The following is a 57,671-nucleotide window of genomic DNA, read 5'->3' on the forward strand; positions in this document are numbered from 1 at the left end:
CGCACGATGGGCAGGAGGGAAGCGAGAAACAGCGCGAAGATGGCCGGGCCGCTGCCGATGCCGAGGACGCCGAGGGCGATGGCCAGTACAGCCAGGGGAGGGACGGTGTTGCCGATGTTGAAGATCTGCATGAAACGTTCTGCACGCCCGACCATGTTGGGTCGGCTGAGCAGGATACCAGCGGGGATGCCCACAATCAGGGCTGCCAGCATGGAGACTAGGACAAGAATCAGGTGAGCTTGCAGGTAAAACAACAAATCGTCGCGGTACAGTTCGATCGTGTTGATGCCGATCCAGTGGACCAGCAGGGCCAGGAGCGCGACGACAACCGCGCCTCCTATCAGCCCTTTGCCATAGCGAATAGCCACAGGCGGACTCCTTTTTTTCTTTTGTCGGCGAACACATTCTCCGGCGGCAATGCCATTCCTGGCTGTCGGCGAATAGGTTCGCGAAAAGCAGCTCGCCGATACTGGCAATGCAGTATGCGATCAAGCCATGAGCGCAGCCTCGTCAGGCTAACTTGCTGATATTTCAGCCCCTGTTCCGAGTGCGGTAGCAGGGGAGTGGACGTCTCGACCTTTTAAAAGGTTCCACACTTGGGCGCATTTAGCCACCCCCAATGGGCTCAACGGTGGTCCGTACCCCCTCGTTTGCGCTATACTCGCCGCCCTTTTTTGACTCACCTGCCAGGCGATTTCCCATGACCCACCAGGCCGCCGAAGTCGCGAAACGCCGCACTTTCGCCATTATTTCCCACCCCGATGCCGGTAAAACCACCATCACCGAAAAGCTGTTGCTGATGGGCAAGGCGATCGCGGTAGCCGGCACGGTGAAATCGCGCAAATCCGACCGCCATGCCACATCCGACTGGATGGAGATGGAAAAACAACGGGGTATTTCCATTACCACGTCGGTCATGCAATTCCCGTATCGCGACCACATGGTCAACCTGCTCGACACCCCGGGCCACGAAGACTTCTCCGAAGATACCTACCGCACCCTGACGGCGGTGGACTCGGCATTGATGGTCCTCGACGGCGGTAAGGGCGTTGAGCCACGTACCATTGCGCTGATGGACGTTTGCCGCCTGCGTGACACGCCGATCGTCAGCTTCATCAACAAACTCGACCGTGATATCCGCGACCCGATCGAGTTGCTGGATGAAATCGAAGCCGTCCTGAAGATCAAGGCCGCGCCGATCACCTGGCCGATTGGTTGCTACCGCGACTTCAAGGGCGTGTACCACCTGGCCGACGACTACATCATTGTCTACACCGCCGGCCATGGTCACGAACGTACCGAAACCAAGATCATTGAAAAGCTCGACTCGGACGAAGCCCGCGCCCATCTGGGTGACGAGTACGACCGTTTCGTCGACCAGCTGGAACTGGTGCAGGGCGCCTGCCACGAATTCAACCAGCAGGAATTCCTCGACGGCCAGTTGACCCCGGTGTTCTTCGGTACCGCCTTGGGCAACTTCGGCGTCGACCACGTGCTCGACGCGGTAGTGGACTGGGCCCCGCGCCCGCTGGCGCGTGTCGCCAACGAGCGCACCGTGGAACCGGTTGAAGAGAAATTCACCGGCTTCGTGTTCAAGATCCAGGCGAACATGGACCCGAAACACCGTGACCGTATTGCCTTCATGCGCATCTGCTCCGGCAAATACGAAAAAGGCATGAAGATGCGCCACGTGCGTACCGGTAAGGACGTGCGCATCGGCGACGCCCTGACGTTCTTCTCCTCCGAGCGTGAACAGCTCGAAGAAGCCTACGCCGGCGACATCATCGGCCTGCACAACCACGGCACCATCCAGATCGGTGACACCTTCACCGAAGGCGAAGCGCTGGGCTTTACCGGTATCCCGCACTTCGCCCCGGAACTGTTCCGCCGCGTGCGCCTGCGCGACCCGCTCAAGTCCAAGCAACTGCGCCAAGGCTTGCAGCAATTGGCCGAAGAAGGTGCCACCCAAGTGTTCTTCCCCGAGCGCAGCAACGACATCATCCTCGGCGCCGTGGGTGTGCTGCAGTTCGACGTGGTCGCCAGTCGCTTGAAAGAGGAATACAAAGTGGAGTGCTCCTACGAGCCGATCACCGTGTATTCGGCGCGCTGGATCGAGTGCAGCGATAAGAAGAAGCTGGAAGAGTTCTCCAACAAGGCGGTGGAAAACCTCGCGGTCGACGGCGGTGGTCACCTGACCTACCTGGCGCCGACCCGGGTCAACCTGGCGTTGATGGAAGAGCGCTGGCCGGATGTGAAATTCCGCGCGACCCGCGAACACCACTAAGGTCTGAGCGTTTCAGAGAATGTGGGAGGGGGCTTGCCCCCGATAGCGGTGTGTCAGCCAGTGTATTGGGCTCTGACACTCCGCAATCGGGAGCAAGCCCCTCCCACATTTTGATCTCCAAAAGGCTGGAGATTGGCGGTAATCCGGCATCGCGACTAGCGTAAACGCTGGTGGCAGTTAATGACTGCCGTGCGGGTCTTATTTACTGACTGGACGGAATCAACCATGAGTATTTTTCAACGCGTAGTGCTGTTGATGAAGGTGCTGGTGCTGTTGTCGTTGGGGATGTCGACGGCCTGGGCGCATAACCCGGTGCAGAGCGTAGGGGTGGTGACGAGTGGCCAGGCATCGGACTTGCAGTTGGCCAAGTCCGAAGCCGAACCAGGCGATCAAGGCCAGGGCGGCAGCGAGGGTGATGATGACTCGACTACCGACGAGCCTGACAGCGACGACGCAGATGAAGGCGACAGCCAGACGTAGGCTTGCTGAAAAGAACGCGCCTCCCGTCAGGCTATAGCTGGCGGAAGGCGCTTTTCAGACCTCCGGCGGTGACTTAGAACGAGGTGGTCACCGACGCGAAATAAGCCCGGCCCGGCTCGTTATAGGTCTGTGCACCGGCATCCTCGGCATTGCCTTTGCGCGACAGGCGCTTGTCCAGCAGGTTGTTGATACCGACACGCACGCTCAAGTTTTTGCTGAACTCATAACCACTGCTCAGTCCCATCAGCCCATACGGGTCGACATCCTGCTGGGCGCTGCGGTCATAGCTGTTGGCACTGCGTGAGTTGAGTGTCGGCGCTTCCTGCTTGCCGTAGTAGGTGCCGCTGACCTGGAAGGACAGCTTGTCGGTGGCTTGCCAGTCCAGCGTGGTGTTGACGGTGTACTTGGGGATGATGCTCAACGGCTCGCCGGTGTCTTTGTCCTTGGAGTCGATCATGTAGGTCAGGTTGGTGTTCCAGTCCAGATCGCTGCGCAGGCTTACGAACAGGTTGCCTTCAACCCCCTGGACCAACGCGGGCCCGCTGTTTTCCCACTCCAGTACGCGGCGACCATTGCCCAGGCGGAAAGCCGCCTCGTTACTGGCATTGATCTTGTTCTTGTAGTCATTACGGAAGTACGTCGCGCTGGTACGCCAGGTACCCTTGTCGAAGGCCAGGCCGATTTCCTTGTTGACGCTGATTTCCGGCTTCAGGTCGCGATTACCCACCAGGTAACAACCGCCCATATTGGCTTCGCTGGCGTTGCAGCCATTGCCACGGCTGTACAGCAAGTAGTTCGGGTTGGACTGGTACAGGTTGGGGGTCTTGTAGGCACGGGCGATACCGCCCTTGAGGCTCAGTTCATCGGTCAACTGGTGCGAGGCGTTGAAGCTGGGGCTCCAGTTGCCGCCGAATTCTTCATGGTCGTCGTAGCGCAGGCCAGGGGTGATGATGGTCTTGCTGCCCAGTTCGATGTTGTCCTCGGCAAACAAGGCATAGCTCGATGCGGTGGTCTTGGTGCTGTTGCGGCTGACGCCGGGGATGGCGGGGACGCCGCCGGTGCCCGGGTCATAAGTTTGCGGGCGCAACGAGCCTGGATCGTTCATCGACTCGTAGAGGTATTCGCTGCCCAGGGTCAGGACCTGTTCGGCACCGAAGCTCAGGGGCAGGTTGACCTCGGCGGTGGCCCGGGTGTTACGCAGGCGTGATTCGAAACGCCCGGCGCTGGCCGAAGGCGCGCCCTCGCCGGATCCGGCCAGGCCTTCGTTGAGACGCTCATTGCGGGTCAGGTCGTGGGTCAGCGAGGCCAGGGTCGAGCCCCAGTCAAATTCACCACGGTGGGTTGCAGAGAAGCTGCTGCGTTGAATCACACTGGTTTCCTTGCCCACCAGGCTTTCAACGAATGCGCCACCTCCGTTGAGCATGGTATCGCCGGCAAAAATATTACCCTGGCGGCTGTAGCTGGCTTCCAGGTCGAGTGTTTGCTCGGGGGTGAATTGCCAGCTCAGCAAGCCATTGACGTCTTTATTGCGCACGCCCTCGCGGCCAGCGACCAAAGAATCAGGCGTCGCTTGAGCTGCGCGGTTGATGTCGGCGTCATCCGCGTCGGTCTTGTTCAGGCCGCCATAGACGCGGAATGCCAGAGTGTCGGTCAACGGGCCGCTGAGGTTGAAGTTGGTGCGCTTGCTCGCGCCTTCGGCATCGTTTTCGGGGAAGGCGGTGTAGGCGGTCAGCGAACCGTGCAATTGATCGGTCGGGCGTTTGGTGATGATGTTGATCACCCCGCCCATGGCCCCGGAGCCATAACGAGCGGCGGCCGGGCCGCGCAGGATTTCGATGCGCTCGACTTCTTCGGCCGGCACCCAGTTGGTTTCGCCACGGGTATCACGGTCACCGCTCCAGCCATAACGCACGGCGTTGCGTGAGGTGGAGGGTTTGCCATCGATCAGGATCAGGGTGTTTTCCGGGCCCATTCCGCGTAGGTCGATCTGACGGTTATTGCCACGGCTGCCGCTGGAACTGTTGCCGGTCAGGTTGACGCCTGGCTCGCGGCGGATGATCTCCGACAGGTCGTTGCTGGGCGGGCGTTTCTTGATGTCTTCGGCGGTGATGATCGACACGCCGGGCGCTTGCTTGAGTTCTTCAGCAGCGGTGCCCAGCACGCGCGTCTCGCCCAACACCAAGGCTTGGGGCGTGCCATCTACAGGCAGGTCTGTCGCTTCGATCGGCACTTTATCGCGCTCTTTTTCCACACTCTCCGCCAGCAGCGCGGGAGACGAGAGGGTAGCGATAAACGCCAGCGATAGATGGCTGAGCCTGAATTGAGACGACATGTCCACAAAGTCCTTTACGAGGGGCGATTGAACGAGAGGCGTCTGAATTTTTCGCGTAGCCAACCGTGGCTTGGCAGCCAGTATCCAGCGCCCTCTTTGCGCCTTGATGGTATTGATTCTCAAACAAAAGTAAATTGCATTTACAATCTATACACTTTCCAGAGGGCTCTGGCGCAATGTTTTCAAGGCCGGAGGCATTGAAAGGCGCAGGTCCATCTGTATTTTCTTTGCTACAAATGCGCAAAAAAAAGCCCCTCCGGCCAGACTGATGCGCAATCTGGCGGGAAGGGCGATGGAACTCATTGAAGCTGCAGTTCCTACAAGGGAGGCGTCAGGCCACGAATTGCTCCGCGTAGTGGCAAGCCACCTGCCGGTTATCCAATGGTCGCAACAGCGGCTCCTCGCTGCTGCAGCGCTCGGTCGCATACGGGCAGCGCTTGTGGAACGCGCAGCCAGGTGGCGGGTTCAGCGGGTTGGGCAGTTCGCCGACGATTTTGATCTTCGGCTTGTTCGGATCCGGGTGAATGGTCGGTGTGGCCGACAGCAGCGCCTGCGTGTACGGGTGCAGCGGGCGGGCGTAGATGTCTTCCTTGGGGCCTACTTCCACCGGGCGGCCGAGGTACATCACCATCACGTCGTCGGCGACGTGTTGCACCACTGCCAGGTTGTGGGAGATGAACACGTAGGCGGTGTTGAATTCCTGCTGCAAATCCATGAACAGGTTGAGCACCTGGGCCTGGATCGACACGTCCAGCGCCGAGGTCGGTTCGTCCGCCACCAACACTTTGGGTTGCAGCATCATCGCCCTGGCCAGTGCGATACGTTGGCGCTGACCACCGGAGAACATGTGCGGGTAGCGCTGATAATGCTCAGGGCGCAGGCCCACTTGCTTCATCATCGCCTGGACTTTTTCGCGGCGCTCGGCGGCGGACAGGTTGGTGTTGATCAGCAACGGCTCCGCCAGTTGATCACCGACTTTCTGGCGTGGGTTCAACGACGCATACGGGCTTTGGAAAACCATCTGCACGTCTTTACGCAATTGCTTGCGCTGGGCCTTGTCGGCACCGGCCACTTCCTGGCCGGCAATTTTCAAGGAGCCCGAAGACGGCTCTTCAATCAGCGTGAGGGCACGGGCCAGGGTGGATTTGCCGCAACCCGACTCGCCCACAACCGCGAGGGTCTTGCCGGCTTCCAGCTCAAAGGACACGCCATTGAGAGCACGCACGGTGGCGTGGCCCTTGAACAGGCCACGGGACACTTCATAGTGACGGGTGAGGTCGCGGGCGGTAAGTACGACGGCCATTACGCCACCTCCTGGTTCAGCGGGTAGAAGCAGCGGGCGAGGCTGTTGCTTTTCGGATCAAGGCTTGGACGCTGGGCGCGGCAGGAGTCCTGGACATACGGGCAGCGCGGTGACAGCAAGCAGCCCTGCGGACGGTCATAGCGGCCGGGAACGATGCCCGGCAGCGTGGCCAGGCGCGTGGCGCCGAGGCTGTGCTCCGGGATCGCCTTGAGCAGCGCTTCGCTGTACGGGTGCGCCGGAATGTCGAACAGTTGCGGCACCTGGCCGACTTCCACCGCTTGGCCTGCGTACATCACGCATACGCGCTGGGCGGTTTCAGCCACTACCGCGAGGTCGTGAGTGATCAGCACCAGGCCCATGTTCTGCTCTTTTTGCAGGGCCAGCAGCAGTTCCATGATCTGCGCCTGGATGGTCACGTCCAACGCAGTGGTCGGTTCATCGGCGATCAGCAGTTTCGGTTCGCCGGCAATCGCCATGGCGATCGCAACACGTTGGCTCATACCGCCGGACAATTGGTGCGGGTAGGCATCCATACGGCTGGCAGCGCCTGGGATCTCGACTTTTTCCAGCAGTTCGATAGCCCGCTTGCGCGCTTGTTTGCCGGACATTTTCAAATGCAAGCGCAGCACTTCTTCGATCTGGAAACCCACGGTGTAGCTGGGGTTCAGCGCGGTCATCGGGTCCTGGAACACCATCGCCAGGTCTTTGCCGACGATCTGGCGGCGCTGGCGGTTGCTCAGCTTGAGCATGTCCTTGCCGTCGAAGTTCAGGGCGTCGGCGGTGACGATGCCGGGGTGCTCGATCAGGCCCATCAGCGCCATCATGGTCACGGATTTACCCGAACCCGACTCGCCAACAATCGCCAGTACTTCGCCTTTGTCGACGGAGATGTCGAGGCCATCGACCACCGGCACGGCAGTCTTGTCGCCGAAGCGGACGTTGAGATTCTTGATTTCTAACAGTGACATGGGAATCTCCTCAGGCGGCGTTCTTGAGTTTCGGGTCCAGCGCATCGCGCAGGCCGTCACCCATCAAGTTGATTGCCAGCACGCTGAGCAAAATGGTCAAACCAGGCAGGCTCACGACCCACCAGGCGCGTTCGATGTAGTCACGGGCCGAAGCCAGCATGGTGCCCCACTCAGGGGTTGGCGGTTGTACGCCAAGGCCGAGGAAGCCCAGGGCCGCGGCATCGAGAATCGCCGAGGAAAAGCTCAAGGTCGCCTGTACGATCAGCGGCGCCATGCAGTTAGGCAGCACGGTGATGAACATCAGGCGTGGCAGGCCGGCGCCGGCAAGGCGGGCGGCGGTCACGTAGTCGCGGTTCAGTTCGCCCATTACCGCGGCGCGGGTCAGGCGCACGTAGGACGGCAGCGACACGATAGCGATGGCGATCACGGTGTTGATCAGGCCAGGGCCGAGGATGGCGACAATCGCCACGGCCAGCAGCAGCGACGGCAGGGCCAGCATGATGTCCATCAGACGCATGATGGTCGGGCCGAGCAAACGCGGGAAAAAACCGGCGAACAGGCCCAGCAGGATGCCCGGGATCAGCGACATCACCACCGACGACAAGCCGATCAGCAACGACAGGCGCGAACCCTGGATCAGGCGCGAGAGCAAGTCACGCCCCAGTTCGTCGGTGCCGAGCAGGAACTGCATCTGCCCACCTTCCAGCCAGGCGGGCGGGGTCAGCAGGAAGTCACGGTATTGCTCGCTGGGGTTATGCGGGGCAACCCAGGGGGCGAAGATCGCGCAGAACACGATTAGCAACATGAACAGCAGGCCGGCAACCGCGCCTTTGTTCTTGGAGAAGGCTTGCCAGAATTCTTTGTACGGGGACGGGTACAGCAGGCTCTGATCGACTGCTGACACTGGAGTAGAGGTAGTCATGGTCATGATCTCAGCGCTGGTGACGGATGCGTGGGTTGGCGAAGCCGTAGAGGATATCCACCACGAAGTTCACCAGGATCACCAGGCAGGCGATCAGCAGAATGCCGTTTTGCACCACCGGGTAGTCCCGCGCGCCAATGGCTTCGATCAGCCATTTGCCGATGCCGGGCCACGAGAAGATGGTTTCGGTCAGTACCGCACCGGCCAGCAGCGTGCCGACTTGCAGGCCGACCACGGTCAGTACCGGGATCAGCGCGTTGCGCAGGCCGTGCACGAATACCACGCGCGCCGGCGACAGGCCCTTGGCCTTGGCGGTGCGGATGTAGTCCTCGCGCAGTACTTCAAGCATCGATGAGCGGGTCATCCGTGCGATCACCGCCAGCGGGATGGTGCCCAGCACGATAGCCGGCAGGATCAGGTGGTGCAGGGCGTCCCAGAACGCGTCCGGCTCGTCGGCCAGCAGGGTGTCGATCAACATGAAACCGGTGCGCGGCTCGATGTCGTAGAGCAGGTCGATACGCCCGGAAACCGGGGTCCAGCCCAGGCTCACCGAGAAGAACATGATCAGGATCAGGCCCCACCAGAAGATCGGCATCGAATAGCCCGCCAGGGAGATGCCCATCACCCCATGGTCGAACAGGGATCCTCGTTTGAGTGCCGCGATCACCCCGGCCAACAGGCCCAGGATACCGGCGAACAACAGGGCGGCCATGGACAGTTCCAGGGTCGCCGGGAAAAGGGCGGTGAACTCGGTCCACACGCTGGTGCGGGTGCGCAGCGATTCGCCAAGGTCGCCCTGGGCGAGCTTGCCGACGTAATCCAGGTATTGCGCATACAGCGGCTTGTTAAGGCCAAGGCGCTCCATTGCCTGGGCGTGCATTTCGGGGTCAACCCGCCGCTCGCCCATCATGACTTCTACGGGGTCGCCTGGAATCATGCGAATCAACGCAAAGGTCAGCAACGTGATGCCGAAGAACGTGGGGATCAATAACCCCAATCGGCGGGCAATAAAACTAAACATCTTGGTGTGTACCTCAATCAGCCGGTTAGGCAGGTTCGGCACCGTCAATGTCGACGGTGCCGAGCGTTTTTCTTATTTACTTCACCTGGGTGGTGGCGAAGTTATTAGTAGTCAGAGGGCTTTGGGTATAACCCTCGACGTTCTTGCGCATGGCGGTAAACATTTTCGGGTAGGCCATGGGGATCCATGGTTGGTCCTTCTCGAAAACGGCCAAAGCTTGTTCATAGAGTGCAGCGCGTTCGGCGGGTTCAGCGTCGGCGCGGGCCTTGTCGATCAAGTCTTGAAACTCTTTGTTACACCAGCGGGCGTAGTTTTCGCCGTTTTTCGCTGCATCGCAACTCAGGTTTGGGGTGAGGAAGTTATCCGGGTCGCCGTTATCCCCGGCCCAACCGGCGGAAACCATGTCGTGCTCGCCAGCTTTGGCGCGCTTGAGCATTTCGCCCCATTCCATGACCTTGATATTGACCTTCAAGCCGATCTGGGCCAGATCCGCCTGCATGCGCTGGGCGCCGAGCATCGGGTTAGGGTTGGTCGGGCCGCCGCCGTTGCGGGTGAACAGGGTGAACTCGGTGCCTTCCGGCACGCCGGCTTCCTTGAGCAGGGCGCGGGCCTTGTCCAGGTCGCGGGGCGGGTTCTTGATCTTGTCATTAAAGCCCAGCAAGGTTGGCGGATAGGGGCCGGTGCCGACCACCGCGTTGCCTTTGCCGTACAGGGCGTCGGTGTAGCCGGCCTTGTCGAACGCGATATTGATCGCGTGACGTACTCGCGCATCGCTCATGTATTTGTGGGTGGTGTTCATGGCTGTGTAGCTGGTGGTCATGGCTGCCAGCTCATCGACTTTCAGGTTCGGGTCAGCCTTGACGCTCGGCACGTCATCGGGCTTGGGGTACAGCGCGATCTGGCACTCGTTGGCCTTGAGCTTCTGCAGGCGCACGTTGTTGTCGACGGTGATCGCCAGGATCAGTGGGTCGGCCGGCGGCTTGCCGCGGAAGTAGTCCGGGTTGGCCTTGAAACGTACTTGGGCATCTTTCTGGTAACGCGTGAAGATGAACGGCCCGGTGCCGATCGGCTTGGCGTTCAGGTCATCGGTCTTGCCAGATTTGAGCAACTGGTCGGCGTATTCAGCGGAGTGGATCGAGGAAAACGCCATAGCCAGGTCGGCCAGGAATGGAGCTTCAGGACGAGTCAGGGTAAAGACGACGGTGTGATCGTCGGTCTTCTCTACGCTCTTGAGCAGTTCCTTGAAGCCCATGCTTTCGAAGTACGGGTAGCCCACGTTGGACTTTTTATGCCAAGGGTGATTCGGGTCCAGCTGGCGCTGGAAGCTCCAAAGCACATCGTCGGCGTTCAGGTTGCGCGTGGGTTTGAAATAGTCGGTGGTGTGGAACTTGATGTCGTCACGCAGGTGGAAGGTGTAGGTCAGGCCATCGGCGCTGATTTCCGGCAGGTCTTTAGCCAGGGCGGGAACCACTTCGGTGGTGCCGGGCTTGAAATCCACCAGACGGTTGAACATGGTTTCAGCGGCGGCATCGGCGGTCACGGCGGTGGTGTACAGGACCGGGTCGAAACCTTCCGGGCTGGCTTCGGTGCACACCACCAGCGGTTTGGCCGAAACGCCGATCGCCACGCTCAACAGCGCGGCAGCCATGGCGGCTTGTAGCGGGAGCATTTTCATTCAGAGCCCTCTGCAATCGATGGAACCAGAAAAGCGTAGACGGCGAACTCGTCCTGAGTCCGCCGCCTGCCTGGCGCTAATTAAAGGATGTTGAATGGGATGGTGGTGACCAGACGGAACTCTTTGATGCTGCCGTCGGATTGGAACTCGCTGCCACGGTGTTCAACGTAGGTGGCACGAATTGCGGTGGCCTTGAGCGGGCCGCTCTGGACCGCGTAGGAAGCGCCGATACCGTATTCCTGGTGCTTCTCGCCGTCCTGGGACTGGATGCCGTCGTAACCTTTGCCGACTACACCGCGGTTACCGGTGTAGTGGGTGCCGTCGATGCCCCAGCCGCGAGCGGAGTAGGCGTTGAACTTAAGGCCTGGCACGCCGTATTCGGCCATATTGATGGCGTAGGCGATCTGGAACGATTTCTCGTTCGGGCCGTTGAAGTCGGACGTCAGGGAGTTGGCCAGGTAGATACCGTTGGTTTCGTGCAGGTAGTCGAAGTACTCGTTACCGTTCACGGCCTGGTAGGCGAAGGTCAGGCTGTGGGCCTGGTGAGTCAGGCCAAAAGACAGGGAGTAGGTATCGTTGTCGATATCCCCCATCAGCTTTTTGCCTTCATCGACGGTCTTGTAGTAGTTGAAACCGGTGGTCAGCGCCAGTTGCTGGCTGTCACCCAGTTCATGGGTAGCGCCGAAGTAGTACTGGTTCCAGAAATCCTTGACGTTGGCGCCGAAGAAGCTGGTCTTCAGGCTCTTGAATGGCTGGTAGTTGGCGCCCAGGGTATAGACCTTGTCGGTTTCAACCTTTGCGCTGTTGGTGTATTCGGAGCGGAATTTCGACAGGCTCTGTTCGCTACGTGGCGAAACGCGGTCAAACACGCCGCCCTGGAACGACAGGTTGCTGAACTCTTCGCTGTTGAAGCTCACACCCTGGAAGCTTGAAGGCAGGGCACGGTTGCCGATGGTGTCGACGATGCCGCTGCTGAAGTTCTGGCGACCGGCGGTCAAGGTGGTGTTGGACACGCGGAACTGCACGTTGGCCAGGCCCAGTTTGCTCCACTGGTCTACGGCGTCACCGTTGGAGTCCGCCAGGGTACGGTTGGAGCCGCCCTTGATATCACGCTTGCTGCGGTCCAGTACCAGAGCGTTGTAAACCGCTACTTCGGTCTTGACGCCGACGGTGCCCTGGGTGAAACCCGAGCTGGCTTTGAGGATGGTGCCCTGTACCCAGTTGGTACGGTTACGGTCGGTCAGGGTCTGGCCATGCTTCTGGTACGCGAAGGTGCCCCCACGGTATTTGCTTTCATGGGAGTACCAGTTACGTGTGGTGCCGCCAAGGCTGAAGTCTTCAACGAAGCCTTTAGCCTCGCTTTGGGCGCTGGTGCCGGCCAACGTGGTAGGAACGAAGTCCTGGCTTTGCGTTTCAGCGTAGGCGGTTGCCGTGATGCTGCTGATGGCGAGGGCCAGAAGCGCTTTGCTGCTCAGTTTCATGGGTGAAGCTCCTTTGGTTCTCTTTTTTAATGCCGGTCTTTTTAGGTGAACCGGCTATTGGGTGTGGAACTCGTTCAAGCCTGTGCAAACGTTTGGCGTAGGAATTTTCCCAACAAAAGCCTGCGCGTTTGCCGGGAAGCGAACTTCGCTCCCCGCAATCCGGTTATTTTCTTATGGGGTAATGCTGACGCCCGAGAACACGTTGCGGCCGAAGGGGCTCACCTTGAAACCTTCGACTTTGGCGCTTAACGGCTGGTTGACCGTCGAGTGGGCGACTGGCGTGATCGGCACCTGCTGCTTGAGCAGTTGCTGCGCCTGTTTGTATAGAACAGTCCTTTGTTCGCGGTCGGTCACGACCTTGGCTTGCTTGATCAGCTTGTCGTACGCCGGGTCACACCACATGGAGTAGTTGTTCCCGCCGATGGCGTCGCAGCTGTAGAGGGTGCCCAACCAGTTGTCCGGATCACCGTTGTCGCCGGTCCAGCCAATCAGGCTGACATCATGCTCACCGTTCTTGGTGCGCTTGATGTACTCGCCCCATTCGTAGCTGACGATTTTGACTTTCAGGCCGATCTTGGCCCAATCGTTCTGCAGCATCTCGGCCATCAGCTTGGCGTTGGGGTTGTACGGACGTTGTACCGGCATCGCCCACAGGGTGATCTCGGTGCCTTCCTTGACGCCGGCGGCCTTGAGCAGCTCCTTGGCTTTTTCCGGGTTGTAGGCGGCGTCCTTGATGCTGTCGTCGTAGGACCACTGTGTCGGCGGCATGGCGTTGACCGCCAGTTGCCCTGCGCCCTGGTACACAGCGTTGAGGATGCTCTGCTTGTTCACCGCCATGTCCAGCGCCTGGCGCACTTCAAGCTGGTCGAACGGCTTGTGGCGCACGTTGTAGGCGATGTAGCCGAGGTTGAAGCCAGGCTTGGTCAGCAGTTGCAGGTTCGGGTCGGCCTTCAGCGCGTCTACATCGGCGGGGCGCGGATGCAGGGTGACCTGGCATTCGCCGGCCTTGAGCTTCTGCACCCGTACCGAGGCGTCGGTGTTGATGGCGAAGATCAGTTGGTCCAGCTTGACGCGGCTCGGGTCCCAGTACTGTTTGTTGCCCACGTAACGTATCTGCGAGTCTTTCTGGTAACGCTGGAACACAAATGGGCCAGTGCCGATCGGCTTCTGGTTGATGTCGCTGGGCTTGCCTTGCTTGAGCAACTGCTCGGCGTATTCGGCGGACAGGATTGCAGCGAAACTCATGGCGATGTTCTGTACGAACGCGGCATCGACCGTGTTCAAGGTCATCACCACCGTGTGCGGGTCGGTTTTTTCGACCTTGGCGATATTCTTGTTCAGGCTCATCCCGTTGAAGTACGGAAACTCGGTAGGGTAGGCCTTGCGGAATGGATGCTCGGGGTCAAGCATGCGGTTGAAGGTGAACAGCACGTCGTCGGCGTTGAAGTCGCGCGTCGGCTTGAATTCCTTGTTGCTGTGGAACTTCACCCCCTCACGCAGGTGGAAGGTGTAGGTCAGGCCATCTGGCGAAATATCCCATTTGGTCGCCAGCCCAGGTACTACGTCGGTCGCGCCTTTTTCGAATTCAACCAGGCGATTGTACAAAGGCTCTGCCGCATCGTTGTCGGTGGCCGTGGTGTATTGCGCAGTGTCAAACCCTGCCGGGCTGCCTTCGGAGCAGAACACCAGGCTCTTCTTTTCGGCGGCCTGGCCCATCGTGGCCACGGCCAGCAGGCTGGTGGCAAACATCGCGGATAGAACAGTGGTATGGCGCATGACGATCCCGATCCTTGTTTGTAGTTATCAACAGCAACCCTCCCGCTGGCCATGGCCAGGAAGACATCACTGATCCCACGCACAGCAAGTGCCATTTCCCAGAGTGATGCCTCTGCTGTCCTACGACGTTATGGGACGCGGACCTTGCAGTAAATGCGCCAATTCTGACTGGACTTGTAGGTAACGGAGACACAAGGCGCAGTTCGTTGCTGTAGGACGGCAACGCTTACAAATGTGGTCTGTTTCCTATGGCCCTGGCGGATGGAATAACGGCGACGTTGTGAAACGTCGCCGTTATTGATCCTTACTTGCCGCTTACGCTAACGCCGTAGAAGGAGTTCAAGCCAAATGGGCTGATCTTGAAGTCCTGTACGGTATTACGCATGGGTTGATACACCGTCGAGTGCGCGATAGGTGTCATCGGGACTGCATCTTTGAGGATATGTTGCGCCTGCTTGTACAGCTCGGTGCGTTTGGCGACATCCGATGTGGCCTTGGCTTCTTTCACGATGCCGTCGAATTTCTTGTCGCACCACTTGGAGAAGTTGTTGCCCGACAGCGAGTCGCAGCCGAACAGCACGTTCAGCCAGTTGTCCGGGTCACCATTGTCGCCGCTCCAGCCAATGATCATGGCCTGGTTCTCGCCGCCTTTGGAACGCTTGATGTACTCGCCCCATTCGTAGCTGGTGATCTTGACCTTCAGGCCGATCTTGGACCAGTCGTTCTGCAGCATCTCAGCCATCAGCTTGGCGTTCGGGTTGTACGGACGCTGAACCGGCATGGCCCACAGGACGATTTCGGTACCTTCCTTGACGCCGGCTTCCTTGAGCAGCGCCTTGGCTTTCTCTGGGTCGTACTTAGCGTCCTTGATGCTGGTGTCGTAGGACCATTGGGTCGGCGGCATGGCGTTGACGGCCAGTTGGCCGGCGCCCTGGTACACGGAGTCAATGATCTGCTGCTTGTTCACCGCCATGTCCAGCGCCTGGCGTACGCGCAGGTCAGCCAGCGGGTTAGGCTGGTCGCTGCCCTTGACCTTGTCCATCACGTTGTAGGCCACATAGCCCAGGTTGAAACCGGCCTGGTGCGGCAGCTTCAGGTCTTTGTCTTCGCCCAGCGCCTTTAGGTCGGCCGGACGTGGGAACAGAGTGATCTGGCATTCGTTTTTCTTGAGCTTCTGGATACGCACCGACGGGTCAGTGGTGATGGCGAAGATCAGGTTGTCGATCTTCACGTCTTCAGGTTTCCAGTAGTCCTTGTTGCCGGTGTAACGAATGTTCGAATCTTTCTGGTAGCTCTTGAACACGAACGGGCCAGTGCCGACCGGCTTCTGGTTGATGTCGGCGGGTTTGCCTTCCTTCAACAATTGCGCGGCATATTCAGCGGACTGGATCGAAGCAAAGCTCATGGCCAGGTTCTGGATGAAAGCCGCGTCCACGGTGCCAAGGGTGAACTTGACGGTGTGATCATCGACTTTCTCGATGTTCTTGATGTTGGTGTCCATCCCCATGTCCGTGAAGTACGGGAACTCGGTGGGGTAGGCCTTACGGAACGGATCGTCTTTGTTGATCATCCGGTTGAAGGTGAACAGTACGTCGTCAGCCGAGAATTCACGAGTAGGCTTGAAGTACGGGGTGGTGTGGAACTTGACGCCTTCGCGCAGGTGGAAGGTATACGTCAGGCCGTCCGGCGACACATCCCAGCTGGTGGCCAGGCCAGGAACGACGGCGGTGCCGCCACGCTCGAACTGGCTCAGACGGTTGAACATGGTTTCGGCCGAGGCATCGAAGTCTGTTCCGGTGGTGTACTGGCCTGGGTCGAAACCGGCCGGGCTCCCTTCGGAGCAGAACACCAGGTTAGTTGCCGCCAGGGCTACGGGGGCTGCGGCCATAAGGCCAGCGCTCACTAATAACGGAAGGACTGCGTGTTTAAGCATGTTGGCCTCATGATTTGTTGTCATTTTTGGTGGTGAGGGCGACCTCGTGAGTCGGCCTGCGGATACTTATGCAGGCGCCATACCCAATGCAAGATGCTGAACGGTTACGAGCGGTAAACAGTGGTACGAACGTACAGGAATGTCGCAATTATGAAAGTTTTGCCATAAATGCGTCGATTTGATGGTTTTTTTCGGTGCAATGTGCGCACCAAAAAAGCCCAGCCGAGGCGTCTAGCGCACTCGGTTGGGGCGTTGATGTTACTTATCTAGACTCACGCCGTAGAAGGGCGTCAGTCCAAACGGGCTGATCTTGAAGTCGCGCACTTCCTTGCGCAGGGGCTGGAAAACCGTCGAGTTCGCAATAGGCGTTATAGGTACCTGTTCCTTAAGGATTTTCTGCGCCTGTTGATACCACTTGATACGCTGCTCGCGATCATTGCTGACCTTGGCTTGCTGCACCAGCTTGTCGTAGGCCGGGTTACACCATTTGGCATAGTTGCTGCCCTTGACCGCGGCACAACTGTAGAGCACGCCGAGCCAGTTATCCGGGTCGCCGTTATCGCCGGTCCAGCCGTAAATCATTGCGTCGTGTTCGCCATTTTTAGCGCGTTTGATGTACTCGCCCCACTCATAGCTGACGATGTTGGCTTTGATGCCGACCTTGGCCCAATCCTGTTGGATCATTTGTGCGGACATCCGCGCATTGGGGTTGGAGGCGCGTTGCACGGTCATCGCCCACAGATTGATGGTGGTACCTGGTGCAACCCCTGCTTCTTTTAGTAGCAACCGGGCTTTGGTCGGATCGTAGGGGGCATCCTTGGTGCCTGGGTCATAAGACCACTGCGCCGGCGGCAATGCGTTCTGCGCCAATTGTCCGGCGCTCTGGTAAACGGCCTTGATGATTGCTGGTTTGTCGATCGCCATGTCCAGCGCCTGGCGCACCTTGAGTTGGTCCAGCGGCGGGTGCGTTACGTTGTAGGCCAGGAAGCCCAGATTGAAACCCGCTTGTTGCAGCACGCGCAGATTGGGATCTTGCTTCATCACGTCGATGTCGGCAGGACGTGGGTAACCGCTGACCTGGCATTCACCGGCCTTTAGTTTTTGCAGGCGCGCAGCGGCGTCCGGGGTGATCGCAAATACCAGGTTATCGAGCTTTACGTCCTCGGGCTTCCAGTATTGTGTGTTGGCCACATACCGGATCTGCGCATCTTTCTGGTAACGCTTGAACACAAACGGCCCGGTGCCGATGGGCTTTTGATTGATCTGCTCGGCCTTGCCCTCTTTCAACAGCTGGGCGGCGTATTCGGCCGATTGCACCGAGGCGAAACTCATCGCCAGGTTCTGTACGAATGAAGCATCGACATTGTTCAGGTTGAAACGCACGGTGTGTTCGTCGAGTTTGTCGACGCTCTTGATCGTGGCGTTCAAGCCCATGTCAGTGAAGTAGGGCGATTCGGAGGGGTAGGCCTTGCGAAACGGGCTGTCGGCATCGAGCAAGCGATTGAAGGTGAACAACACATCATCGGCGTTGAAATCACGGGTCGGGGTGAAGAAGTCGGTGGTGTGGAACTTGACGCCATCGCGCAGGTGGAAGGTATACGTCAGGCCGTCCTTGGATACATCCCAGTTCGTGGCCAGACCCGGTTCTACCTCGGTGCCACCGCGCTTGAACTGAGTCAGACGGTTGAACACGGTTTCGGCGGACGCGTCAAAATCGGTGCCGCTGGTGTACTGGCTGGGATCGAACCCGGCGGGGCTGGCTTCGGAGCAGTAGACCAGGGTGGTTGCGGCCTGAGCCATCGGCATAAAAGCCAGTAGGCTTGCGGCGAGGAGCAGTGGCTTGACGGCGATTCTTTCCATGGAGACCCCTGAAATGGCAGGCAGACCAAAGCTGCCTAAACGAAAACGGCGGTCACCGAGGTTACCGCCGTTCTGGTTACTCAGGTAGGGACATCTGCATCAAAGGGGGCCTTGATTACTGAGGGAGATCATCGGGGATCGAGACTTCCAGTTGAGTTGGAGCGTAATCGTCAATCGTGTAAAGGTCGCCGGACACGTCATTGTTCTCGCGAATGGTGAAGGTTCTGACGGAGGTTGCTTCTAAATCCGGAATCACTTTTGGAACGTGATCGCTGACATCGCTTACAAACCACGTGGTGACGACTTTGACTCGGGCTTCACTGTTTATCGGGTCGTAATCAATAAAGTAAGAAGTATTGCTTGCTGTGACGCCGTAGCCTTCTTTCAAGCTTTGGAGCAACTCCCAATTGGCGGGAAATACTGATCCTTGATGGGCAACCTCGGAGATACGGGATCGCAGTTGTGCATCGGGAATCTCTTTCTCGAATTTCTTTAGACGGCTCAGTCTTGTCGCTTCGGGTGTGTCTGCACTGGCGTCCAACGGCACCTCGATATCGCCGCCTTTTGAGCTTTTGATGACCGTGTAGTTGTTACGATTCAGGTCGGGAAGAAAGTGCTCTGAATAATTGGTCTCGCTCAGAGGCGTAGGAGCCGCTCGCTCCGAGGGCAATACTTCGAACTTCTCCTTGGGGGCCTCCCAGCCAATATTCAGCTTTCTTTTAACAACGCCGTTTTCTTCATAGCCGCGGGTCGATACGGCGTAAGGTCTGGTCTCATCCACTTTCATGAATTGGTCGAATCTGTCGGCTCGTGCCACGGCCTGTTGATCGACATCGGCGAACAGGTCCGAAAAATGGGGGGTCAGATTTTCACTAGGTGTTGGCGATGGTGAGCGCTGCCACGGCCACCTCACCCCCCCATTGGCTGCATTGCGAACCCAGTTTCCGTCACCGGCTGAATGCACGGTCAATACAATCTTTCCGGAGCGATCAATAATCTGCACGTAGTCATTGCTAGGTTTGAAGTTGCTTTTTATTTCATATACGCCAGGGACGCCTGTCCCATCGGTGTAGCGGATAAACCAGCGATCTTCGTCGGTGGCGGTGTTCTTGAGCTGATAGATGCCCTTCTGGTTGTGCGTGGCCTTTTCAATCAACTGCTCGCCGTCAGGGATGGCATATTCGCTGATCATCCCCGCGTGACTGGGCCGCAACGGGTTCACCTGGGGCGTCGAGTGATTTGCAACCGGGTTGGTATCACTCTCGCTCAACGCGTTTGGCGTGCGCACGAGTTCAAGATCGCTAGTGTCCTGACTGAATCGCCAGCTGTAGGGTTTTGCGCTGGGAGCGCCAGGTGTCAAAACCGCCTCCCCAAGTCCGGCTTCCACTCCAATGGGGGCAATCTCGTGCGCCAGTTGCAGGCTGGAAATTACTGCCGCGGCGTTACCTGCGACACGATCATCAGCCGTCTTGCCGTAGAGGCCATCGTGTACGCCGAAGACAATGTTGCCCACATTGCCTACGATCGGTAAGTAACCCAACGTGTTACCCCAAAACTCTTTGGCTGCTTTCCAACTTTGTTGGGAGGCGCCAAAGACCTCGGTTTGATCGGTCCAGCGTGCATTCTTGGCATTTATCGCCTGGTAGTGGGGGGCAATACCGTTTTTAAGGTCGCCAAATTTCAAGTAGTAATCGCTGTCTCGCGATTGTGTGTAATTGAATGTCTCCCGGACCGGTACGGCCTGATCTGTGAACGGGCCTTTTCTTCCTGGAAACGTAGAACGGTTATCCTGAATCAATGCATTGAGTACATACCCGGCCCCTACCCAGTGAGCATCATGACCGCCTTGCCTGTCACGAGCGTTGAAGCGGCTAACTAATTGAGCCTGATTGTTTTTAGCCCAACTGGCAAAGTCGTCATCACCGTGTATTTCACGGGCGGAGCCATTCTTTAAGTCAATCATCAGTCCCTTGTTCGGGCGGTGGTCATAATCACCGTGATAATTGATATAAGGAATAAATGCATAACCCTCTAAGGGATAGCCATATATGTTGGGGATTACCGCGTTTCCGTCTTCTTCAAGTGTGCGGACAATGGCGGCCCGCGCAGCGGGGGTTAGGTGTTTGTTACTGGAATTGTCGTCATGCAGACTTTGTAATATTCCTCGCAACACATAGGCATCCGCTTTGCCCGATCGCTTCGCCAGTTGCCCCGAGGCGTCGCGCATGGGCGCCGCTATTTCATTTTCCCAATGGCCTTGGAGTTGGCTACCCAAGGATTCCAGTTCGTGAAGCTTGTTTTTATCTTGCGGGTTGATGTGCATGCCCTGGAAGTTCAACGGGCCGCCCCTTGACACCTTGTCGTGCGCAAGAGCGCCGGCTGCAATCTCCCATGCAAAATAGGTGCGTACCTCCTTGTTGGTTTCCTCCTGGGGCTTGCCCATTCCTACATAGGAGTGGAAGGTCACCGAGATTTTTTCATGGGGATCGTAGCCGGCTGCTAGCAACCCGCCGCTGAAGTAACCTGCGGGTTCAAGAAACAGGCGAGTTTGCTGGAACTTGATATTGCGTTCTGCGTCGCTGCCATTTTCGATGTGTTGAATGTGCGCGACGACTCGACCGGCATAGGCATCGATACGATGCATTCGCTCTTGCTGTGTATAACCCGCGTTTGGCGGAATAACGTTGACTGACCCATAGATGATGCTTTTGGAAGCATCGAGCTCATGGGCGGGTGTAGGCAAGGGGAACGGGGGTTGGTCGAGCAATTTTTTTGGATGTTTTGAAGAGGTTTCTTCTGCCTGCTGCCGGGTTTGCGTTGCGGGCAAATCATCAAGCGCTCGACGCTGGCGATCGTGTGTGGGAGGGAAAGAGGGAACGACGGGTGTGGGAGCGAGAGACGGTGTTATATTCATTATCGACTCACATTAATTATTGGATAAATAACTGCCGTTCATCGAGAAACAAAGAAATCGATATGTGTGATGTTCTGTTGTCAGTACGTCCGTGTGTGGCAAATAACCTGTTCGATGTTCTGATTCAAGATGATGTGCATGGCAACCCTGGGTGGGAAGTTGAGTGTCGTAAGTTCCAGGCCTGCATTCGTAATGTTTGACGAGTGGTGTCGTGAGGGCGAGGTTTAGATAGATTAGAGTAAGGCTGTAGTATCAAGTTACTTGGTGTGTGGTAGCGGTCTGAGTGTTCCGTGGGCGGCAACACCACAGCGTAACCGGTGAAGGTTACGCCGTGTTGGTCTCGCGAAGACTTACGGTAAAACTTCGATCACTCCATCGGCGCTCATGCTCACTTGGCTGGTGCCTGCTTCAACGTCAGGCGTCGGTGCAGAATCTGCCATGGCCGCCTTCATCATCATGCCGCCACGGGCATAAGGCATCGGGTAACCATTGGTGTTGAAGTTCAGATTGACGATCTTGTAACCCTTGCCGCCCAGTGCATCGGTAGCCAGTTGCGCACGGGCCTTGAACGCAGTAACCGCGTCCTTGAGCAACGCATCTTCGCTGGCCTTGCGCGTGGCATCGGCGATGGCGAAGTCCATGTTTTCCATTTTCAGCGTGTTCAACAGCTCGCCGGTGAGCTTGGACAGCGCCGGGAAGTCCGCGCTTTCCAGGCGCAGTTCGGCGCGCTCACGCCAGCCGGTGATCTTCTGGTTCTTGTTGTCGTAGATCGGGTAGCTGTTACGGCTGCCCTGGCGCAGGGTCACGCCTTTGACTTCGCGGGCCTGGCCTAAGGCTGTGTTCATGGTGGTGGTGATTTCAGCGGCAAGCTTGGCCGGGTCGGCGTTTTGCGACTCGGTATAGAGGGTGACGATCATCTTGTCGCGGGCTACTTCCTGGCTGACTTCGGCGCGCAGGGAGATCTGGTTGTAGTTCAGTGCATCGGCGGCCATGGCCGGCAGGCTGGCAATGGCGCTGGCGCTGAGAGTGATGATGGCTGCACTGCGAATGAAACGAGACATGGAAGCTCCTTGAGGTAGTCGTGCTCGGTATGACTGTAGACGCTGGCATAGGGTTCTTCGGGTTTACACATTACCAACAAGTTATGCGGGTGCCGACGAACGGTCATTTAGCCGGCCTGCGTCAAAGAGCCACACGCGCCGTGCCAGCAGGTCCGCTTCGTTTATACTCGTGCCGATCCGCCTGCAGCGCTCATCGGGAGAGCTCATGCTCGCCGCCGTAAAACTGACTTCCGCCACTCGCCAGAACCTCTGGCGCCTGACGTTCATTCGCACCCTGGTATTGGCCGCACAGGCCGGTTCCGTCGGGCTTGCCTATTGGTTCGACCTGCTGCCGCTGCCCTGGCTGCAACTGGCTGTGACCCTGGGTTTTTCCACCGTGTTGTGTGCATTTACCGCCATACGGCTGCGCACCACCTGGCCGGTGACCGAGTTGGAATATGCCCTGCAACTGGCTTGCGACCTGTTTATCCACAGCGTGTTGCTGTACTTCTCCGGTGGGTCCACCAACCCGTTCGTTTCGTATTACCTGGTGCCACTGACCATCGCTGCGGTGACGTTGCCATGGCGCTACTCGGTGGTGCTTTCGGGGATCGCGCTGACGCTGTACACCCTGTTGCTGGCTCAGTTCTACCCGTTGCAGACCTTCCCTATCGCCCGGGAAAACCTGCAAATCTACGGGATGTGGTTGAGTTTTGCCCTGTCTGCCGCCGTCATTACCTTTTTCGCCGCACGTATGGCCGAAGAGCTGCGTCGCCAGGAAGAGCTGCGCGCCATTCGCCGTGAAGAGGGCCTGCGTGACCAGCAACTGCTGGCCGTTGCCACCCAGGCTGCCGGTGCCGCCCATGAATTGGGCACGCCGTTGGCGACCATGAGCGTGCTGCTCAAGGAAATGACCCAGGACCATCACGACCCCGCGCTGCAAGACGACTTGAGCGTGCTGCAGGAACAGGTCAAGCAATGCAAGCTGACGCTGCAGCAACTGGTGCGTGCCGCCGAAGCCAATCGCCGCCTCGCGGTTGAAATGCAGGATGTGACCCAATGGCTCGATGAAGCCCTGAACCGTTGGCACCTGATGCGCCCCGAGGCCAGTTACCGCTTCAACCTGTTGGGCCAAGGCAGCGTGCCGCGCCTGGCGCCACCGCCGGACCTGACCCAGGCGCTGCTCAACTTGCTGAACAACGCCGCTGACGCCTGCCCTGAAGGGCTCGGTGTACAGTTGGACTGGGACGCCGAAAACATCACCATCAGCATTCGTGACCACGGCGCGGGCGTGCCGCTGGCCATTGCCGAGCAGATCGGCAAACCCTTCTTTACCACCAAGGGCAAAGGCTTCGGCCTGGGCCTGTTTTTGAGCAAGGCCAGCGTGACCCGCGCGGGCGGCTCAGTGAAGCTCTATAGTCATGAGGAAGGTGGCACGCTCACCGAGCTGCGCCTGCCCCGTGTCGCACGAGGAGATATCGATGAGTGACGAGATCCAAGTCGAAGGCGAAGAACTGCCGCACCTGTTGCTGGTAGATGACGATGCCACCTTTACCCGCGTGATGGCGCGCGCCATGAGCCGTCGCGGTTTTCGCGTCAGCACCGCAGGGTCTGCCGAAGAAGGCCTGACCATCGCCCAGGCCGACCTGCCCGACTACGCCGCCCTCGACCTGAAAATGGACGGCGACTCCGGCCTGGTGCTGCTGCCCAAGCTGCTGGAGCTCGACCCCGAAATGCGCGTGGTGATCCTCACCGGTTATTCCAGCATCGCCACGGCTGTAGAGGCGATCAAGCGCGGCGCCTGCAACTACCTGTGCAAGCCGGCGGACGCCGACGATGTGCTGGCCGCTCTGCTTTCCGAGCATGCCGACCTCGACACCCTGGTGCCGGAAAACCCGATGTCGGTGGACCGCCTGCAATGGGAGCATATCCAGCGCGTGCTGACCGAGCACGAAGGCAATATCTCCGCCACTGCCCGTGCTTTAGGCATGCACCGCCGTACCTTGCAGCGCAAGTTGCAGAAGCGCCCGGTACGACGCTGAACGAACACTGAACAACCTGCTTCAGGCTGCACGGATGCGCGAACCGATCACCTATGATCGGTTCAAACGCCTGTGATGTTTTTCCTGCCGAGCCTGAACAATGAACCAGAACGCTGAGTACTCCGCGATCAACGACGCGGTGCGGGGGCAATTCTTCCGCCGAACCTGGGCCATGATCACACCGTATTGGCGTAGCGAAGAGAAGGGCAGGGCCTGGCTGTTGCTGGCTGCAGTGATTGGCCTGTCGCTGTTCAGCGTGGCGATTTCCGTGTGGATCAATCACTGGTACAAGGATTTCTACAACGCCCTGGAGAAGAAGGACACCGCCGCCTTCTGGCAACTGATAGGTTATTTCGGCGGCATTGCGGCGGTGGCGATTCTCGGCGCGGTCTACCGTCTCTATCTGACCCAGATGCTGACGATCCGCTGGCGCGCCTGGCTCACCGAAAAACACTTCACCCGGTGGCTGGCCCACAAGAATTACTACCAGCTGGAACAGGGTGGTTATACCGACAACCCAGACCAGCGGATTTCCGAAGACCTCAACAACTTCACCTCCGGCACCTTGAGCCTCGGCCTTGGGTTGCTGCGTAATGTGGTCAGCCTGGTGTCGTTCTCGATCATCCTGTGGGGCGTATCGGGCAGCATCGAAGTGTTTGGCATCACCATCCCCGGCTATATGTTCTGGTGCGCGCTGCTGTACGCCACCGTGGGCAGTTGGCTGACGCACCTGATCGGCCGACGCTTGATCGGCCTGAGCAACCAACAGCAACGCTTCGAGGCAGACCTGCGTTTTTCCATGGTGCGGGTGCGTGAGAATGCCGAGAGCATTGCCCTGTACAACGGCGAGCCCAATGAAAGACAACGCCTGAGTACGCGCTTCGGCAAGGTCTGGCACAACTTCTGGGACATCATGAAAGTGTCCAAGCGCCTGACCTTTTTCACCGCCGGCTACAGCCAGATTGCGATCATCTTCCCGTTTATCGTGGCCGCGCCGCGCTACTTCACCGGCAAAATCGAGCTGGGCGAGCTGATGCAAATCAACTCGGCGTTTGGCAACGTGCAGGAAAACTTCAGCTGGTTTATCAACGCCTACTCGGAACTGGCGACATGGCGCGCCACCAGTGATCGTCTGCTGAGTTTCCAGCAAGCCATGAGCGACAACGAGCAGCGAGCCCCGGCCATCGATGTGCGCCCTGACGGCGAGCGCCTGGTGATCACGGATCTGGGCATGGACCTGGCCGACGGCCGTCACCTGCTCACCGACGCCGACATGACCGTGGAGCCTGGCCAGCGCGTGATGCTCAGCGGGCGTTCCGGTAGCGGCAAGAGCACCTTGTTGCGGGCGATGGGCCATCTTTGGCCCGCAGGTCATGGCAGCATTCGGTTGCCGGCGACGCGCTACCTGTTCCTGCCGCAGAAGCCTTACCTGCCGATTGGTACGCTCAAGGCGGTGCTGAGTTATCCACAAGACGACAGCGTCTATCCGGCAGAACGTTATGCACAGGTCCTGCAAACCTGCCGCCTGCCGCACCTGCTCAATCGTCTGGATGAAGCCAACCACTGGCAACGCATGCTTTCGCCGGGTGAGCAACAGCGCCTGGCCTTTGCCCGAGCGTTGTTGTTCGCACCGCAGTGGCTGTATATGGATGAAGCTACCTCGGCGATGGATGAAGAGGATGAGGCAACGTTGTACCAGGCATTGATCGATGAATTGCCGGGATTGAGCATCGTCAGCGTCGGCCACCGCAGCAGCCTCAAGCGTTTCCATGGGCGGCATGTGCGCATCGAGGGTGGGCGGTTGCAGGAGCAACAACTCACTTGAGCTCATCCTCGGTGAGTGTGGGAGGGGGCTTGCTCCCGATAGCGGTGTGTCAGCCACCTACTTTGGGGCTGACAGACTGCTATCGGGAGCAAGCCCCCTCCCACATTAGGTTCTGCTTTGTCTTGGAGAATGAGACAAAAAAAGCCCGGCTGATCATTGATCAGCCGGGCTTTTTTAATGCTCGAAGATGACTTACTTCTTCAAGCCGTAATGCTCATCCAGCATTCCTGGGGCGTTCGGCGTCTTTGGCGCGTAGTCCCGTGGTGGCTCCTGGTTTTCCCGAGGCGGGGTCAGGCGTTCCCGTGGGGTTTGCGGTGCATCGGAATGCAGCGCAGCCAGCAGGCGCTGGCGGGTGATGTCGTCGAGGGCCAGGCGATTAGCGCCTTCGGCGAGGTGATCCTGTACTTCCTGGTAGCTCTGGGTGAGCTTCTTGACCAGGGTCGCGGTGCTGTTGAAGTGGGTAACAACCTCGTTCTGATAACTGTCAAAACGTTCCTGAATGTCATCCAGCTGACGCTGCGTGCGGTTAGGCGCGGCATTCGGCAGCAGGCGGGCAACCAGGAATCCAATGGCGACACCGGCAACCAGGGCAAGAGTCGGCAACAACCAAACTAAGAGCGAGTGTTCCACGAGTCCTTCCTCTATAAACGGCTTTGCTTTACGTTAACGGCTCAAACCTGCGCTGTATACCGCGATTAAGCTCGCAATGATGCCATGCACAGACTTTTAGCTAGACGAGTCGACCCCTTGAGAGGTCACGGAGTTCATCCTTGCTCATGCGTGAAACCCCCGTTTTGATCGATGGCCCGGTGGGCCAATTGGAAGCCTTGTACCTGGATCACCCCGAACCACGTGGCCTGGCGCTGATCTGCCACCCTAACCCGGTGCAGGGTGGGACCATGCTCAATAAAGTGGTGTCGACCCTGCAACGCACTGCGCGCGATGCCGGTTTGATTACTTTGCGTTTCAATTATCGTGGCGTCGGTGCCAGCGCCGGTACACACGATATGGCCAGTGGTGAGGTCGACGATGCCGAAGCGGCCGTCACCTGGCTGCGGGCAAAACATCCCGAACTGCCGATCACCTTGTTGGGTTTTTCCTTCGGTGGCTATGTCGCGGCCAGTCTCGGCGGCCGTCTGGAAGCCAAGGGTGAAAAGCTTGCGCACCTGTTTATGGTGGCTGCCGCCGTGATGCGCCTTGGCGATGCAGATGTGTTGCCCCAAGGCTGCCCGTTGACCCTGATCCAACCGGAAAGCGATGAAGTGGTCGACCCGCAATTGGTCTACGACTGGTCCGCCGCCCTGAAACGCCCCCATGAGTTGCTGAAAGTGGCAGAATGCGGACACTTTTTTCATGGCAAGCTGACCGATCTCAAGGATCTGGTGCTGCCACGCCTTTCGAATTGATGACAAGCGATCACCCATGACGACCCGTACCCGAATCCTCACCGGCATTACCACCACCGGCACGCCGCACCTGGGCAACTACGCCGGTGCGATTCGCCCGGCGATCCTCGCCAGCGAAGACGCGAATGCCGACTCCTTCTACTTCCTGGCCGACTACCACGCGCTGATCAAGTGCGACGACCCGCAGCGCATCCAACGCTCGCGCATGGAAATCGCCGCGACCTGGCTGGCCGGTGGCCTGGATGTGAACCGTGTGACCTTCTATCGCCAGTCGGACATCCCGGAGATTCCCGAGCTGACCTGGCTGCTGACCTGCGTTGCCGCCAAGGGCCTGCTCAACCGCGCCCATGCGTACAAGGCGTCGGTGGACAAGAACGTGGAAAACGGCGAAGACCCGGATGCGGGCATCAGCATGGGCCTGTACAGCTACCCGGTGCTGATGGCCGCTGACATCCTGATGTTCAACGCGCACAAGGTGCCAGTCGGTCGCGACCAGATCCAGCACGTGGAAATGGCTCGCGACATCGGCCAGCGTTTCAACCACTTGTTCGGCAACGGTAAAGAATTCTTCACCATGCCCGAGGCGCTGATCGAAGAAAGCGTTGCCACCTTGCCGGGCCTGGATGGCCGCAAGATGTCCAAGAGCTACGACAACACCATCCCGTTGTTCACCAGCGCCAAGGACATGAAAGACGCGATCTCGCGGATCGTGACCGACTCGCGTGCGCCGGGCGAAGCCAAGGACCCGGACAATTCGCACCTGTTCACCCTGTACCAGGCGTTCGCGACCAAGGCGCAGGAAGAAGAATTCCGTGGCGAGCTGCTGCAAGGCCTGGGCTGGGGCGAGGCGAAGAATCGTCTGTTCCAACTGCTCGACGGCCAACTTGGTGAAGCGCGCGAGCGTTACCACCAACTGATGTCGCGCCCCTCCGATATGGAAGACCTGCTGCTGGTCGGCGCCAAGAAAGCCCGTGCCGTGGCCGCGCCATTCCTCGCCGAGTTGCGTGAGGCGGTGGGCCTGCGTTCGTTCGTCAACCAGGCTGCGGCGCCGGCTGCCACCAAGAAAAAAGCGGCGAAGGCTGCGCGTTTTGTGAGTTTTCGTGAAGACGATGGCAGCTTCCGCTTCCGCCTGCTGGCCGCTGATGGTGAGCAACTGTTGCTGTCGCGCAACTTTGCCGATGGCAAAGCAGCTGGCGCTGTGACCAAACAATTGCAAAGTGGTGATGCGCTGGACGTGCGTGCGCAGGCTCTGAGCTTCAGCGTATGGCTGGACGGCGCCGCCGTTGCTGACAGTGCCGAGTACGCCGATCAAGCATCGCGTGACGCGGCCATCGAAGCCTTGCGCGCTGCGTTGGCCCCAATCGAGGATTAACCCGACCAAGGGTTGATTGCCATTCTCCAGGGCCGTCGTTACAGTGTCGGCCCGTTTTTGTTGCCTTGCTAACGAAATTATGACGCCCCTAGAACGATATCAAGCTGATCTGAAACGCCCTGAATTCTTCCATGACGCAGCCCAGGAAAATGCTGTGCGTCATTTGCAGCGCCTGTACGACGATCTGGTCGCGGCCTCGCAAAGCAAACCAGGGATGTTCAGCAAGCTGTTTGGCAAGAAAGATCACACGCCGGTCAAGGGCCTGTACTTCTGGGGTGGCGTCGGCCGGGGCAAGACTTATCTGGTAGACACCTTCTTTGAAGCGCTGCCATTCAAGGAAAAGGTCCGTACTCACTTCCACCGCTTCATGAAGCGCGTGCACGAAGAGATGAAAACCCTGCCGGGCGAGAAAAACCCGCTGACCATCATCGCCAAGCGCTTCTCCCAAGAAGCGCGGGTGATCTGCTTCGATGAGTTCTTCGTCTCCGACATCACCGACGCCATGATCCTTGGCACGCTGATGGAAGAGCTGTTCAAGAACGGTGTGACCCTGGTGGCCACGTCGAACATTGTGCCTGACGGCCTGTATAAGGACGGCCTGCAGCGTGCGCGCTTCCTGCCGGCCATTGCGCTGATCAAGCAGAACACCGATATCGTCAACGTCGACAGCGGCGTCGATTACCGCCTGCGCCACCTGGAGCAAGCCGAGCTGTTCCACTTCCCGCTGAACCAAGCGGCGCACGACAGCCTGAAAAAAAGCTTCCGCGCCCTGACGCCGGAATGCACCCAGGCGGTGGAAAACGACAAGCTGATGATCGAGAACCGCGAAATCATCGCCTTGCGCACCTGCGATGACGTGGCCTGGTTCGAGTTCCGCCAGCTGTGCGACGGCCCGCGCAGCCAGAACGACTACATTGAGCTGGGCAAGATCTTCCACGCGGTGATCTTGAGCGGCGTCGAGCAGATGGGCGTGACCACCGACGATATTGCGCGGCGGTTTATCAACATGGTCGACGAATTCTACGACCGTAACGTCAAGTTGATCATCTCGGCGGAAGTCGAGCTCAAGGACCTGTACACCGGCGGTCGCTTGAACTTCGAATTCCAGCGCACCTTGAGCCGCCTGCTTGAAATGCAGTCCCACGAGTTCCTGTCGCGCGGACACAAGCCTTAATCAATCTCCAGCTCAATGGAGATCCAATGTGGGAGGGGGCTTGCTCCCGATTTCGGAGTGTCAGTCACTGTAGATGTGACTGACCCAGCGCAATCGGGAGCAAGTCGAATCGTCGCACCGCCCCTCCCACTTTGTTTTCTGTGTTCCTTCAGTTAGGCGGCTTGCTGAAATTGCTGGCGATACTGGTTCGGCGACAACTCCGTGTGCTGCCTGAACAACCGCGCAAAGAAACTCGCATCGTCGTAACCCACCTCATAACTGATGGTCTTGATGCTCTTGCGGCTGCCTGAGAGCAGGCCCTTTGCCGTCTCGATGCGCAACCGTTGCAGGTAATGCAGCGGCTTGTCACCGGTGGCGGTCTGGAAGCGCCGCATGAAGTTGCGGATGCTCATGCCGTGTTCCCGGGCGACGTCTTCGAAGCGGAACTTGTCGGCGAAGTGTTCTTCGAGCCAGTGCTGGATCTGCAGGATGATCACGTCCTGGTGCAGCTTCTGGCCGCCAAAACCGATACGCCCCGGCGAATAGCTGCGCTGCACCTCATAGAGGATGTCGCGGGCCACGGCCTGGGCGATGTTGGCCCCGCAGAAGCGTTCGATCAGGTAGATGTAGAGGTCACAGGCCGAGGTGGTGCCGCCGGCGCAATACAGGTTATCGGCATCGGTCAGGTGCTTGTCCTGGTTGAGCTGCACCTTGGGGAAGCGCTCGCTGAAAGCATTGAAGAACCGCCAGTAGGTGGTCGCCTCCTTGCCATCGAGCAGCCCGGCTTCGGCCAGCCAGAACACCCCGGTGGCTTCACCGCACAGCACGGCGCCGCGGGCATGTTGTTCGCGTAGCCACGGCAACACTTGCGGGTAGCGGGTGCACAGGGCGTCGAAGTCGTCCCAGAAGGCCGGCAGCACGATGATATCGGCATCCTCCAGGCCGCCGTCCACCGGCATGATCACATCGCTGAAGCTGCGCACCGACTGCCCGTCGGGGCTGACCAGGCGCGTATCGAACCCTGGGGTCAAGCCCAGGCCCTGCTGTTTACCGTAACGCAGGCTGGCCAGATGGAAGAAGTCCTTGGCTTGCATGAGGGTGGAAGCGAATACCCGATCAATGGCCAAAATGCTGACGCGCCGCAGGGGCGTGGAGATTTGGTTAGACATAATTTCATTTATTCTTATAGGGGAAAGTGGTCACCAGACGGCTGGATCGTCTTATTTTTTGTCGCATGTGTCCAGTGTCCCGTGACGCCATCGGGGCATAGGCTCTGTGGGCTCGTCCTTGTCCGACAATCCACGCAGGTGACCCATGATCCCCAGAACCTTGTTCAGCTCGGAGCACGAACTCTTCCGCGAGAGCGTGCGCACCTTCCTCGAAAAACACGCCGCGCCCTTTCATGGGCAATGGGAAAAGCAGGGCTATATCGACCGGAGCCTGTGGAACCAGGCGGGGGAGGCGGGCATGTTGTGTTCCCACCTGCCGGAGGAATATGGCGGCCTGGGCGCAGATTTCCTCTACAGCGCGGTGGTGATCGAAGAAGTCAGCCGCCTGGGGTTGACCGGCATCGGCTTTTCTCTGCACTCGGATATCGTCGCGCCCTACATCCTGCATTACGGCAGTGAAGCGCTTAAGCACAAATACCTGCCCAAGTTGATCTGCGGGGAGATGGTCACGGCAATTGCCATGACCGAGCCGGGCGCCGGTTCCGACCTGCAAGGGGTCAAGACCACGGCAGTGCTGGACGGCGATGAGTACGTCATCAACGGCTCCAAGACCTTTATCACCAACGGTTACCTGGCCGATCTGGTGATCGTAGTCGCCAAGACCGATCCCAAGGCCGGCGCCAAGGGCACCAGCCTGTTTCTGGTGGAGGCTGGCACGCCCGGTTTCGACAAGGGCAAGCGCCTGGAGAAAGTCGGCATGAAGGCCCAGGACACCTCGGAGTTGTTTTTCCAGGACGTGCGGGTGCCCAAGGAAAACTTGCTGGGCCAGGCCGGTATGGGCTTCGCATACCTGATGCAGGAGCTGCCTCAAGAGCGTTTGACCGTGGCGATAGGCGCACTGTCTTCAGCCGAAGCGGCATTGCAATGGACCCTGGATTACACCCGCGAGCGCAAGGCGTTCGGCAAGGCGATTGCCGACTTCCAGAACACCCGATTCAAGCTGGCCGAGATGGCCACCGAGATTCAGATCGGCCGTGTGTTTGTCGACAAATGCATGGCGTTGCACCTGGAAGGCAAGCTGGACGTGCCGACAGCGGCGATGGCCAAGTACTGGGCCACGGACCTGCAATGCAAGGTGCTCGATGAGTGCGTGCAGTTGCACGGCGGCTACGGCTTCATGTGGGAATACCCGATTGCCCGGGCCTGGGCGGATGCGCGGGTGCAGCGCATTTATGCGGGAACCAATGAGATCATGAAGGAGATTATTGCGCGGGCACTTTGATTGTCTGGTGCTCTTGATGGCCTCATCGCAGGCAAGCCAGCTCCCACATTTGACGGTATTCACAGATCAACATGTGGGAGCTGGCTTGCCTGCGATGGCGGTCTGAAGGTCAATCAAGGCGCGGGGTTTGGATGATCCTTTTGAATCGCCTCAATCCCTTCCAACACCTCTTTCGACAGTTTCAACTCGGCACTGGCAATGTTGCTATCCAACTGTTCCAGCGACGTAGCCCCAATGATATTGCTGGTCACAAACGGCTGCTGCGTCACAAACGCCAGGGCCATCTGCGCCGGGTCCAGGCCATGTTCCCGCGCCAATGCCACATAGCGGCTGCACGCCGCCTCCGACTGCGGGTTGAAGTAACGGCTGAACCGGCTGTACTCGGTCAGGCGTGCCTTGGCCGGCCGTGCGCCGCCTTCGTACTTGCCGCTGAGCATGCCGAACGCCAGTGGTGAGTAGGCCAGCAAGCCGCACTGCTCACGGATGGCGATTTCTGCCAGGCCCACTTCAAAGCTGCGGTTGAGCAGGTTGTATGGGTTCTGGATCGACACCGCGCGCGGCCAGCCACGGGCTTCGGCCAGGGCGAGGAACTTCATGGTGCCCCATGGGGTTTCGTTGGACAGGCCGATGTGGCGGATCTTGCCGGCCTTGACCTGTTCATCCAGGGCTTCGAGGGTTTCTTCCAGGGGGGTGAGGTCGTCTTCGTCCTTGTGCTTGTAGCTCAGTTGGCCGAAGAAATTGGTGCTGCGTTCCGGCCAGTGCAGTTGGTAGAGGTCGATCCAGTCGGTCTGCAGGCGCTTGAGGCTGGCGTCGAGCGCCTGGGTGATGTGCTTGCGGTTGTGACGCAGGTAGCCATCGCGGATGTAGTCAATCGTGTTGCCGGGGCCGGCGATCTTGCTGGCGAGGATCCAGTCGGCGCGGTCGCCACGGCTTTTGAAATAGTTGCCGATGTAGCGTTCGGTGGTGGCATAGGTGTCGGCCTTGGGCGGTACCGGGTACATTTCTGCGGTATCGAGGAAGTTGATCCCCGCGCCCTTTGCCCGTTCGATCTGCGCGAAAGCCTCTGCCTCGCTGTTCTGCTCGCCCCAGGTCATGGTGCCCAACGCGATGGCGCTGACGTTCAGATCGGTGCGGCCCAGCTGTCGGTAATCCATCGGGTACTCCTTCAGGGGAAAACAATCATAAAAGCAGGTTGAATTTTTTTTCGCAATCTGCATAATTGCCCACCTCTTTCTGCAGTGGAAGTGATGCGCCGCCTGCCGAAGAATCTTGCCGTTGAACGGACGCGCCGACCCGAGCCCCCGATAGCGTCTGTATCCGGCTGCCTTTGACTTGTCAAAGTACGCACTATTCAGTAAGATCCGCCGTCTAATTTACAGGGCGGCCCCTGAGGCTATTAAAGAATGACAACTTTTACTGCAAAACCGGAAACAGTTCAGCGCGACTGGTTTGTCGTCGACGCCGCTGGTCAGACCCTGGGTCGTCTGGCCACTGAAGTCGCCAGCCGTCTGCGTGGCAAGCACAAGCCTGAATACACCCCGCACGTTGATACCGGTGACTACATCGTGATCATCAACGCTGAGCAGGTACGTGTTACCGGCAACAAAGCGCAAGACAAAATGTACTACCGTCACTCCGGTTTCCCAGGCGGTATCAAGTCTTCCAACTTTGAAGGCCTGATCTCCAAGAAGCCTGAAGCCCCGATCGAAATCGCGGTCAAAGGCATGCTGCCGAAGGGCCCACTGGGTCGCGATATGTTTCGCAAGCTGAAAGTCTATGCGGGCGCTGTACACCCTCATGCTGCTCAGCAGCCCCAAGAACTGAAGTTTTAACGGAATAGTTCATTATGTCGGCGACTCAAAATTACGGCACTGGCCGTCGCAAAACCGCAACCGCACGCGTTTTCCTGCGTCCGGGCACTGGTAACATCTCGATCAACAACCGCTCCCTGGACAACTTCTTCGGTCGCGAAACTGCCCGCATGGTAGTTCGTCAGCCGCTGGAATTGACCGAGACCGTTGAAAAGTTCGACATCTACGTCACCGTTATCGGTGGCGGTGTAAGTGGTCAAGCTGGCGCAATCCGCCACGGTATCACTCGCGCTCTGATGCAGTACGACGAAACCCTGCGTGGCGCTCTGCGCAAAGCTGGCTTCGTTACTCGCGATGCTCGTGAAGTTGAACGTAAGAAAGTCGGTCTGCGTAAAGCGCGTAAGCGTCCGCAGTACTCGAAGCGTTAATTCGCTTTACGTTCCAGAAAACGCCCAGCCTCCTCACGGAGCTGGGCGTTTTTTATTGCCTGCGATTTATGCACATTTTTCGCCGTGACAACTTGCCACATCCGTAGACCCCCTATACTACAAGGCCTGAGGGCGGAGGCCCGGGCAATTCCCTTGTCATACGTGGGGCTTTTCATTACCATCCGTCAAAATTTTTATAAGTAAAGATTCAACACTTAGTAGACGCCTGATTTAACAGGCCAAAAAGCTGATGGGAGAGGACTGAATGAGCAATGACGGCGTGAATGCAGGCCGGCGTCGCTTCTTGGTAGCAGCCACATCCGTGGTGGGTGCTGCAGGAGCGGTGGGGGCTGCGGTCCCGTTCGTGGGGTCATGGTTTCCCAGTGCCAAGGCGAAAGCCGCAGGTGCACCGGTGAAGGTGAATGTCAGCAAGATCGAGCCAGGTCAGCAGATGATTGCTGAATGGCGCGGCCAGCCGGTTTTCATTGTTCGCCGTACCGAGGAAATCCTGGGGAATCTGAAAAAGATCGAAGGCCAGTTGTCTGACCCGAAATCCGAAAATTCCGATCAGCCCGCCTACGCCAAGAACGAAATGCGTTCGATCAAGCCAGAGATCCTGTTGCTGGTTGGTCTGTGTACCCACTTGGGTTGCTCGCCTACCTTCCGCCCGGAAGTGGCCCCTGTCGATCTGGGCAAGGATTGGGTCGGTGGTTATTTCTGCCCCTGCCACGGCTCGCACTACGACCTCGCTGGCCGTGTCTACAAATCCCAGCCTGCTCCATTGAACCTGCCCGTGCCTCCGCATACCTACGAAACTGACGACCTCATAGTCATTGGCCTCGACAAGGAGAACGCGTGATGAGCAAGTTCATGGATTGGGTGGATGCGCGCTTCCCCGCCACCAAAATGTGGGAAGACCATCTCAGCAAATATTACGCGCCAAAAAACTTCAACTTCTTCTACTTCTTTGGCTCCCTGGCCTTGTTGGTGCTGGTCAACCAGATCGTCACCGGCGTGTGGTTGACGATGAGCTACACCCCGTCGGCGGAAGAGGCCTTTGCTTCCGTCGAATACATCATGCGCGACGTCGAGTACGGCTCGATCCTGCGCCTGCTGCACTCCACAGGCGCGTCAGCGTTCTTCATCGTCGTCTACATGCACATGTTCCGTGGCCTGCTCTACGGTTCGTACCAGAAGCCGCGTGAGCTGGTGTGGGTGTTTGGCATGTTGATCTACCTGGCGCTGATGGCCGAAGCCTTCATGGGCTACCTGCTGCCATGGGGCCAGATGTCGTACTGGGGCGCCCAGGTGATCATCTCGCTGTTCGGTGCAATCCCGGTGATCGGCAACGACCTGACCCAGTGGATTCGTGGCGACTACCTGATCTCCGGCATCACCCTGAACCGCTTCTTCGCCTTGCACGTGGTGGCCCTGCCGATCGTGATCCTGGGCCTTGTGGTACTGCACATCCTGGCACTGCACGAAGTGGGTTCCAACAACCCTGATGGTGTGGACATCAAGAAGCACAAGGACGAGAACGGCATCCCGCTCGACGGCATTCCATTCCACCCTTACTACACCGTGAAAGACATTGTCGGCGTAGTGGTGTTCCTGTTTGTGTTCTGCTCGATCGTGTTCTTTTTCCCGGAGATGGGTGGTTATTTCCTGGAGAAACCTAACTTCGAACAGGCCAACGCCTTCAAGACGCCCGAGCATATTGCCCCGGTCTGGTACTTCACGCCGTTCTACGCGATCTTGCGTGCGATCCCCGACAAACTCATGGGCGTGATCGCCATGGGCGCAGCCATCGCGGTGCTGTTCGTGCTGCCGTGGCTCGATCGGAGCCCGGTCAAGTCGATGCGCTACAAAGGCTGGCTGAGCAAGATCTGGCTGTGGGTGTTCTGCATTTCGTTCGTGATCCTGGGTGTGCTGGGCGTGCTGGCGCCGACCCCCGAGCGTACGTTGCTGTCGCAGGTCTGCACCTTCCTGTACTTCGCCTACTTCATTCTGATGCCGTTCTATACCCGGCTCGAGAAGACCAAACCGGTTCCGGATAGGGTGACTGGCTGATGAAAAAGTTATTCGTTGCATTCGTGCTTGCGGCCCTGCCGCTACTGTCCTTCGCCGCCGAGCATGGCGCGCAGCTGGAAAAAGTCGATATCGATGTGTCTGACAAGGCCGCCATGCAGGATGGGCTGCGTACATTCACCAACTACTGCATGGGTTGCCACAGCGCCAAGTTCCAACGTTACGAGCGTGTCGCCGATGACTTGGGCATCCCCCATGAAGTGATGCTCAGCCACGCGGTGTTCACTGGCGCGAAGATCGGCGACCACATGAACACCGGCATGCAACCGGCCGATGCCAAGGCCTGGTTCGGCGCCGCACCGCCCGACCTGACCCTGGTGGCCCGCGTGCGCGGCACCGACTGGCTCTACGGCTACCTGAAATCCTTCTACGAAGACCCTGCGCGCCCGTATGGCGTGAACAACAAAGTCTTCCCGAACGTCGGCATGCCGAACGTTCTGGTCGGCCTGCAGGGTCGTCAAGTGGTAGGATGCAAGCAGGTTCAGGTCGTTGAAGACGGCAAGAAGCAATATGATCCGTTGACCGGTACGCCTCTGACCCATGAAGCATGCGATCAACTGACCATCGTGCCCAAGACCGGTACGCTGAACGAAGAGCAGTTCGACGAGAAGGTCAAGAACCTGGTGACCTTCCTGGCCTACTCGGCCAACCCGGTCAAACTGCAGCACCAGCGCATCGGTACGTACGTCTTGCTGTACCTGGCTTTCTTCTTCGTATTCGCTTATCTGCTCAAGCGCGAATACTGGAAGGATGTGCATTGATCCAACCGTAAGCAATTGCTGTTAATCTTGCGCGCCCAGCGGCATCTCTGAACACGTAACGCCTGGTTTGACCGGACGTTACAGAGATGCTCTCTGGGCGCGCTCGTTTTTGAGCTTTCGATAATTTCAACAAGCGAGGAGGACCGCCATGGGCGTGACCAATCGGTTGGCCTGTTACTCCGACCCCGCCGACCACTATTCCCACCGAGTACGCATCGTGCTCGCAGAGAAGGGTGTCAGCGCCGAGATCATCAGTGTGGAGGCGGGCCGTCATCCGCCGAAACTGATCGAAGTGAACCCTTACGGCAGCTTGCCCACCCTGGTCGATCGTGACCTGGCGTTGTGGGAGTCAACCGTGGTGATGGAATACTTGGATGAGCGTTACCCGCATCCGCCTTTGCTGCCGGTGTACCCGGTAGCGCGTGCCAACAGCCGCCTGCTGATCCATCGGATCCAGCGTGACTGGTGCGGGCTGGTGGATGTCATTTTGGATTCGCGTTCTAAGGAAGCCGCTCGGGTGCAGGCGCGCAAGGAATTGCGCGAAAGCCTGACCGGTGTTTCGCCGCTGTTCGCTGATAAACCTTTTTTCCTCAGTGAGGAACAAAGCCTGGTGGATTGCTGCCTATTACCCATACTCTGGCGCTTGCCGATCCTGGGCATTGAACTGCCACGGCCGGCCAAGCCGCTGCTTGATTACATGGAGCGCCAATTTGCGCGTGAGGCTTTCCAGGCGAGTCTGTCTGGTGTCGAACGCGATATGCGCTAAGGCTTAAGGAGCCGTTGATGAACTCCAGTCGACCTTATTTGGTCCGCGCGCTCTATGAGTGGATTGTGGACAACGATTGCACACCGCACATGCTGGTCAATTCCGAGTTTCCCAAGGTGGATGTGCCACAGGGTTTCGCCAGCGACGGACAAATCGTGCTGAACGTATCGCCCAGTGCCGTGCGCCATCTGCACATGGACAACGAAGCGGTGAGCTTTGAAGGGCGTTTCGGTGGCGTACCACATACGCTGTTCGTGCCGATTGGTGCCATCCTCGGGATCTACGCCCGGGAGAATGGCCAAGGCATGGTGTTCGATCTGGAGTCGCCTTTCGAGGACGACGAAACGATCGACGGTGAAGGCGGTGATGATCTACCGCCACCGGACAGCGAGCCGCCGCGTCCTAGCGGTCGGCCGAGCTTGAAAGTGGTGAAGTAGGCGGATTTTGCCTTCAGACCCCTCTGAAAAATGCCTCGACGTTTGTCGGGGCATTTTTTTGCGCGAAGGATATGGATGAAAGTCGCGCCACAACGGTGATCGTACAACCACCATGGGCTATGATGCGGTCTTCAGTTCGCCGAGAAAGATGGTTCATCATGGAAAACGCCAGCGCCGCTCCACGTCTGCCCCGCAAGCGCCGCAGCCTTGCCCAGGAATTGGTCACGGTGTTGTCCGAGCAGATCCGCGATGGCCAGCTCAAACGCGGCGATAAACTGCCTACCGAGTCGGCGATCATGGACGCCCACGGCGTCAGCCGCACCGTGGTGCGCGAGGCCATCTCGCGCTTGCAGGCGGCGGGGCAGGTCGAGACCCGCCATGGTATCGGCACCTTTGTGTTGGACACGCCCAGCCCTAGCGGTTTCCGCATTGACCCGGCCACCGTGGTGACCTTGCGTGATGTGCTGGCGATTCTGGAGCTGCGTATCAGCCTGGAAGTAGAGTCGGCGGGCCTTGCCGCCTTGCGTCGCAGTGATGCACAACTGGCCGCCATGCGTGCGGCCCTTGATGCGCTGAATGAAAGTGCGGCCCACGCTGGTGATGCGGTGGCGTCAGACTTTGCCTTCCACCTGGAAATTGCACTGTCTACCGGCAACCGCTACTTCACCGACATCATGACCCACCTGGGTACCAGCATCATTCCGCGTACCCGCTTGAATTCGGCGCGCCTGGCCCATGATGACCAACAGCATTACATGAGCCGCCTGAGTCGCGAACACGAAGAAATCTATGAGGCAATTGCCCGTCAGGATTCGGATGCGGCGCGGGCGGCCATGCGTCTGCATTTGACCAACAGCCGTGAGCGGCTGCGCCATGCCCATGAAGAGGCAGAAGCGCAGCGCGGCTGAGGTTTGCCATATCCCGTGTGGGAGCTGGCTTGCCTGCGATAGCGGTGTGTCAGTCATTGAGTTTGTTACTGAACCAGTGCATTCGCAGGCAAGCCATCTCCCACATTTGATCTCCATTATCTGGAGTACCGGGCCTGTTTAGCTGGCGGGTTGATTGGGCTTGTAGTCTTTGAGCAACAGATACGTACTCCACCCCCACCAATCATTGGTCCAGTGTTTGTCGTTCAGGTCATTGACGTCCTTGCGCCGCAGCACCTTGTCCCCCTCCATCTTGAACAACGGCGAGAAGTTATTCGCCGGGTTTTGCGCGGCGTTCAGGTCGGGCACATACAGCGGTGCCTTGAAGCTGGCCGGGGAGGGCGTGACGCCGCTGATGAAGGTTTCGAAGATTTCGTCTGCCGAAGCCTGCACCGCACGTTTTACCTGCACGCGATTATCGGCGTCGATGCTGTCGAAGTAGCGCTTGTCGCCGTAGGCATGCCACTGATCACCCATGGCATTACGCACCTTGAGCCCGAACTTGCTGTCTTCGTCGTGCATGAAGCGGCTGATCAGCGAGCCCAGTTCACCTGGCGTCACAACGGCTGCCAACTGTTTGCGCGGCACTCGCAGGTGCCCGGCAGAAAACAGGTCGGTCAAGAAGTGATCAGCGAAGCTGTTCATCGCATAGGCCAGTTCCAGGGCCTGGTCGGTACCCGTCTGGTGGGCCACAACGGCTTGTTGCAGCGCCGCCGTGTGACCGGCCAGGTACGCGGACAAGGCCCACTCACCGAAGTGATCGGCATTGTCCGCTGCCAGCTTGAGGTAGCGTCCCAAGGGAATCAGGGCCGAAACAGCGCTGCCGCCACCCGTGATGCGGTTCCACTCCTCCGACAACGTATCACCCAGTGCGTCGTAGGCTTCATGGGGTTGTTTGCCATCCTTGATCGCCTGCTTGACGGCGTTGATTTCCTTTTGCATCACCGCCAGGATCTTCTGCGCCTCTTCCCGTGAGGCGGGCAATACGGCGAGAGAGTTGAAGGCTGCAGTGAAACGTTGCACGCGCTCGGCCGCAGAGGCGCCATCGCTGATGGCTTGGCCGGGGATGCCATAGAAATCGCCACCCAAAGCGATCACTTGGCCGTAGGTCAGCGCGAGCCCGTTGGGCAGATGCAATTGCACCTGGTGTGCAGGAATCGCCGCAGCGTCCTTGGCGAAGCGCAGCAGGGTTTCATCGCCGATGGCGGTGTGTTCACCCCCTTCAAAACGCAGGGTTGGCGGGAGTTTCTCGGGTACTGCTAGTTCAAGACCTGACATGTTAGCTCCTTGCTATGTCGTGGGAATCTTCCTTTTTAACTGTATGTATATACAGCTAAAGTTACTATAGGTGAGAAATTTCCTACGTCAAGAGTTGCAATCCACACGTCAGGTGCGAGCGGAGGCTCAACGAATTGCAGTTGACGAATCTTTTTATAGTTGTACGATGACGTACGACATTATCAAAACCAACAACAACGCTTTCCTCAGAAAGTCTTCGCCCAGGGTGTTCGAATAATGAATCCACAAGAACTGAAGTCCATCCTCTCCCACGGTCTGCTGTCTTTCCCGGTGACCGATTTCAACGCCCAGGGTGACTTCCACCAGGCGGGCTACATCAAGCGCCTCGAATGGCTAGCCCCTTACGGCGCCACCGCGTTGTTCGCAGCCGGTGGGACGGGTGAGTTTTTTTCCCTCGCTGCCAGCGAATATTCCCAAGTGGTAAAAACCGCCGTGGACACTTGCGCGTCCAGCGTGCCGATTCTTGCCGGTGTGGGCGGTTCGACCCGCCAGGCCATCGAGTACGCCCAGGAGGCGGAACGCCTCGGTGCCAAAGGCTTGCTGCTGCTGCCGCACTACCTTACCGAAGCCAGCCAGGACGGGGTTGCTGCCCACGTTGAAGCGGTGTGCAAGTCGGTCAAGATCGGCGTGGTGGTTTACAACCGCAATGTCTGCCGCCTGACCGCGCCGCTGTTGGAGCGTCTGGCCGAACGTTGCCCGAACCTGATCGGCTACAAGGATGGCCTGGGTGATATCGAGCTGATGGTGTCGATCCGTCGCCGCCTGGGTGACCGATTCAGCTACCTCGGCGGCCTGCCGACTGCAGAGGTTTACGCCGCGGCCTACAAAGCCCTTGGAGTGCCGGTGTACTCCTCGGCGGTGTTCAACTTCATCCCGAAAACCGCCATGGATTTCTACCACGCCATTGCCCGCGAAGATCACGTCACCGTCGACAAGATCATTGATGACTTCTTCCTGCCTTACCTGGACATCCGTAATCGCAAAGCCGGGTACGCAGTGAGCATCGTCAAGGCCGGCGCGAAAATTGTCGGGTATGACGCCGGCCCGGTGCGTACGCCGCTGACCGATCTGTTGCCGGAAGAATACGAAGCCCTGGCCGCGCTGATCGACAAGCAAGGCGCGCAATAAATTATCCACAAGGCCGCTGAGCAATCAGCGGCCTTTTGCGTCAGGAGAAGATTTGTGTCCCAAGCAAAGCGTTTCGAAAACTACATCAACGGTGAATGGGTAACCGGCGCCGACTATTGCACCAATATCAACCCGTCTGATTTGTCCGATGTCATCGGCGAATACGCCAAAGCGGACGTGGCCCAAGTCAACGCGGCCATTGACGCGGCCCGCGCAGCTTTCCCGGCCTGGTCCACGTCCGGTATCCAGGCGCGCCACGACGCGCTGGATAAAGTCGGCAGTGAAATCCTTGCCCGTCGCGAAGAGCTCGGCACCTTGTTGGCCCGGGAAGAGGGCAAGACCCTGCCCGAAGCCATCGGCGAAGTGACCCGCGCCGGTAATATTTTCAAGTTCTTCGCCGGTGAATGCCTGCGCCTTTCAGGTGATTACGTGCCCTCGGTGCGTCCGGGCGTCAGCGTTGAAGTGACTCGCGAAGCCCTTGGCGTGGTGGGGCTGATTACTCCATGGAATTTCCCGATTGCCATTCCCGCGTGGAAAATCGCCCCGGCCCTGGCCTACGGCAACTGCGTGGTGATCAAACCTGCGGAGCTGGTGCCGGGTTGCGCCTGGGCCCTGACGGAGATCATTTCTCGCGCTGGTTTCCCTGCTGGTGTGTTCAACCTGGTGATGGGCAGCGGTCGTGTCGTCGGTGACGTGTTGGTTAACAGCCCGAAAGTCGATGGCATCAGCTTCACCGGCTCCGTTGGCGTGGGTCGTCAGATCGCCGTCAATTGTGTGTCGCGCCAGGCCAAAGTGCAGTTGGAAATGGGCGGCAAGAACCCGCAGATCATCCTCGATGACGCCGACCTCAAGCAGGCGGTGGAGTTGTCGGTGCAGAGCGCGTTCTATTCCACCGGCCAGCGTTGCACCGCGTCGAGCCGTTTGATTGTCACCGCCGGTATTCACGACCGGTTTGTTGCGGCAATGGCTGAGCGCATGAAGTCGATCAAGGTCGGCCACGCGTTGCATACCGGCATCGACATCGGGCCAGTGGTGTCCCAGGCCCAGTTGGACCAGGACATGAAATACATCGACATCGGCCAAAGCGAAGGTGCGCGGCTGGTCAGCGGTGGCGGCCTGGTGACCTGCGACACCGAAGGCTATTACCTGGCGCCGACCTTGTTTGCCGACAGCGAAGCGGCGATGCGCATCAGCCGTGAAGAAATTTTCGGCCCGGTGGCCAACGTGGTGCGTGTGGCTGACTACGAGGCGGCGCTGGCCATGGCCAACGACACCGAATTCGGCCTGTCGGCGGGTATCGCCACTACGTCGCTGAAGTACGCCAACCACTTCAAACGCCACTCCCAGGCCGGGATGGTGATGGTCAACCTGCCGACGGCGGGTGTGGACTACCACGTTCCATTCGGTGGCCGTAAGGGCTCATCCTACGGTTCGCGCGAGCAAGGTCGCTATGCGCAAGAGTTCTACACCGTGGTGAAGACCAGCTATATCGGCTCGTAATACGCAGCATCCTGTGGCACTGGCTTTATGTGGGAGCTGGCTTGCCTGCGATAGCATCACCTCGGTCTTGCTGACACACCGAGGTGTCTGCATTGCGGGCAAGCCCGGCTCCCACAGGAAAAACAAAAAATCATTACCCGCAAAAAAAATAATTAGTGGGAGTACCTCTTCATGCAAGCGACCAAGCCGACCCATGTCCGCTATTTGATCCTGCTCATGCTGTTTCTGGTGACCACGATCAACTATGCCGACCGCGCAACTATCGCCATCGCCGGCTCCAGCCTGCAAAAAGACCTCGGCATCGACGCGGTCACCCTCGGTTACATCTTCTCCGCATTCGGTTGGGCTTACGTGGCCGGGCAAATTCCTGGCGGCTGGCTGCTCGACCGCTTCGGCTCGAAAAAAATATACGCCTTGAGCATCTTCACCTGGTCGCTATTCACCGTGCTGCAAGGCTATGTCGGTGAGTTCGGCGTCTCCACCGCCGTAGTGGCGCTGTTCATGCTGCGCTTTATGGTGGGCCTGGCCGAGGCGCCGTCGTTTCCGGGCAATGCCCGTATTGTTGCGGCGTGGTTTCCTACGGCTGAGCGCGGCACCGCATCGGCAATCTTCAATTCGGCGCAGTACTTCGCCACGGTGTTGTTTGCGCCATTGATGGGCTGGATCGTCTACCGCTTCGGCTGGCAGCATGTGTTTATCGTGATGGGCGTGATCGGCATCGTGTTCTCGATGATCTGGCTGAAAGTTATCCACAGCCCGCGCCAGCATCCGATGATCAACGAGGCCGAGTTCAACCACATCGCTGCCAACGGCGCGATGGTCGACATGGATCAGGACAAGGGCAAGGGTAAGAAAACTGATGGGCCGAAGTGGGATTACATACGCCAGTTATTGACCAACCGCATGATGCTCGGCGTGTATCTGGGCCAGTACTGCATCAACGGCATCACCTACTTCTTTCTGACCTGGTTCCCGGTGTATCTGGTGCAGGATCGCGGCATGACCATTCTCAAGGCTGGTTTTATCGCCTCGTTGCCGGCGATCTGCGGCTTTATCGGCGGTGTGCTCGGCGGGGTGATTTCTGACTACCTGCTGCGTAAAGGCCACTCGCTGACCTTTGCACGCAAGGCGCCGATCATTGGTGGCCTGCTGATCTCCAGCAGTATCGTGGCCTGCAATTACGTGGACATCGAATGGATGGTGGTGGGCTTCATGGCCCTGGCGTTCTTCGGCAAAGGCGTTGGCGCACTGGGTTGGGCGGTAGTGTCCGACACCTCGCCGAAGCAGATCGCCGGCCTCAGTGGCGGCCTGTTCAACACCTTCGGTAACCTGGCGTCGATCACCACGCCGATTGTCATCGGCTACATCATCAGCACTACCGGCTCGTTCAAGTGGGCCCTGGTGTTCGTCGGCGCCAACGCGCTGGTCGCGGTGTTCAGCTACCTGGTGATTGTCGGCCCGATCAAGCGCGTGGTGCTCAAAGAGCCACCCACCAAAGGCCCAGAGTTGACCAACCTTTCCCAAGCGCATTCCTGAGGTTCGTGTGATGCAGTTGATTGAACATGCCGACTCGCCGCGCTCGATCCGTTTGCACGAGCGCGACAATGTGGTGATCGTGGTAAACGACCAGGGTGTACCGGCGGGGACCGAATTCCCCGACGGCCTGGTCACCGTGGAGTTCATACCCCAGAGCCACAAGGTGACGTTGGAAGATATCCCCGAGGGCGGCCGGATTATTCGCTACGGCCAGACCATCGGTTACGCCTTGGCTCCGATTCCGCGTGGCAGTTGGGTGCAGGAAGATCAGCTGCGCATGCCCACCGCGCCACCGCTGGACAGCTTGCCGCTGTCCACCGAGGTGCCTGAAACCCAGGCACCGCTGGAGGGGTTCACCTTCGAGGGCTATCGCAATGCCGACGGTACCGTGGGCACGCGCAATATCCTCGGCATCACCACCACCGTGCAGTGCGTTACCGGCGTGCTGGACCACGCAGTCAAGCGCATCAAGGATGAGTTGCTGCCCAAGTATCCCCACGTCGATGATGTGGTGGCGCTGACTCACAGCTACGGCTGCGGCGTGGCGATTACGGCGACGGATGCCTATATCCCGATCCGCACCGTGCGCAATCTGGCGCGCAACCCGAACCTGGGCGGTGAAGCCCTGGTGATCAGCCTGGGCTGCGAGAAATTGCAGGCCGGCCAGGTGATGCACGACAACGACAGCTCCGTGGACCTGAGCGAGCCGTGGCTTTACCGCCTGCAGGACTCCAGTCACGGCTTCACTGAGATGATCGAGCAGATCATGGCGCTGGCCGAAGTGCGCTTGAAAAAACTCGACCAGCGACGTCGGGAAACGGTGCCAGCTTCCGAACTGATCCTGGGCATGCAATGCGGTGGCAGTGATGCGTTTTCCGGTATCACCGCCAACCCGGCGCTGGGGTATGCCTCGGACTTGTTACTGCGGGCCGGCGCGACGGTGATGTTTTCCGAAGTGACTGAAGTGCGCGATGCCATTTACCTGCTGACTTCCCGGGCGCAGAACCAGGAGGTTGCCCGGGAACTGGTCAGGGAAATGGACTGGTATGACTGTTACCTGGCCAAGGGTGAAGCAGACCGCAGTGCCAATACCACGCCGGGCAACAAGAAGGGCGGGCTGTCGAATATTGTCGAGAAGTCATTGGGCTCCATCGTCAAGTCCGGCAGCAGCGCGATCAACGGCGTGCTCGGCCCCGGCGAGCGCTTGAAGGGCAAGGGCCTGATTTTTTGCGCCACCCCGGCCAGTGATTTTGTGTGCGGCACCTTGCAACTGGCGGCAGGGATGAACCTGCATGTATTCACCACCGGGCGTGGCACGCCGTACGGGCTGGCGATGGCGCCGGTGGTCAAGGTGTCGACCCGCACCGAGCTGGCCCAGCGCTGGCCGGACCTGATCGATATCGACGCCGGGCGCATTGCCACCGGGCGCGCGAGCATCGAGGAGCTGGGCTGGGAGTTGTTTCACTTCTACCTGGACGTGGCCAGTGGCAGGAAGCAGACGTGGGCGGAGCATCACAAGTTGCATAACGACATCACGCTGTTCAACCCGGCGCCGATTACCTGAGACCGAGTCGCCTGCATCGGGAGCAAGCCCCCTCCCACATTGGTCCGCATTTCAACAGAATGAATGCGTTCAAATGTGGGAGGGGGCTTGCTCCCGATAGCGGTAGACCAGACGACACGGGCTGCATGGCTTATCATTAGCCAACTAACGACGCCCACCAAGGTTCTCCCCGGCATGCTGGCAATCTTCCTTACCACCCTCACCATCACCGCGCCGGTGTTTGCCATGCTGTTTCTTGGTGTGCTGCTCAAGCGCATCAACTGGATCAACGACAACTTTATCCACACCGCGTCGTCCCTGGTGTTCAACGTCACCATGCCGGCGCTGCTGTTCCTGGGCATCCTGCATGCCGACCTGCACGCGGCACTCAAGCCGGGTTTGCTGATCTATTTTGCCGTCGCCACCCTGGCGAGCTTTGCTTTGGCCTGGGGCTGGGCGATTTTTCGCTGCAAGCGTGAAGACCGGGGCATTTACACCCAGGGTGCGTTTCGCGGCAATAACGGGGTGATCGGCCTGGCGCTCGCCGCCAGTATGTACGGTGACTACGGGATCTCCCTGGGCGCAATCCTCGCGGCGCTGGTGATCCTGTTTTACAACACGCTGTCGACCATTGTGCTGGCGGTGTACAGCCCGGTGATCAAGTCCGACCCGTGGAGCATTTTCAAGAGTGTGGTGGCTAACCCACTGATCATCAGCGTGATCGTTGCGGCGCCGTTCGCGTACTTTCAGATCAGCTTGCCCGGCTGGTTCGAAAAGTCCTTGCAGTACCTGTCGGATACCACGCTGCCGTTGGCGTTGATTTGCATCGGCGGCACCTTGTCCATGGCCGCGCTGCGCAAGAGCGGCAACATGGCGTTGAGTGCGAGCCTGATGAAGATGATCTGGTTGCCGGTGATCGCAACCTTGGGCGCTTGGTTGCTGGGCTTTCGCGGGCCGGAGCTGGGGATTCTGTTCCTGTACTTCGGCGCGCCGACAGCCGCGGCCAGCTTCGTGATGGCCAGGGCGGCGCAAGGCAATCATGAGCTGGCGGCGGCGATTATCGTGATCACTACGCTGATGGCGGCGGTGACCACCAATATCGGGATTTTCGTATTGCAGGCGGGTGGTTGGATCTAGGCGTCTTTCTGGTAGCTTTCGATCACTTCCTGCGCCGCCCGAAAGGCATCAATCGCCGCCGGCACACCGGCATACACCGCGCAGTGCAGCAGCGCTTCGCGAATCTCGTCTACCGTGCAGCCATTATTAAGTGCACCGCGCACGTGGCCCTTGAGTTCCTGCGGGCATTTGAGGGCTGTCAGGGCGGCGAGGGTGATCAGGCTGCGGGTCTTGAGCGGCAAGCCTTCGCGGTTCCAGACAGCGCCCCACGCATGTTCATTGACGAAGTCCTGTAGCGGCTGGGTGAACGCCGTGGCATTACCCAGGGCGCGGTCGACGAATGCATCGCCCATGACTTGGCGTCGTACCTCAACTCCGGGTTTTTTCTGATCGGTCATTTCGATTCCCTCTTGTGTTGGCGGTGCCAGGCGCGCACAGAGGTGAACAACAGCAAAGCCACCAACGCCGGCAGGACGTAATACAGCATCAATTGTTCAAGCTTGTTGGCCAGGGGCATACCGGTGGTGAACGCCATTACGTGCAGCCCGTACGCCAGGTACAACCCCAGCAGCACCAGCCCTTCGATACGCGTCACGCGGTAGCCGGTATAAAACACCGGCAGGCACAGGACGATGGCACCGAGCATCACCGGCAAATCGAAGTCCAGGGCATTGGGTGATACCGACAGCGGCGACGGCGCCACTAGCGCGGTAAAGCCCAGCACTCCCAGCAGGTTGAACAGGTTGCTGCCGATCACGTTGCCCACCGCAATTTCCCGCTCGCCCCGCAAGGCGGCGATCAGCGATGTGGCAAGGCAGGGTAGCGAGGTGCCCACGCCGATGAGCGTCAGGCCGATGACGCGCTCCGACAAGCCCAGGTCGCCCGCCACTTCCACCGCGGCGCCCAGCAACAAATGCCCGGCCAGTACCAGCACCAATAGCCCGGCGAACATCAGCAACGCGCTGCTCAACCAGGGTGCCTTGGCCACGGTGTCCAGGGTGCGCGGGCGGCGTGAATGACGCGTCTGGTGGTGCAGCACGCCAAGGTAAGCTACCAGCGCCACCAGCAGCAAAACACCATCGAGCGGGGTCAGCACTTCATTGGCGGCCAGGATAAACACCAGCAGACCGGCGAAGATCATCACCGGGATATCCACACGCACCAGTTGCCGCGAGACCCGCAGCGGAATGATCAGCGCCGACAGGCCCAGGGTGACGAGGATATTGAAAATGCTGCTGCCAATAACGCTACCCACGGCGATATCGGTATTGCCGGCCAGCGTGGCCTGGAGGCTGACGGCCATCTGCGGCGCGCTGCTGCCGAAGGCGACAACGCTCAGGCCGATGATCAGCGGTCGCACTTTGAGGCTGGCCGCCAGGCGCACGGCGGCGCGTACCAGGATCTCGGCGCCGACGATCAACAGCAGCAAGCCGCCGACCAGTTCGAGCAGGCTCCAGGGCGAAAGGGCGTTCAATCCGAAAATACTCAAGGCGGCCTCAATCAGTTGTTCAGGGCTTGCACGCGAACCCGTGCGGTGCCGCTGCCCAGCATACGCAGTTGCTCGGCAGCCTTGCGGGAAACGTCGATCAGGCGCCCACGGGTGTGCGGGCCGCGGTCATTGATGCGCACCACGACCGATCGGTCGTTGTTCAGATTGGTCACTTTGACCCGCGTACCGAAGGGCAGGCGCCGATGCGCAGCGGTCAAGGCGTTCTGGTTGAAGGGTTCACCACTGGCGGTTCTTTTGCCATGGTGTTTGGCGCCGTAATAGGAGGCGGTGCCGGTTTCGTCGTAACCGTTGGGGTCGATGAGACCGCTGGCGCAACCGGCCAGCAGGGAGGACAAGGCCAGGAGGCCGAGTAGACGCTTCATTGTCAGAACATCCCCAATAAAAAATGTGGAGAGGGAGCAAGCCCCCTCCCACACAGGTTGGAGCCAGACCTTGAGGTCTGCTCCAACCATTCACCGCAATCAGCCTTCGAGCTTGCTTTTAAGCAGCTCGTTCACCTGTTGCGGGTTGGCTTTGCCCTTGGAAGCTTTCATGGCCTGGCCGACAAAGAAGCCGAACATCTTGCCGCGCTTGGCTTCGTCTGCGGCGCGGTATTGCTCGACCTGTTCGGCATTCGCCGCGAGCATTTCATCGAGTACGGCCGAAATCGCGCCGCTGTCGGTGACTTGCTTGAGGCCACGCTTCTCGATGATCTCGTCGGCGTTGCCTTCACCCGCGGCCATCGCTTCGAACACCGTCTTGGCGATTTTGCCGGAGATGGTGTTGTCCTTGATGCGCAGCAGCATCCCGCCCAATTGTTCGGCAGTGACGGGCGCTTCGTCGATTTCCAGGCCCTGTTTGTTCAGCAGGCTGCCCAGTTCGACCATCACCCAGTTGGCCGCCAGCTTGGCGTCGCCGGCAATGCTCACGACTTTTTCGAAGTAGTTGGCTTGTTCACGGCTGGAGGCCAGCACGCTGGCATCGTAGACCGACAGGCCGAACTGCTCCTGGAAGCGCTCGCGTTTTTGCTGCGGCAGTTCCGGCAGGGTGGCGCGGATGTCGTTGAGGAACGAATCTTCCAGCACCACCGGCAACAGGTCCGGGTCGGGGAAGTAACGGTAGTCGTTGGCTTCCTCCTTGCTGCGCATGGCGCGGGTTTCGTCTTTGTTCGGGTCGTACAGGCGCGTTTGCTGGATCACCTTGCCGCCGTCTTCGATCAATTCGATCTGGCGACGCACTTCGCTGTTGATCGCCTTCTCGATGAAGCGGAACGAGTTGACGTTCTTGATCTCGCAGCGGGTGCCGAACTCAACCTGGCCCTTTGGCCGGATCGACACGTTGCAGTCGCAACGCAGCGAGCCTTCGGCCATGTTGCCGTCGCAGATGCCCAGGTAGCGCACCAGCGCGTGGATGGTCTTGACGTAGGCCACGGCTTCCTTGGCGCTGCGCATGTCCGGTTCGGAGACGATTTCCAGCAGCGGCGTGCCGGCACGGTTCAGGTCGATACCGGTGGCGCCGGGGAATTCTTCGTGCAGGCTCTTGCCGGCGTCTTCTTCCAGGTGCGCACGGGTTACGCCGACACGCTTGATGGTGCCGTCTTCCAGCGGGATGTCCAGGTGGCCCTTGCCGACGATCGGCAGTTCCATCTGGCTGATCTGGTAGCCCTTGGGCAGGTCCGGATAGAAGTAGTTCTTGCGTGCAAACACGTTGTGCTGGCCGATTTCGGCGTCAATCGCCAGGCCGAACATCACCGCCATGCGCACCGCTTCCTGGTTCAGCACCGGCAGCACGCCGGGCATGCCCAGGTCGACCAGGCTGGCCTGGGTGTTGGGCTCAGAGCCGAACGTGGTGGCGCTACCGGAGAAAATCTTCGATTGGGTGGCGAGCTGGGTATGAATCTCCAGCCCGATCACAACTTCCCATTGCATAGTGTTCTCCTCAGAAGCCGGTAGGGGTGCGGGTGTGCCAGTCGGTGTGCAACTGGTACTGGTGCGCCACATTGAGCAGGCGGCCTTCCTGGAAATACGGGGCGAGCAATTGTACGCCTACCGGCAAGCCATCGACGAAACCGGCGGGCATGGACAAGCCCGGCAGGCCCGCGAGGTTGGCGGTAATGGTGTAGAGGTCTTCCAGGTACTCGGCGATCGGGTCGCCGGTCTTGGCGCCGATTTTCCAGGCCGGGTTCGGCGTGGTCGGGCCGAGGATCACGTCGACTTCTTCGAAGGCGGCCATGAAATCGTTCTTGATCAGGCGACGGATTTTCTGCGCCTTGAGGTAGTACGCGTCGTAGTAGCCGGCGGACAGGGCATAGGCACCGACCATGATCCGGCGCTGGACTTCACTGCCGAAGCCTTCGCCACGGGAGCGTTTGTACAGGTCGGTGAGGTCTTTCGGGTTCTCGCAGCGATAGCCGAAGCGCACACCGTCGAAACGCGACAGGTTGGAAGACGCCTCTGCCGGCGCGATCACGTAGTAGGCGGGAATCGCGTGCTGGTTGTTCGGCAGGCTGATTTCCTTGATCACCGCGCCGAGCTTTTCCAGCTCTTTGATGCTGTTTTGCACCAGATCGGCGATACGCGGGTCGAGGCCGGCGCTGAAGTACTCTTTCGGCACGCCGATGCGCAGGCCCTTGAGCGAGGTATTCAGGCTGGCGCTGTAGTCCGGCACGGGCTCATCGATGCTGGTGGAGTCCTGTTTATCGAAGCCTGCCATGCCTTGTAACAATATTGCACAGTCTTCAGCGGTGCGTGCCAGAGGGCCGCCCTGATCGAGACTTGAGGCGTAGGCGATCATGCCCCAGCGGGAAACGCGACCGTAGGTCGGCTTCAGGCCGGTGAGGTTGGTGAACGCGGCGGGCTGGCGGATCGAACCACCGGTGTCGGTCGCCGTAGCGGCGGGCAGGAAGCGTGCGGCCACGGCCGCAGCCGAGCCACCCGACGAACCGCCGGGCACGTGCTCAAGGTTCCACGGGTTTTTCACCGCGCCGTAGTAGCTCGACTCGTTGGCCGAACCCATGGCGAATTCGTCCATGTTGGTCTTGCCCAGGGTCACAGCCCCGGCGGCGGCCAGCTTGGAGACCACGGTGGCGTCGTAGGGCGCCTTGAAGTTGTCGAGCATCTTCGAGCCGCAGCTGGTGCGAATGCCCTGGGTGCAGAACAGGTCCTTGTGGGCGATGGGGGCGCCCAGCAGAGGGTTGTTTTCACCGTTGGCGCGACGTGCGTCGGCGGCCTTGGCCTGGCTCAGGGCCAGCTCTTGGGTGAGGCTGATGAAGCTGTTGACCTTGGGATCGTGCTCGGCGATACGCGCCAGCAGGGTCTGGGTCAGCTCTTCGCTGGAAAACGTTTTGTCGGCGAGACCGCGGGCGATCTCGGCCAGAGTCATGTGATGCATGAAAGGCTCTTTCCCTTTAGTCGATGACTTTCGGAACCAGGTACAGGCCGTTTTCGACCGCTGGCGCGATGGACTGGTAGGCCTCGCGGTTATTGCGCTCGGTCACGACGTCTGCGCGCAGGCGCTGACTGGCTTCCAGCGGGTGAGCCAGGGGCTCGATGCCGTCGGTATCGACGGCCTGCATTTGGTCAACCAGCCCGAGAATGCTGTTCAGGGCTGCGGTGGTCTGTGGAAGATCGGCGTCATTGAGGCCAAGCGAGGCCAGATGCGCGATTTTTTCCACGTCGGAGCGTTCAAGCGCCATGGGATTCTCCAGTGGAAAACAGAACGGAAGGCGTCCGTGTGTTAGATTGTCGGAACACTACCGCATTTCTACGGTCATATGGCCGCGATTGTGGGGGTTGGTGCACAGAAAGTCGGCCAATTTAGCACATTGGCGCCTTGCCCAAAATCCCTGTCGTTGTTAGAGTTTGCCGCACTTTTTTACCCACGCGTTGCCTAGGGTCCCTTTCCCATGTTCAAGAAACTGCGTGGCATGTTTTCCAGCGATCTTTCCATTGACCTGGGCACTGCCAACACCCTTATTTACGTGCGCGAGCGCGGTATCGTTCTGAATGAGCCATCGGTTGTGGCCATTCGGACCCATGGTAATCAGAAAAGTGTCGTTGCCGTTGGCACCGAGGCCAAGCGTATGCTCGGCCGTACACCAGGCAACATTGCTGCCATTCGTCCGATGAAGGATGGCGTGATCGCCGATTTCAGCGTCTGCGAGAAGATGCTGCAGTACTTCATCAACAAGGTTCACGAAAACAGTTTTCTGCAGCCCAGCCCTCGTGTGCTGATCTGCGTTCCGTGCAAGTCCACCCAGGTTGAGCGTCGTGCCATCCGTGAGTCGGCCCTTGGCGCCGGTGCCCGCGAAGTGTTCCTGATCGAAGAGCCGATGGCGGCTGCGATCGGTGCCGGCCTGCCGGTTGAAGAAGCCCGCGGCTCGATGGTGGTGGATATCGGTGGTGGTACGACCGAAATCGCCCTGATTTCCCTGAACGGTGTGGTGTATGCCGAATCCGTGCGCGTGGGTGGCGACCGTTTCGACGAAGCGATCATCACGTATGTGCGTCGCAACTACGGCAGCCTGATCGGCGAATCCACCGCCGAGCGCATCAAGCAGGAAATCGGCACCGCATACCCGGGCGGCGAAGTTCGCGAAGTCGATGTTCGCGGTCGCAACCTGGCCGAAGGCGTTCCACGTGCCTTCACCCTGAACTCCAATGAAGTGCTGGAAGCTCTGCAAGAGTCCCTGGCCACCATCGTTCAGGCCGTGAAGAGTGCCCTGGAGCAGTCGCCGCCGGAGCTGGCTTCCGATATCGCCGAGCGTGGCCTGGTGCTGACCGGTGGTGGCGCCTTGCTGCGCGACCTCGACAAGCTGCTGGCACAGGAAACCGGTCTGCCGGTGATCGTCGCCGAAGACCCGCTGACCTGCGTTGCTCGTGGTGGTGGTCGTGCGCTGGAAATGATGGATAAACACACCATGGACCTGCTCTCCAGCGAATAAGATTGCCTGGATGGTTCATGCTTGGTCGGCAGGCAGCACTTTGCAGTGCTGCCTGTTGGCGTTTATCTTCTTCAATCTGCATCCAGGCCGGTTTGATGCCGTATGAATAAAGAGAACATTTGCCTGGGAGGAGCGGCTTATTAAACCGCTTTTCGCCAAAGGCCCCTCATTGGGCGTGCGCTTATTGGTGCTGACCGTGCTTTCGGTCGCGCTGATGGTGGTCGATGCCCGCTTTGCACTGCTCAAGCCCGTGCGTAGCCAGATGTCGCTGGTGTTGATGCAGACCTACTGGATCACCGACCTGCCACAACGTCTCTACCAGGGCGTGGCCAGCCAATTTGGCAGCCGCACCGAGCTGATCGCCGAGAACGAAAAACTCAAGACTGAAAACCTGCTGTTGCAGGGGCGCATGCAAAAGCTGGCGGCCCTCACCGAGCAGAACGTTCGTCTGCGCGAGTTGCTCAATTCTTCCGCGTTGGTCAATGAAAAGGTTGAAGTCGCCGAGCTGATCGGCATGGATCCGAACCCGTTCACTCATCGCATCATCATCAATAAGGGTGAGCGCGACGGTGTGGTCCTCGGCCAGCCGGTGCTCGATGCCCGTGGCCTGATGGGCCAGGTGGTGGAGTTGATGCCCTACACCTCGCGCGTCCTGCTGCTGACGGACACGACCCACAGCATTCCGGTTCAGGTCAACCGCAACGGCTTGCGCGCGATTGCCAGCGGTACTGGCAACCCCGAACGCCTCGAACTGCGCCATGTTGCCGACACTGCGGATATCAAGGAAGGCGACCTGCTGGTCAGCTCCGGCCTGGGCCAGCGCTTCCCGGCCGGCTACCCGGTGGCGACGGTCAAGGAAGTGATCCACGATTCTGGCCAACCATTCGCGATCGTTCGGGCCGTGCCGACGGCTGCCCTTAACCGTAGCCGTTACCTGCTGCTGGTGTTCAGCGATAACCGCACCCCGGAGGAGCGCGCCAACGACGCCGCCCAGGCCCAGGAAGCGGAAGACAAGCAGAACGGCACCGCGCCGGTCGTCCCCGCCATTGTGCCCAAACCGGCCTTCGTCGGGCCACCAGCGCCTGCGGCTGCGCCGGCCGTTCCGGCAACCGCAGCGCCTGTCGCCACACCAGCCAAGCCTGCTGCACAGAGTGCTCGCCCGGCTAAACCGGCGGCGACCACCGCGCCTGCGAGGCCTGCGACAACCGCTCCGGCCACCACACGGCAGAGGGAGGAATAATGGCCGGTACTCATTCGCGCAATGGCTGGATCGTCTGGCTGACTTTCGCCATTGGCTTGCTGCTCAGCGTTTCGCCGCTGCCGCAATTCATGGAAATCCTGCGCCCGCTCTGGCTGGCCTTGCTGCTGGCGTTCTGGTCTTTGAACCTGCCGCACAAGGTGGGCATGGTCACTGCGATGTGCCTGGGCTTGGCGGAGGATGTGCTCTATGGCACCTTGCTGGGCCAGAATGCGTTGATCCTGACCCTGATCACTTTCCTGGTGCTGTCGTTGCAACAGCGCCTGCGCATGTTCCCTATGTGGCAGCAGTGCCTGGTGATCCTGGTGATTTTCGGTTTGGCGCAGTTGGTGCAATTGTGGCTGAGCGCATTGACCGGCAACCGTCAGCCCACCCTGGCGCTGGTCTTGCCGGCCCTGGTCAGTGCACTGCTGTGGCCCTGGATCAGTTTTGGCCTGCGTGGGCTGCGTCGTCGCTATAAAATCAATTGAATGGTTGCGAGGCTCTGCCTGGTTATCGAACCCAACAGGGAGAGGCTGCAATGATTTCGCTTTATCTGGCCTCGGGCTCCCCGCGGCGACGTGAGCTGCTGACCCAGATCGGTGTGCCTTTCACCGTAGTCAGCGCCGCGATTGATGAAACACCGCTTACCCACGAACCTGCCGTTGCCTATGTCGAGCGTCTTGCACGCGGCAAGGCAACGGCGGGTTTTGTTGCGCTTGGCCAAACCTCGGGCGCCTGCGTATTGGGCGCCGATACGGCGGTGATTATTGATGGCCAGATCCTGGGCAAACCCGTGGACCAGGCCGACGCGCTGGCAATGCTGATGGCCCTTTCGGGCCGCGAGCATGAAGTGCTCACCGCGATTGCCCTCACCGACGGCCAGCGCTGCGAAACTCGATATGTAAGCAGTCTTGTACGTTTTCGCCAGCTTTCTGTCGAAGAGGCTACAACCTACTGGCACAGTGGCGAACCCCAGGACAAGGCCGGCGGCTATGCTATCCAAGGCCTGGGTTCGGTGTTCGTTGCCGGCCTCAATGGCAGTTATTCTGCGGTGGTTGGCCTACCCGTGTGCGAAACCGCGCAACTGCTCGTCCAATTCGGCATACCCTGTTGGCAAAACATTACCGTGCGCTGAACGCCGTATTCCAGCGCCAAGCCTTGAGCGATCGGTCACTATTGTGAAAACGCCTGAACGAGACCCAGCCATGAGTGAAGAGATTCTGATCAATATCACGCCGATGGAATCGCGCGTGGCGGTGGTAGAGAACGGTGTTCTGCAAGAAGTGCATGTCGAGCGTACCCAAAAGCGTGGGATCGTCGGCAATATCTACAAAGGCAAGGTGGTGCGCGTACTGCCAGGTATGCAGGCAGCATTTGTCGATATCGGCCTGGACCGTGCTGCGTTTATCCACGCTTCGGAAATTTCCCTGCGCGAAGGCCCTGCGGTGGAAAGCATCAGCGCCCTGGTGCACGAAGGGCAGAGTCTGGTGGTGCAAGTCACCAAGGACCCTATCGGCTCCAAGGGCGCACGCTTGACCACCCAGTTGTCGATTCCCTCGCGCTACCTGGTGTACATGCCGCGCACTGCCCATGTCGGCATTTCCCTGAAGATCGAAGACGAAGCCGAGCGTGAACGCCTGAAAAAGGTGGTCAGCGACTGCGTGGCTGCCGAGGGCATCAAGGAAGCGGGCGGGTTTATCCTGCGTACCGCCGCCGAAGGCGCAGGCGCTGATGAGATCCTTATGGATATCCGCTACCTGCGGCGCCTGTGGGATCAGATCGACGCACAGATCAAGACCATTGGCGCGCCCAGCGTCATCTATGAAGACCTGGGCCTGGCGCTGCGTACGCTGCGTGACCTGGTCAGCCCGAAAATTGAGAAAATCCGTATCGACTCGCGGGAAACCTTCCAGCGCACCACGCAATTTGTTGCCGAGCTGATGCCGGAAATTGCCGACCGCCTGGAGCACTACCCCGGCGAGCGGCCGATCTTCGACCTGTATGGCGTTGAAGACGAAATCCAGAAAGCCCTGGAGCGCAAGGTGCCGCTCAAATCCGGCGGCTACCTGGTGGTGGACCCGGCCGAAGCCATGACCACCATTGACGTTAACACTGGCGCATTCGTGGGCCATCGCAACCTCGAAGAGACCATCTTCAAGACCAACCTGGAAGCCGCCACGGCGATCGCTCGCCAACTGCGCCTGCGCAACCTCGGTGGCATCATCATCATCGACTTCATCGACATGGAAGATGAGGAACACCAGCGCCAGGTATTGCGCACCCTCGAAAAGCAGCTGGAGCGCGATCACGCCAAGACCAACATCATCGGCATCACCGAGCTGGGCCTGGTGCAGATGACCCGCAAGCGCACCCGCGAAAGCCTTGAGCAGGTGCTGTGCGAGCCGTGCAGCAGTTGCCAGGGG

The 57,671-nt window shown here is 59.1% G+C and carries 50 protein-coding genes (2 of these 50 only partly in view); 27 read left to right on the top strand and 23 right to left on the bottom strand.

Annotated elements, in window-relative coordinates:
- Positions 1-368, bottom strand: the 5' portion of a protein-coding gene (locus LJX92_RS04050; protein WP_004372306.1) for an ABC transporter permease. The gene continues 349 nt to the left of window position 1, outside the view; only the first 368 of its 717 coding nucleotides appear in the window; the start codon lies at positions 366-368; its stop codon lies off the left edge, out of view.
- A 332-nt stretch (positions 369-700) separates the two neighbouring features.
- Here LJX92_RS04050 and LJX92_RS04055 point away from each other — a divergent pair, with 332 nt between their 5' ends.
- Positions 701-2,284 carry a peptide chain release factor 3 gene (locus tag LJX92_RS04055; RefSeq protein ID WP_005784726.1) on the top strand — a complete coding sequence of 528 codons (1,584 nt, stop codon included), beginning with the start codon at positions 701-703 and terminating at the stop codon, positions 2,282-2,284.
- Positions 2,285-2,509: 225 nt separating this feature from the next.
- Positions 2,510-2,764 (top strand): hypothetical protein, encoded by a 255-nt coding sequence (locus tag LJX92_RS04060; protein WP_032877817.1) that lies wholly within the window; start codon positions 2,510-2,512, stop codon positions 2,762-2,764.
- A 73-nt stretch (positions 2,765-2,837) separates the two neighbouring features.
- Here the strand turns inward: LJX92_RS04060 and LJX92_RS04065 are convergent, their stop codons facing one another.
- The 12 genes from LJX92_RS04065 to LJX92_RS04120 form a co-directional block, all read right to left on the bottom strand.
- Positions 2,838-5,096 carry a TonB-dependent siderophore receptor gene (locus tag LJX92_RS04065; RefSeq protein WP_228309340.1) on the bottom strand — a complete coding sequence of 753 codons (2,259 nt, stop codon included), beginning with the start codon at positions 5,094-5,096 and terminating at the stop codon, positions 2,838-2,840.
- Positions 5,097-5,427: 331 nt separating this feature from the next.
- A complete protein-coding gene (locus tag LJX92_RS04070) occupies positions 5,428-6,399 on the bottom strand; it encodes a peptide ABC transporter ATP-binding protein (RefSeq protein WP_005784734.1) in 972 nt (323 codons plus the stop codon).
- The gene (locus tag LJX92_RS04075) at positions 6,399-7,367 is read right to left on the bottom strand and encodes an ABC transporter ATP-binding protein (RefSeq protein ID WP_005784736.1); all 969 of its coding nucleotides are present in this window, start codon (positions 7,365-7,367) and stop codon (positions 6,399-6,401) included. The genes LJX92_RS04070 and LJX92_RS04075 overlap by 1 nt, the downstream gene beginning before the upstream one ends.
- A gap of 10 nt (positions 7,368-7,377) precedes the next feature.
- Positions 7,378-8,289 carry an ABC transporter permease subunit gene (locus tag LJX92_RS04080; RefSeq protein ID WP_005784738.1) on the bottom strand — a complete coding sequence of 304 codons (912 nt, stop codon included), beginning with the start codon at positions 8,287-8,289 and terminating at the stop codon, positions 7,378-7,380.
- A 10-nt stretch (positions 8,290-8,299) separates the two neighbouring features.
- Complete coding sequence (locus LJX92_RS04085; RefSeq protein ID WP_003171721.1) at positions 8,300-9,310, bottom strand: ABC transporter permease subunit; 1,011 nt, start codon at positions 9,308-9,310, stop codon at positions 8,300-8,302.
- Positions 9,311-9,386: 76 nt separating this feature from the next.
- Entirely contained in the window at positions 9,387-10,985 is a 1,599-nt protein-coding gene (locus LJX92_RS04090; RefSeq protein WP_078820282.1) for an ABC transporter substrate-binding protein, read from the bottom strand.
- 80 nt (positions 10,986-11,065) lie between these two features.
- Complete coding sequence (locus LJX92_RS04095) at positions 11,066-12,466, bottom strand: OprD family outer membrane porin (protein WP_032877814.1); 1,401 nt, start codon at positions 12,464-12,466, stop codon at positions 11,066-11,068.
- A 171-nt stretch (positions 12,467-12,637) separates the two neighbouring features.
- Complete coding sequence (locus tag LJX92_RS04100; RefSeq protein ID WP_371920263.1) at positions 12,638-14,215, bottom strand: ABC transporter substrate-binding protein; 1,578 nt, start codon at positions 14,213-14,215, stop codon at positions 12,638-12,640.
- Positions 14,216-14,546: 331 nt separating this feature from the next.
- On the bottom strand, positions 14,547-16,175 hold the full coding sequence (locus tag LJX92_RS04105) for an ABC transporter substrate-binding protein (protein WP_005784750.1): 1,629 nt from the start codon (positions 16,173-16,175) through the stop codon (positions 14,547-14,549).
- A gap of 258 nt (positions 16,176-16,433) precedes the next feature.
- Positions 16,434-18,035, bottom strand: coding sequence for an ABC transporter substrate-binding protein (locus tag LJX92_RS04110; RefSeq protein WP_228309341.1), 1,602 nt, complete (start codon positions 18,033-18,035; stop codon positions 16,434-16,436).
- Between the two features lie 115 nt (positions 18,036-18,150).
- Positions 18,151-20,949 (bottom strand): hypothetical protein, encoded by a 2,799-nt coding sequence (locus LJX92_RS04115; RefSeq protein WP_228309342.1) that lies wholly within the window; start codon positions 20,947-20,949, stop codon positions 18,151-18,153.
- Positions 20,950-21,299: 350 nt separating this feature from the next.
- On the bottom strand, positions 21,300-22,010 hold the full coding sequence (locus tag LJX92_RS04120) for an SIMPL domain-containing protein (protein WP_032877810.1): 711 nt from the start codon (positions 22,008-22,010) through the stop codon (positions 21,300-21,302).
- 205 nt (positions 22,011-22,215) lie between these two features.
- Here LJX92_RS04120 and LJX92_RS04125 point away from each other — a divergent pair, with 205 nt between their 5' ends.
- The 3 genes from LJX92_RS04125 to LJX92_RS04135 all read left to right on the top strand — a co-directional run bounded on the left by LJX92_RS04125 (position 22,216) and on the right by LJX92_RS04135 (position 25,856).
- Positions 22,216-23,478 (top strand): ATP-binding protein, encoded by a 1,263-nt coding sequence (locus LJX92_RS04125; protein ID WP_032877809.1) that lies wholly within the window; start codon positions 22,216-22,218, stop codon positions 23,476-23,478.
- Positions 23,471-24,031: a response regulator transcription factor gene (locus LJX92_RS04130; protein WP_003171731.1), complete on the top strand. Its 561-nt coding sequence runs from the start codon at positions 23,471-23,473 to the stop codon at positions 24,029-24,031. Before LJX92_RS04125 ends, LJX92_RS04130 begins: the two co-directional genes overlap by 8 nt.
- Positions 24,032-24,131: 100 nt before the next feature.
- Positions 24,132-25,856: an ABC transporter ATP-binding protein/permease gene (locus tag LJX92_RS04135; RefSeq protein WP_032877808.1), complete on the top strand. Its 1,725-nt coding sequence runs from the start codon at positions 24,132-24,134 to the stop codon at positions 25,854-25,856.
- 192 nt (positions 25,857-26,048) lie between these two features.
- On the opposite strand, the gene LJX92_RS04140 is transcribed toward LJX92_RS04135, so the two are convergent.
- Entirely contained in the window at positions 26,049-26,486 is a 438-nt protein-coding gene (locus LJX92_RS04140) for a YhcB family protein (protein ID WP_005784763.1), read from the bottom strand.
- A gap of 146 nt (positions 26,487-26,632) precedes the next feature.
- Here LJX92_RS04140 and LJX92_RS04145 point away from each other — a divergent pair, with 146 nt between their 5' ends.
- The 3 genes from LJX92_RS04145 (at position 26,633) to zapE (ending at position 29,808) form a co-directional block, all read left to right on the top strand.
- A complete protein-coding gene (locus LJX92_RS04145) occupies positions 26,633-27,262 on the top strand; it encodes an alpha/beta hydrolase (RefSeq protein WP_005784765.1) in 630 nt (209 codons plus the stop codon).
- A gap of 16 nt (positions 27,263-27,278) precedes the next feature.
- A complete protein-coding gene (locus LJX92_RS04150) occupies positions 27,279-28,634 on the top strand; it encodes a tryptophan--tRNA ligase (protein ID WP_103734635.1) in 1,356 nt (451 codons plus the stop codon).
- A gap of 79 nt (positions 28,635-28,713) precedes the next feature.
- Entirely contained in the window at positions 28,714-29,808 is a 1,095-nt protein-coding gene (gene zapE / locus LJX92_RS04155) for a cell division protein ZapE (protein WP_005784768.1), read from the top strand.
- Between the two features lie 152 nt (positions 29,809-29,960).
- Here the strand turns inward: zapE and LJX92_RS04160 are convergent, their stop codons facing one another.
- Positions 29,961-30,857, bottom strand: coding sequence for a GlxA family transcriptional regulator (locus LJX92_RS04160; protein WP_177327423.1), 897 nt, complete (start codon positions 30,855-30,857; stop codon positions 29,961-29,963).
- A 244-nt stretch (positions 30,858-31,101) separates the two neighbouring features.
- Here LJX92_RS04160 and LJX92_RS04165 point away from each other — a divergent pair, with 244 nt between their 5' ends.
- The gene (locus LJX92_RS04165; protein ID WP_032877806.1) at positions 31,102-32,238 is read left to right on the top strand and encodes an acyl-CoA dehydrogenase family protein; all 1,137 of its coding nucleotides are present in this window, start codon (positions 31,102-31,104) and stop codon (positions 32,236-32,238) included.
- 113 nt (positions 32,239-32,351) lie between these two features.
- Here the strand turns inward: LJX92_RS04165 and LJX92_RS04170 are convergent, their stop codons facing one another.
- Positions 32,352-33,392: an NADP(H)-dependent aldo-keto reductase gene (locus LJX92_RS04170; protein ID WP_032877805.1), complete on the bottom strand. Its 1,041-nt coding sequence runs from the start codon at positions 33,390-33,392 to the stop codon at positions 32,352-32,354.
- Positions 33,393-33,641: 249 nt separating this feature from the next.
- Between LJX92_RS04170 and rplM the strand changes: the two genes are divergently transcribed.
- The 8 genes from rplM (at position 33,642) to LJX92_RS04210 (ending at position 39,437) form a co-directional block, all read left to right on the top strand.
- On the top strand, positions 33,642-34,070 hold the full coding sequence (gene rplM / locus LJX92_RS04175) for a 50S ribosomal protein L13 (protein WP_003171742.1): 429 nt from the start codon (positions 33,642-33,644) through the stop codon (positions 34,068-34,070).
- A gap of 14 nt (positions 34,071-34,084) precedes the next feature.
- Positions 34,085-34,477, top strand: a complete 393-nt coding sequence (gene rpsI / locus LJX92_RS04180; protein WP_002555064.1) for a 30S ribosomal protein S9 — start codon at positions 34,085-34,087, stop codon at positions 34,475-34,477.
- 265 nt (positions 34,478-34,742) lie between these two features.
- Positions 34,743-35,336 carry a ubiquinol-cytochrome c reductase iron-sulfur subunit gene (gene petA / locus LJX92_RS04185; RefSeq protein ID WP_032877804.1) on the top strand — a complete coding sequence of 198 codons (594 nt, stop codon included), beginning with the start codon at positions 34,743-34,745 and terminating at the stop codon, positions 35,334-35,336.
- Positions 35,336-36,547 carry a cytochrome b gene (locus LJX92_RS04190; RefSeq protein ID WP_116629124.1) on the top strand — a complete coding sequence of 404 codons (1,212 nt, stop codon included), beginning with the start codon at positions 35,336-35,338 and terminating at the stop codon, positions 36,545-36,547. Before petA ends, LJX92_RS04190 begins: the two co-directional genes overlap by 1 nt.
- On the top strand, positions 36,547-37,326 hold the full coding sequence (locus LJX92_RS04195) for a cytochrome c1 (RefSeq protein WP_032877802.1): 780 nt from the start codon (positions 36,547-36,549) through the stop codon (positions 37,324-37,326). Before LJX92_RS04190 ends, LJX92_RS04195 begins: the two co-directional genes overlap by 1 nt.
- 148 nt (positions 37,327-37,474) lie before the next feature.
- Positions 37,475-38,092, top strand: a complete 618-nt coding sequence (locus tag LJX92_RS04200; protein WP_005784778.1) for a glutathione S-transferase N-terminal domain-containing protein — start codon at positions 37,475-37,477, stop codon at positions 38,090-38,092.
- A gap of 17 nt (positions 38,093-38,109) precedes the next feature.
- Positions 38,110-38,529: a ClpXP protease specificity-enhancing factor gene (locus LJX92_RS04205; RefSeq protein ID WP_005784780.1), complete on the top strand. Its 420-nt coding sequence runs from the start codon at positions 38,110-38,112 to the stop codon at positions 38,527-38,529.
- A gap of 158 nt (positions 38,530-38,687) precedes the next feature.
- A complete protein-coding gene (locus tag LJX92_RS04210; RefSeq protein ID WP_032877801.1) occupies positions 38,688-39,437 on the top strand; it encodes a FadR/GntR family transcriptional regulator in 750 nt (249 codons plus the stop codon).
- A gap of 138 nt (positions 39,438-39,575) precedes the next feature.
- Here the strand turns inward: LJX92_RS04210 and LJX92_RS04215 are convergent, their stop codons facing one another.
- Positions 39,576-40,733, bottom strand: coding sequence for a phospholipase (locus LJX92_RS04215; RefSeq protein ID WP_103734634.1), 1,158 nt, complete (start codon positions 40,731-40,733; stop codon positions 39,576-39,578).
- A 237-nt stretch (positions 40,734-40,970) separates the two neighbouring features.
- On the opposite strand from LJX92_RS04215, the gene kdgD reads away from it, so the two are divergent.
- From kdgD to LJX92_RS04240, 5 genes are all read left to right on the top strand, one after another.
- Positions 40,971-41,882, top strand: a complete 912-nt coding sequence (gene kdgD / locus LJX92_RS04220; protein ID WP_005784786.1) for a 5-dehydro-4-deoxyglucarate dehydratase — start codon at positions 40,971-40,973, stop codon at positions 41,880-41,882.
- 54 nt (positions 41,883-41,936) lie between these two features.
- Positions 41,937-43,382 carry an aldehyde dehydrogenase family protein gene (locus LJX92_RS04225; RefSeq protein ID WP_078820288.1) on the top strand — a complete coding sequence of 482 codons (1,446 nt, stop codon included), beginning with the start codon at positions 41,937-41,939 and terminating at the stop codon, positions 43,380-43,382.
- A 171-nt stretch (positions 43,383-43,553) separates the two neighbouring features.
- On the top strand, positions 43,554-44,918 hold the full coding sequence (locus LJX92_RS04230; RefSeq protein ID WP_228309343.1) for an MFS transporter: 1,365 nt from the start codon (positions 43,554-43,556) through the stop codon (positions 44,916-44,918).
- A gap of 10 nt (positions 44,919-44,928) precedes the next feature.
- Complete coding sequence (gene garD / locus LJX92_RS04235) at positions 44,929-46,482, top strand: galactarate dehydratase (RefSeq protein WP_032877797.1); 1,554 nt, start codon at positions 44,929-44,931, stop codon at positions 46,480-46,482.
- 174 nt (positions 46,483-46,656) lie between these two features.
- Positions 46,657-47,598 carry an AEC family transporter gene (locus LJX92_RS04240; RefSeq protein ID WP_005784792.1) on the top strand — a complete coding sequence of 314 codons (942 nt, stop codon included), beginning with the start codon at positions 46,657-46,659 and terminating at the stop codon, positions 47,596-47,598.
- On the opposite strand, the gene LJX92_RS04245 is transcribed toward LJX92_RS04240, so the two are convergent.
- The 6 genes from LJX92_RS04245 to gatC all read right to left on the bottom strand — a co-directional run bounded on the left by LJX92_RS04245 (position 47,595) and on the right by gatC (position 52,760).
- Positions 47,595-47,975: a carboxymuconolactone decarboxylase family protein gene (locus LJX92_RS04245; RefSeq protein ID WP_032877796.1), complete on the bottom strand. Its 381-nt coding sequence runs from the start codon at positions 47,973-47,975 to the stop codon at positions 47,595-47,597. The two genes, LJX92_RS04240 and LJX92_RS04245, sit on opposite strands and share 4 nt — an antisense overlap.
- Positions 47,972-49,051 carry a calcium/sodium antiporter gene (locus LJX92_RS04250; protein ID WP_005784796.1) on the bottom strand — a complete coding sequence of 360 codons (1,080 nt, stop codon included), beginning with the start codon at positions 49,049-49,051 and terminating at the stop codon, positions 47,972-47,974. Before LJX92_RS04250 ends, LJX92_RS04245 begins: the two co-directional genes overlap by 4 nt.
- Positions 49,052-49,077: 26 nt before the next feature.
- Positions 49,078-49,449, bottom strand: coding sequence for a septal ring lytic transglycosylase RlpA family protein (locus tag LJX92_RS04255; protein ID WP_005784798.1), 372 nt, complete (start codon positions 49,447-49,449; stop codon positions 49,078-49,080).
- A gap of 99 nt (positions 49,450-49,548) precedes the next feature.
- Positions 49,549-50,994 (bottom strand): Asp-tRNA(Asn)/Glu-tRNA(Gln) amidotransferase subunit GatB, encoded by a 1,446-nt coding sequence (gatB, locus tag LJX92_RS04260; protein WP_005784800.1) that lies wholly within the window; start codon positions 50,992-50,994, stop codon positions 49,549-49,551.
- A 10-nt stretch (positions 50,995-51,004) separates the two neighbouring features.
- A complete protein-coding gene (gene gatA / locus LJX92_RS04265; protein ID WP_228309344.1) occupies positions 51,005-52,456 on the bottom strand; it encodes an Asp-tRNA(Asn)/Glu-tRNA(Gln) amidotransferase subunit GatA in 1,452 nt (483 codons plus the stop codon).
- A gap of 16 nt (positions 52,457-52,472) precedes the next feature.
- Positions 52,473-52,760 carry an Asp-tRNA(Asn)/Glu-tRNA(Gln) amidotransferase subunit GatC gene (gene gatC, locus LJX92_RS04270; protein ID WP_005784804.1) on the bottom strand — a complete coding sequence of 96 codons (288 nt, stop codon included), beginning with the start codon at positions 52,758-52,760 and terminating at the stop codon, positions 52,473-52,475.
- 210 nt (positions 52,761-52,970) lie between these two features.
- Between gatC and mreB the strand changes: the two genes are divergently transcribed.
- The 5 genes from mreB to rng all read left to right on the top strand — a co-directional run.
- Complete coding sequence (gene mreB / locus LJX92_RS04275; protein WP_002555108.1) at positions 52,971-54,008, top strand: rod shape-determining protein MreB; 1,038 nt, start codon at positions 52,971-52,973, stop codon at positions 54,006-54,008.
- A gap of 169 nt (positions 54,009-54,177) precedes the next feature.
- Positions 54,178-55,248 carry a rod shape-determining protein MreC gene (gene mreC, locus LJX92_RS04280; protein WP_248089804.1) on the top strand — a complete coding sequence of 357 codons (1,071 nt, stop codon included), beginning with the start codon at positions 54,178-54,180 and terminating at the stop codon, positions 55,246-55,248.
- Positions 55,248-55,736, top strand: a complete 489-nt coding sequence (gene mreD / locus LJX92_RS04285; protein ID WP_003188558.1) for a rod shape-determining protein MreD — start codon at positions 55,248-55,250, stop codon at positions 55,734-55,736. The genes mreC and mreD overlap by 1 nt, the downstream gene beginning before the upstream one ends.
- 50 nt (positions 55,737-55,786) lie before the next feature.
- Positions 55,787-56,383, top strand: a complete 597-nt coding sequence (locus LJX92_RS04290; RefSeq protein WP_103734629.1) for a Maf family protein — start codon at positions 55,787-55,789, stop codon at positions 56,381-56,383.
- A 70-nt stretch (positions 56,384-56,453) separates the two neighbouring features.
- Positions 56,454-57,671, top strand: the 5' portion of a protein-coding gene (gene rng, locus LJX92_RS04295) for a ribonuclease G (protein WP_003188562.1). 240 nt of this gene lie beyond the right edge of the window; the window shows 1,218 of its 1,458 coding nt (coding positions 1-1,218); its start codon is at positions 56,454-56,456; its stop codon lies off the right edge, out of view.

The sequence above is a fragment of the Pseudomonas sp. HN8-3 genome (genome assembly GCF_020790195.1).
Lineage (GTDB): Bacteria > Pseudomonadota > Gammaproteobacteria > Pseudomonadales > Pseudomonadaceae > Aquipseudomonas > Aquipseudomonas synxantha_A.

What these genes read in the sequence shown, in the direction of transcription:
- LJX92_RS04055 (WP_005784726.1), top strand. Translation starts at nt 701, where the DNA reads ATGACCCACCAGGCCGCCGAAGTCGCGAAACGCCGCACTTTCGCCATT.
- LJX92_RS04060 (WP_032877817.1), top strand. Translation starts at nt 2,510, where the DNA reads ATGAGTATTTTTCAACGCGTAGTGCTGTTGATGAAGGTGCTGGTGCTG.
- LJX92_RS04065 (WP_228309340.1), bottom strand. Translation starts at nt 5,096, where the DNA reads ATGTCGTCTCAATTCAGGCTCAGCCATCTATCGCTGGCGTTTATCGCT.
- LJX92_RS04070 (WP_005784734.1), bottom strand. Translation starts at nt 6,399, where the DNA reads ATGGCCGTCGTACTTACCGCCCGCGACCTCACCCGTCACTATGAAGTG.
- LJX92_RS04075 (WP_005784736.1), bottom strand. Translation starts at nt 7,367, where the DNA reads ATGTCACTGTTAGAAATCAAGAATCTCAACGTCCGCTTCGGCGACAAG.
- LJX92_RS04080 (WP_005784738.1), bottom strand. Translation starts at nt 8,289, where the DNA reads ATGACTACCTCTACTCCAGTGTCAGCAGTCGATCAGAGCCTGCTGTAC.
- LJX92_RS04085 (WP_003171721.1), bottom strand. Translation starts at nt 9,310, where the DNA reads ATGTTTAGTTTTATTGCCCGCCGATTGGGGTTATTGATCCCCACGTTC.
- LJX92_RS04090 (WP_078820282.1), bottom strand. Translation starts at nt 10,985, where the DNA reads ATGAAAATGCTCCCGCTACAAGCCGCCATGGCTGCCGCGCTGTTGAGC.
- LJX92_RS04095 (WP_032877814.1), bottom strand. Translation starts at nt 12,466, where the DNA reads ATGAAACTGAGCAGCAAAGCGCTTCTGGCCCTCGCCATCAGCAGCATC.
- LJX92_RS04100 (WP_371920263.1), bottom strand. Translation starts at nt 14,215, where the DNA reads ATGTTTGCCACCAGCCTGCTGGCCGTGGCCACGATGGGCCAGGCCGCC.
- LJX92_RS04105 (WP_005784750.1), bottom strand. Translation starts at nt 16,175, where the DNA reads ATGCTTAAACACGCAGTCCTTCCGTTATTAGTGAGCGCTGGCCTTATG.
- LJX92_RS04110 (WP_228309341.1), bottom strand. Translation starts at nt 18,035, where the DNA reads ATGGAAAGAATCGCCGTCAAGCCACTGCTCCTCGCCGCAAGCCTACTG.
- LJX92_RS04115 (WP_228309342.1), bottom strand. Translation starts at nt 20,949, where the DNA reads ATGAATATAACACCGTCTCTCGCTCCCACACCCGTCGTTCCCTCTTTC.
- LJX92_RS04120 (WP_032877810.1), bottom strand. Translation starts at nt 22,010, where the DNA reads ATGTCTCGTTTCATTCGCAGTGCAGCCATCATCACTCTCAGCGCCAGC.
- LJX92_RS04125 (WP_032877809.1), top strand. Translation starts at nt 22,216, where the DNA reads ATGCTCGCCGCCGTAAAACTGACTTCCGCCACTCGCCAGAACCTCTGG.
- LJX92_RS04130 (WP_003171731.1), top strand. Translation starts at nt 23,471, where the DNA reads ATGAGTGACGAGATCCAAGTCGAAGGCGAAGAACTGCCGCACCTGTTG.
- LJX92_RS04135 (WP_032877808.1), top strand. Translation starts at nt 24,132, where the DNA reads ATGAACCAGAACGCTGAGTACTCCGCGATCAACGACGCGGTGCGGGGG.
- LJX92_RS04145 (WP_005784765.1), top strand. Translation starts at nt 26,633, where the DNA reads ATGCGTGAAACCCCCGTTTTGATCGATGGCCCGGTGGGCCAATTGGAA.
- LJX92_RS04150 (WP_103734635.1), top strand. Translation starts at nt 27,279, where the DNA reads ATGACGACCCGTACCCGAATCCTCACCGGCATTACCACCACCGGCACG.
- zapE (WP_005784768.1), top strand. Translation starts at nt 28,714, where the DNA reads ATGACGCCCCTAGAACGATATCAAGCTGATCTGAAACGCCCTGAATTC.
- LJX92_RS04165 (WP_032877806.1), top strand. Translation starts at nt 31,102, where the DNA reads ATGATCCCCAGAACCTTGTTCAGCTCGGAGCACGAACTCTTCCGCGAG.
- LJX92_RS04170 (WP_032877805.1), bottom strand. Translation starts at nt 33,392, where the DNA reads ATGGATTACCGACAGCTGGGCCGCACCGATCTGAACGTCAGCGCCATC.
- rplM (WP_003171742.1), top strand. Translation starts at nt 33,642, where the DNA reads ATGACAACTTTTACTGCAAAACCGGAAACAGTTCAGCGCGACTGGTTT.
- rpsI (WP_002555064.1), top strand. Translation starts at nt 34,085, where the DNA reads ATGTCGGCGACTCAAAATTACGGCACTGGCCGTCGCAAAACCGCAACC.
- petA (WP_032877804.1), top strand. Translation starts at nt 34,743, where the DNA reads ATGAGCAATGACGGCGTGAATGCAGGCCGGCGTCGCTTCTTGGTAGCA.
- LJX92_RS04190 (WP_116629124.1), top strand. Translation starts at nt 35,336, where the DNA reads ATGAGCAAGTTCATGGATTGGGTGGATGCGCGCTTCCCCGCCACCAAA.
- LJX92_RS04195 (WP_032877802.1), top strand. Translation starts at nt 36,547, where the DNA reads ATGAAAAAGTTATTCGTTGCATTCGTGCTTGCGGCCCTGCCGCTACTG.
- LJX92_RS04200 (WP_005784778.1), top strand. Translation starts at nt 37,475, where the DNA reads ATGGGCGTGACCAATCGGTTGGCCTGTTACTCCGACCCCGCCGACCAC.
- LJX92_RS04205 (WP_005784780.1), top strand. Translation starts at nt 38,110, where the DNA reads ATGAACTCCAGTCGACCTTATTTGGTCCGCGCGCTCTATGAGTGGATT.
- LJX92_RS04210 (WP_032877801.1), top strand. Translation starts at nt 38,688, where the DNA reads ATGGAAAACGCCAGCGCCGCTCCACGTCTGCCCCGCAAGCGCCGCAGC.
- LJX92_RS04215 (WP_103734634.1), bottom strand. Translation starts at nt 40,733, where the DNA reads ATGTCAGGTCTTGAACTAGCAGTACCCGAGAAACTCCCGCCAACCCTG.
- kdgD (WP_005784786.1), top strand. Translation starts at nt 40,971, where the DNA reads ATGAATCCACAAGAACTGAAGTCCATCCTCTCCCACGGTCTGCTGTCT.
- LJX92_RS04230 (WP_228309343.1), top strand. Translation starts at nt 43,554, where the DNA reads ATGCAAGCGACCAAGCCGACCCATGTCCGCTATTTGATCCTGCTCATG.
- garD (WP_032877797.1), top strand. Translation starts at nt 44,929, where the DNA reads ATGCAGTTGATTGAACATGCCGACTCGCCGCGCTCGATCCGTTTGCAC.
- LJX92_RS04240 (WP_005784792.1), top strand. Translation starts at nt 46,657, where the DNA reads ATGCTGGCAATCTTCCTTACCACCCTCACCATCACCGCGCCGGTGTTT.
- LJX92_RS04245 (WP_032877796.1), bottom strand. Translation starts at nt 47,975, where the DNA reads ATGACCGATCAGAAAAAACCCGGAGTTGAGGTACGACGCCAAGTCATG.
- LJX92_RS04255 (WP_005784798.1), bottom strand. Translation starts at nt 49,449, where the DNA reads ATGAAGCGTCTACTCGGCCTCCTGGCCTTGTCCTCCCTGCTGGCCGGT.
- gatB (WP_005784800.1), bottom strand. Translation starts at nt 50,994, where the DNA reads ATGCAATGGGAAGTTGTGATCGGGCTGGAGATTCATACCCAGCTCGCC.
- gatA (WP_228309344.1), bottom strand. Translation starts at nt 52,456, where the DNA reads ATGCATCACATGACTCTGGCCGAGATCGCCCGCGGTCTCGCCGACAAA.
- gatC (WP_005784804.1), bottom strand. Translation starts at nt 52,760, where the DNA reads ATGGCGCTTGAACGCTCCGACGTGGAAAAAATCGCGCATCTGGCCTCG.
- mreB (WP_002555108.1), top strand. Translation starts at nt 52,971, where the DNA reads ATGTTCAAGAAACTGCGTGGCATGTTTTCCAGCGATCTTTCCATTGAC.
- mreD (WP_003188558.1), top strand. Translation starts at nt 55,248, where the DNA reads ATGGCCGGTACTCATTCGCGCAATGGCTGGATCGTCTGGCTGACTTTC.
- LJX92_RS04290 (WP_103734629.1), top strand. Translation starts at nt 55,787, where the DNA reads ATGATTTCGCTTTATCTGGCCTCGGGCTCCCCGCGGCGACGTGAGCTG.